The 57671-nt window shown below is 44.3% G+C and carries 55 protein-coding genes and 1 pseudogene (1 of these 56 only partly in view); 32 read left to right on the forward strand and 24 right to left on the reverse strand.

Features of this window, described 5'->3' with window-relative positions; all coding sequences use genetic code 11:
• From HC660_RS05150 to HC660_RS05210, 13 genes are all read left to right on the forward strand, one after another.
• On the forward strand, window positions 1-154 hold the 3' portion of the coding sequence (locus HC660_RS05150; protein WP_010333523.1) for a CBS domain-containing protein. It extends 269 nt beyond the left edge of the window; only the last 154 of its 423 coding nucleotides appear in the window; its start codon lies beyond the left edge, outside the window; it ends in the stop codon at window positions 152-154.
• 122 nt (window positions 155-276) lie between these two features.
• Window positions 277-939, forward strand: coding sequence for an HAD family hydrolase (locus HC660_RS05155; RefSeq protein ID WP_168747285.1), 663 nt, complete (start codon window positions 277-279; stop codon window positions 937-939).
• Window positions 940-954: 15 nt separating this feature from the next.
• The gene (locus HC660_RS05160; RefSeq protein ID WP_024120710.1) at window positions 955-2496 is read left to right on the forward strand and encodes a bifunctional GNAT family N-acetyltransferase/carbon-nitrogen hydrolase family protein; all 1542 of its coding nucleotides are present in this window, start codon (window positions 955-957) and stop codon (window positions 2494-2496) included.
• Between the two features lie 111 nt (window positions 2497-2607).
• Entirely contained in the window at window positions 2608-3522 is a 915-nt protein-coding gene (locus HC660_RS05165; protein WP_168747286.1) for an AEC family transporter, read from the forward strand.
• Window positions 3523-3655: 133 nt separating this feature from the next.
• Window positions 3656-5008: an aspartate aminotransferase family protein gene (locus tag HC660_RS05170; RefSeq protein WP_168749410.1), complete on the forward strand. Its 1353-nt coding sequence runs from the start codon at window positions 3656-3658 to the stop codon at window positions 5006-5008.
• Window positions 5009-5038: 30 nt separating this feature from the next.
• Complete coding sequence (gene glpP / locus HC660_RS05175) at window positions 5039-5614, forward strand: glycerol uptake operon antiterminator GlpP (protein ID WP_029441192.1); 576 nt, start codon at window positions 5039-5041, stop codon at window positions 5612-5614.
• Between the two features lie 169 nt (window positions 5615-5783).
• Window positions 5784-6608, forward strand: a complete 825-nt coding sequence (locus HC660_RS05180) for an MIP/aquaporin family protein (protein ID WP_168747287.1) — start codon at window positions 5784-5786, stop codon at window positions 6606-6608.
• 18 nt (window positions 6609-6626) lie between these two features.
• On the forward strand, window positions 6627-8117 hold the full coding sequence (gene glpK / locus HC660_RS05185; protein ID WP_010333529.1) for a glycerol kinase GlpK: 1491 nt from the start codon (window positions 6627-6629) through the stop codon (window positions 8115-8117).
• A 140-nt stretch (window positions 8118-8257) separates the two neighbouring features.
• Window positions 8258-9925, forward strand: coding sequence for a glycerol-3-phosphate dehydrogenase (glpD, locus tag HC660_RS05190; RefSeq protein ID WP_029441193.1), 1668 nt, complete (start codon window positions 8258-8260; stop codon window positions 9923-9925).
• Between the two features lie 123 nt (window positions 9926-10048).
• Window positions 10049-11794, forward strand: a complete 1746-nt coding sequence (locus HC660_RS05195) for a phospho-sugar mutase (protein ID WP_168747288.1) — start codon at window positions 10049-10051, stop codon at window positions 11792-11794.
• 144 nt (window positions 11795-11938) lie between these two features.
• Window positions 11939-13081 carry a GAF domain-containing sensor histidine kinase gene (locus tag HC660_RS05200; protein ID WP_168747289.1) on the forward strand — a complete coding sequence of 381 codons (1143 nt, stop codon included), beginning with the start codon at window positions 11939-11941 and terminating at the stop codon, window positions 13079-13081.
• Window positions 13078-13725: a response regulator gene (locus tag HC660_RS05205; protein WP_168747290.1), complete on the forward strand. Its 648-nt coding sequence runs from the start codon at window positions 13078-13080 to the stop codon at window positions 13723-13725. Before HC660_RS05200 ends, HC660_RS05205 begins: the two co-directional genes overlap by 4 nt.
• Window positions 13722-14246: an NADPH-dependent FMN reductase gene (locus HC660_RS05210; RefSeq protein ID WP_168747291.1), complete on the forward strand. Its 525-nt coding sequence runs from the start codon at window positions 13722-13724 to the stop codon at window positions 14244-14246. The genes HC660_RS05205 and HC660_RS05210 overlap by 4 nt, the downstream gene beginning before the upstream one ends.
• Before the next feature lie 14 nt (window positions 14247-14260).
• Here HC660_RS05210 and HC660_RS05215 read toward each other — a convergent pair whose 3' ends face one another.
• Complete coding sequence (locus HC660_RS05215; protein WP_010333534.1) at window positions 14261-14503, reverse strand: YhdB family protein; 243 nt, start codon at window positions 14501-14503, stop codon at window positions 14261-14263.
• Window positions 14504-14704: 201 nt separating this feature from the next.
• Between HC660_RS05215 and HC660_RS05220 the strand changes: the two genes are divergently transcribed.
• The gene (locus HC660_RS05220) at window positions 14705-15028 is read left to right on the forward strand and encodes a YqzG/YhdC family protein (RefSeq protein WP_168747292.1); all 324 of its coding nucleotides are present in this window, start codon (window positions 14705-14707) and stop codon (window positions 15026-15028) included.
• 42 nt (window positions 15029-15070) lie between these two features.
• On the opposite strand, the gene lytF is transcribed toward HC660_RS05220, so the two are convergent.
• Both lytF and nsrR read right to left on the reverse strand, forming a co-directional pair.
• A complete protein-coding gene (lytF, locus tag HC660_RS05225) occupies window positions 15071-16504 on the reverse strand; it encodes a peptidoglycan endopeptidase LytF (protein WP_168747293.1) in 1434 nt (477 codons plus the stop codon).
• A gap of 152 nt (window positions 16505-16656) precedes the next feature.
• Complete coding sequence (gene nsrR / locus HC660_RS05230) at window positions 16657-17097, reverse strand: nitric oxide-sensing transcriptional repressor NsrR (protein WP_010333538.1); 441 nt, start codon at window positions 17095-17097, stop codon at window positions 16657-16659.
• Between the two features lie 305 nt (window positions 17098-17402).
• Here nsrR and spoVR point away from each other — a divergent pair, with 305 nt between their 5' ends.
• The gene (spoVR, locus tag HC660_RS05235; RefSeq protein ID WP_029441196.1) at window positions 17403-18809 is read left to right on the forward strand and encodes a stage V sporulation protein SpoVR; all 1407 of its coding nucleotides are present in this window, start codon (window positions 17403-17405) and stop codon (window positions 18807-18809) included.
• 30 nt (window positions 18810-18839) lie between these two features.
• Here the strand turns inward: spoVR and HC660_RS05240 are convergent, their stop codons facing one another.
• The gene (locus tag HC660_RS05240; RefSeq protein WP_168747294.1) at window positions 18840-20216 is read right to left on the reverse strand and encodes an alkaline phosphatase PhoA; all 1377 of its coding nucleotides are present in this window, start codon (window positions 20214-20216) and stop codon (window positions 18840-18842) included.
• Window positions 20217-20753: 537 nt separating this feature from the next.
• On the opposite strand from HC660_RS05240, the gene lytE reads away from it, so the two are divergent.
• Window positions 20754-21755 (forward strand): peptidoglycan endopeptidase LytE, encoded by a 1002-nt coding sequence (lytE, locus tag HC660_RS05245; protein WP_168747295.1) that lies wholly within the window; start codon window positions 20754-20756, stop codon window positions 21753-21755.
• 69 nt (window positions 21756-21824) lie between these two features.
• Here the strand turns inward: lytE and citR are convergent, their stop codons facing one another.
• Window positions 21825-22700 (reverse strand): transcriptional regulator CitR, encoded by an 876-nt coding sequence (gene citR / locus HC660_RS05250; protein ID WP_168747296.1) that lies wholly within the window; start codon window positions 22698-22700, stop codon window positions 21825-21827.
• A 108-nt stretch (window positions 22701-22808) separates the two neighbouring features.
• Here citR and citA point away from each other — a divergent pair, with 108 nt between their 5' ends.
• The 4 genes from citA (at window position 22809) to HC660_RS05270 (ending at window position 27970) form a co-directional block, all read left to right on the forward strand.
• Window positions 22809-23909: a citrate synthase CitA gene (citA, locus tag HC660_RS05255; protein ID WP_168747297.1), complete on the forward strand. Its 1101-nt coding sequence runs from the start codon at window positions 22809-22811 to the stop codon at window positions 23907-23909.
• Between the two features lie 71 nt (window positions 23910-23980).
• Window positions 23981-24850, forward strand: a complete 870-nt coding sequence (locus HC660_RS05260; protein ID WP_168747298.1) for an SDR family oxidoreductase — start codon at window positions 23981-23983, stop codon at window positions 24848-24850.
• A 249-nt stretch (window positions 24851-25099) separates the two neighbouring features.
• Window positions 25100-26497: a branched-chain amino acid transporter BcaP gene (gene bcaP / locus HC660_RS05265; protein WP_168747299.1), complete on the forward strand. Its 1398-nt coding sequence runs from the start codon at window positions 25100-25102 to the stop codon at window positions 26495-26497.
• 117 nt (window positions 26498-26614) lie between these two features.
• Window positions 26615-27970 carry a sodium-dependent transporter gene (locus tag HC660_RS05270; protein ID WP_010333544.1) on the forward strand — a complete coding sequence of 452 codons (1356 nt, stop codon included), beginning with the start codon at window positions 26615-26617 and terminating at the stop codon, window positions 27968-27970.
• A 36-nt stretch (window positions 27971-28006) separates the two neighbouring features.
• Here HC660_RS05270 and pdxR read toward each other — a convergent pair whose 3' ends face one another.
• A complete protein-coding gene (gene pdxR / locus HC660_RS05275) occupies window positions 28007-29413 on the reverse strand; it encodes a MocR-like pyridoxine biosynthesis transcription factor PdxR (RefSeq protein ID WP_168747300.1) in 1407 nt (468 codons plus the stop codon).
• A 108-nt stretch (window positions 29414-29521) separates the two neighbouring features.
• Here pdxR and HC660_RS05280 point away from each other — a divergent pair, with 108 nt between their 5' ends.
• Window positions 29522-29953, forward strand: coding sequence for a GNAT family N-acetyltransferase (locus HC660_RS05280; protein ID WP_168747301.1), 432 nt, complete (start codon window positions 29522-29524; stop codon window positions 29951-29953).
• 29 nt (window positions 29954-29982) lie between these two features.
• Here HC660_RS05280 and HC660_RS05285 read toward each other — a convergent pair whose 3' ends face one another.
• From HC660_RS05285 to sigM, 3 genes are read right to left on the reverse strand one after another with little or no spacing between them, the layout of a single operon-like run.
• A complete protein-coding gene (locus HC660_RS05285; protein ID WP_010333547.1) occupies window positions 29983-30273 on the reverse strand; it encodes a hypothetical protein in 291 nt (96 codons plus the stop codon).
• Window positions 30261-31337 (reverse strand): anti-sigma factor, encoded by a 1077-nt coding sequence (locus HC660_RS05290; protein WP_168747302.1) that lies wholly within the window; start codon window positions 31335-31337, stop codon window positions 30261-30263. The genes HC660_RS05285 and HC660_RS05290 overlap by 13 nt, the downstream gene beginning before the upstream one ends.
• On the reverse strand, window positions 31327-31818 hold the full coding sequence (gene sigM / locus HC660_RS05295; RefSeq protein WP_024120735.1) for an RNA polymerase sigma factor SigM: 492 nt from the start codon (window positions 31816-31818) through the stop codon (window positions 31327-31329). The genes HC660_RS05290 and sigM overlap by 11 nt, the downstream gene beginning before the upstream one ends.
• A gap of 196 nt (window positions 31819-32014) precedes the next feature.
• Between sigM and HC660_RS05300 the strand changes: the two genes are divergently transcribed.
• From HC660_RS05300 to HC660_RS05310, 3 genes and pseudogenes are all read left to right on the forward strand, one after another.
• Complete coding sequence (locus tag HC660_RS05300) at window positions 32015-33022, forward strand: aldo/keto reductase (protein ID WP_168747303.1); 1008 nt, start codon at window positions 32015-32017, stop codon at window positions 33020-33022.
• Window positions 33023-33146: 124 nt separating this feature from the next.
• Window positions 33147-33746 carry a 1-acylglycerol-3-phosphate O-acyltransferase gene (locus tag HC660_RS05305; RefSeq protein ID WP_010333551.1) on the forward strand — a complete coding sequence of 200 codons (600 nt, stop codon included), beginning with the start codon at window positions 33147-33149 and terminating at the stop codon, window positions 33744-33746.
• A gap of 93 nt (window positions 33747-33839) precedes the next feature.
• Window positions 33840-34968: pseudogene (locus HC660_RS05310) on the forward strand (NAD(P)/FAD-dependent oxidoreductase).
• A gap of 26 nt (window positions 34969-34994) precedes the next feature.
• On the opposite strand, the gene HC660_RS05315 reads toward HC660_RS05310, so the two are convergent.
• The 3 genes from HC660_RS05315 to HC660_RS05325 all read right to left on the reverse strand — a co-directional run bounded on the left by HC660_RS05315 (window position 34995) and on the right by HC660_RS05325 (window position 37895).
• Window positions 34995-35894, reverse strand: coding sequence for an NAD-dependent epimerase/dehydratase family protein (locus HC660_RS05315; protein ID WP_010333553.1), 900 nt, complete (start codon window positions 35892-35894; stop codon window positions 34995-34997).
• 176 nt (window positions 35895-36070) lie between these two features.
• Entirely contained in the window at window positions 36071-37405 is a 1335-nt protein-coding gene (locus HC660_RS05320) for a hemolysin family protein (RefSeq protein ID WP_010333554.1), read from the reverse strand.
• A 58-nt stretch (window positions 37406-37463) separates the two neighbouring features.
• The gene (locus HC660_RS05325) at window positions 37464-37895 is read right to left on the reverse strand and encodes a Cu(I)-responsive transcriptional regulator (RefSeq protein ID WP_010333555.1); all 432 of its coding nucleotides are present in this window, start codon (window positions 37893-37895) and stop codon (window positions 37464-37466) included.
• 157 nt (window positions 37896-38052) lie between these two features.
• Here HC660_RS05325 and HC660_RS05330 point away from each other — a divergent pair, with 157 nt between their 5' ends.
• The gene (locus tag HC660_RS05330; protein WP_168747304.1) at window positions 38053-39234 is read left to right on the forward strand and encodes a pyridoxal phosphate-dependent aminotransferase; all 1182 of its coding nucleotides are present in this window, start codon (window positions 38053-38055) and stop codon (window positions 39232-39234) included.
• A gap of 673 nt (window positions 39235-39907) precedes the next feature.
• A complete protein-coding gene (locus tag HC660_RS05335) occupies window positions 39908-41293 on the forward strand; it encodes a hemolysin family protein (RefSeq protein WP_168747305.1) in 1386 nt (461 codons plus the stop codon).
• Between the two features lie 13 nt (window positions 41294-41306).
• On the opposite strand, the gene crcB is transcribed toward HC660_RS05335, so the two are convergent.
• Genes crcB through HC660_RS05350 form a run of 3 tightly spaced genes read right to left on the reverse strand, consistent with a single transcriptional unit; the run spans window position 41307 to window position 42773 of the window.
• A complete protein-coding gene (gene crcB / locus HC660_RS05340) occupies window positions 41307-41663 on the reverse strand; it encodes a fluoride efflux transporter CrcB (protein ID WP_103672399.1) in 357 nt (118 codons plus the stop codon).
• Window positions 41663-42055 carry a fluoride efflux transporter FluC gene (locus HC660_RS05345; RefSeq protein ID WP_168747306.1) on the reverse strand — a complete coding sequence of 131 codons (393 nt, stop codon included), beginning with the start codon at window positions 42053-42055 and terminating at the stop codon, window positions 41663-41665. The genes crcB and HC660_RS05345 overlap by 1 nt, the downstream gene beginning before the upstream one ends.
• A complete protein-coding gene (locus HC660_RS05350) occupies window positions 42048-42773 on the reverse strand; it encodes a glycerophosphodiester phosphodiesterase (protein WP_010333560.1) in 726 nt (241 codons plus the stop codon). Before HC660_RS05350 ends, HC660_RS05345 begins: the two co-directional genes overlap by 8 nt.
• A gap of 234 nt (window positions 42774-43007) precedes the next feature.
• Here HC660_RS05350 and HC660_RS05355 point away from each other — a divergent pair, with 234 nt between their 5' ends.
• The 3 genes from HC660_RS05355 to HC660_RS05365 all read left to right on the forward strand — a co-directional run bounded on the left by HC660_RS05355 (window position 43008) and on the right by HC660_RS05365 (window position 45211).
• Window positions 43008-43112, forward strand: coding sequence for a YhdX family protein (locus tag HC660_RS05355; RefSeq protein ID WP_168747307.1), 105 nt, complete (start codon window positions 43008-43010; stop codon window positions 43110-43112).
• A 157-nt stretch (window positions 43113-43269) separates the two neighbouring features.
• Entirely contained in the window at window positions 43270-44385 is a 1116-nt protein-coding gene (mscY, locus tag HC660_RS05360) for a small-conductance mechanosensitive channel protein MscY (RefSeq protein ID WP_010333561.1), read from the forward strand.
• Window positions 44386-44467: 82 nt separating this feature from the next.
• Entirely contained in the window at window positions 44468-45211 is a 744-nt protein-coding gene (locus tag HC660_RS05365; RefSeq protein ID WP_010333562.1) for an NAD-dependent protein deacylase, read from the forward strand.
• 25 nt (window positions 45212-45236) lie between these two features.
• On the opposite strand, the gene HC660_RS05370 is transcribed toward HC660_RS05365, so the two are convergent.
• Window positions 45237-46085, reverse strand: a complete 849-nt coding sequence (locus tag HC660_RS05370) for a polysaccharide deacetylase family protein (RefSeq protein WP_168747308.1) — start codon at window positions 46083-46085, stop codon at window positions 45237-45239.
• A gap of 282 nt (window positions 46086-46367) precedes the next feature.
• Here HC660_RS05370 and dat point away from each other — a divergent pair, with 282 nt between their 5' ends.
• The gene (gene dat / locus HC660_RS05375) at window positions 46368-47219 is read left to right on the forward strand and encodes a D-amino-acid transaminase (protein WP_168747309.1); all 852 of its coding nucleotides are present in this window, start codon (window positions 46368-46370) and stop codon (window positions 47217-47219) included.
• A gap of 37 nt (window positions 47220-47256) precedes the next feature.
• On the opposite strand, the gene nhaC is transcribed toward dat, so the two are convergent.
• Both nhaC and HC660_RS05385 read right to left on the reverse strand, forming a co-directional pair.
• A complete protein-coding gene (nhaC, locus tag HC660_RS05380; RefSeq protein ID WP_168747310.1) occupies window positions 47257-48618 on the reverse strand; it encodes a Na+/H+ antiporter NhaC in 1362 nt (453 codons plus the stop codon).
• 125 nt (window positions 48619-48743) lie between these two features.
• A complete protein-coding gene (locus tag HC660_RS05385) occupies window positions 48744-49244 on the reverse strand; it encodes a universal stress protein (protein WP_010333566.1) in 501 nt (166 codons plus the stop codon).
• A gap of 446 nt (window positions 49245-49690) precedes the next feature.
• On the opposite strand from HC660_RS05385, the gene bmrC reads away from it, so the two are divergent.
• Together bmrC and bmrD are read left to right on the forward strand one after the other, a co-directional pair.
• On the forward strand, window positions 49691-51448 hold the full coding sequence (gene bmrC, locus HC660_RS05390; protein WP_168747311.1) for a multidrug ABC transporter ATP-binding protein BmrC: 1758 nt from the start codon (window positions 49691-49693) through the stop codon (window positions 51446-51448).
• Window positions 51445-53466 (forward strand): multidrug resistance ABC transporter ATP-binding protein/permease BmrD, encoded by a 2022-nt coding sequence (bmrD, locus tag HC660_RS05395; RefSeq protein WP_168747312.1) that lies wholly within the window; start codon window positions 51445-51447, stop codon window positions 53464-53466. Before bmrC ends, bmrD begins: the two co-directional genes overlap by 4 nt.
• Window positions 53467-53511: 45 nt before the next feature.
• On the opposite strand, the gene HC660_RS05400 is transcribed toward bmrD, so the two are convergent.
• The 6 genes from HC660_RS05400 to HC660_RS05425 all read right to left on the reverse strand — a co-directional run bounded on the left by HC660_RS05400 (window position 53512) and on the right by HC660_RS05425 (window position 57629).
• A complete protein-coding gene (locus HC660_RS05400; RefSeq protein WP_168747313.1) occupies window positions 53512-54132 on the reverse strand; it encodes an NAD(P)-dependent oxidoreductase in 621 nt (206 codons plus the stop codon).
• Window positions 54133-54169: 37 nt separating this feature from the next.
• Window positions 54170-54295 (reverse strand): hypothetical protein, encoded by a 126-nt coding sequence (locus tag HC660_RS05405; RefSeq protein WP_081720765.1) that lies wholly within the window; start codon window positions 54293-54295, stop codon window positions 54170-54172.
• A gap of 106 nt (window positions 54296-54401) precedes the next feature.
• Window positions 54402-54605: a beta type acid-soluble spore protein SspB gene (gene sspB / locus HC660_RS05410; RefSeq protein WP_010333571.1), complete on the reverse strand. Its 204-nt coding sequence runs from the start codon at window positions 54603-54605 to the stop codon at window positions 54402-54404.
• Window positions 54606-54816: 211 nt separating this feature from the next.
• Window positions 54817-55026: a YheE family protein gene (locus HC660_RS05415; protein ID WP_010333572.1), complete on the reverse strand. Its 210-nt coding sequence runs from the start codon at window positions 55024-55026 to the stop codon at window positions 54817-54819.
• Between the two features lie 160 nt (window positions 55027-55186).
• Window positions 55187-56548, reverse strand: a complete 1362-nt coding sequence (locus HC660_RS05420) for a YheC/YheD family endospore coat-associated protein (protein WP_168747314.1) — start codon at window positions 56546-56548, stop codon at window positions 55187-55189.
• Complete coding sequence (locus HC660_RS05425; RefSeq protein WP_168747315.1) at window positions 56538-57629, reverse strand: YheC/YheD family endospore coat-associated protein; 1092 nt, start codon at window positions 57627-57629, stop codon at window positions 56538-56540. The genes HC660_RS05420 and HC660_RS05425 overlap by 11 nt, the downstream gene beginning before the upstream one ends.
• Window positions 57630-57671 lie beyond the last annotated feature (42 nt).

The following is a 57671-nucleotide window of genomic DNA, read 5'->3' on the forward strand; positions in this document are numbered from 1 at the left end:
GCTGATGGCCCAGCACCAAATCCGCCGCCTTCCTATTGTAGATCAAAACAATCTAGTCGGGATCGTTGCGCTTGGAGACCTGGCTGTCAATCAGATGTCGAACGAGTCTGCTGGAGAAGCGCTGACAAACATTTCTCATCAAAACTTGCATTAATTAGAAAGAGCTTGCAGTGTGCAGGCTCTTTCTTCACATAGACCCTTACTTTTTGAAAGCAGAGACGTTTCGGGGTATAGTGTATACATATGTCTCAATTCGGGCCAAAGGAGTTGTACGCAGTGATAAAAGCGTTAATTTTTGATTTTGACGGGCTTATTCTTGATACAGAAACGCATGAATATGAAGTCCTTCAGGAAATTTTTGAGGAACATGGCTCAGTACTGCCACTATCCGTATGGGGAAAGGTTATCGGAACAGCGGCGGGATTTCGGCCATTTGAATACTTAGAAGAGCAGATAGGCAAAAAGCTGAACCATGAAGAGCTGACAAAACTGAGAAGAGACCGGTTTGCAAAACGCATGGAAACAGAAAAAGCGAGACCAGGTGTTGAAGCGTATCTGAATGCGGCAAAGGATTTAGGCTTAAAAGTAGGTCTGGCTTCCAGCTCAGATTATAAATGGGTATCCGGCCATTTGAAGCAACTGGGCCTGTTTGACGAATTCGAAGTGATTCAGACAGCTGATGATGTAGAAGAGGTCAAGCCCAATCCCGAGCTGTATTTGTTAGCGGCAAAGAATCTTGGAGTATCGCCGGCGGAATGTCTCGCATTCGAGGATTCCGTCAATGGTTCGATTGCTGCCAAGCGAGCGGGCATGAAGTGTGTCATCGTTCCGAATCAAGTAACAGGCACCCTGATGTTTGAAGAATATGATCACAGGCTCGAATCAATGGCGGAGATGGAACTCACCCTATTGCTTGATCATCTAAACGCACAAAAATAGAAAGGAGCGAGTAGATTGTCTGAGAAATTAGATTTGACCCGTTTTGAAAAGAAAATGGTCATCCGTAATATCGAAGAGAAAGATATCGACAACATTATCGACCTTCAAAAGGACTGCTTTCCAGGCATGGAGCCGTGGAAGCGCGAGCATTTAATTAGCCATCTGGAGCATTTTCCCGAAGGGCAGTTTTGTGCAGAATTCGAAGGTGAAATCATCGGTTCGTGCTCAAGCCTCTTAATTAACTTTGATGAATATGATGACCGCCATACGTGGCAGGACATTACAGATGACGGATACATCACCAATCACAATCCGGATGGCTTAAACATGTACGGGATCGAGGTCATGGTGCATCCTGATTACAGACGGATGAAAATCGGCCATCGTTTGTATGAGGCAAGAAAGGATTTGGCAAGACGCTTAAATCTGAAAAGCATCATCATAGGCGGACGAATACCGAACTATCATAAATATGCTGATGAAATGACGGCGAGAGAGTATGTTGAACAGGTAACACGCCATCAAATTTACGATCCGGTCCTTTCGTTTCAGCTGATGAACGGTTTTACCCTGATGCGGATTAACCCGGATTATCTCCCGGATGATACAGCTTCAATCAAATATGCGACGCTGATGGAATGGAATAATGTCGATTATCTGCCGCAGCAGACAAAGCGTTATTATAAATCGGCCTTCCCTGTAAGAATTTGTGTCATCCAATACGAAATGAAAAAAATCTATTCCTTCGAGGAATTTGCGAATCAAGTAGAGTACTATGTCGATGTTGCGTCTGACGCGAGATCCGATTTTGCAGTGTTCCCGGAAATTTTCACAACCCAGCTGATGTCCTTCCTTGAGGAACGTTCACCAAGCTTGGCGGTACAGAGAATTACTGAGTATACTGAGGATTACATCAGTCTGTTTACAGACTTGGCAGTTAAATATAATGTCAACATCATCGGCGGATCTCATTTCGTAGAAGAGGAAGGGAAAATTTATAATATCGCCTACCTGTTCAGACGCGATGGAACAATTGAGAAGCAATATAAACTTCATATTACGCCGAATGAACGGAAATGGTGGGGAATCAGTGCGGGCGACCAGGTGCGTGTGTTTGATACGGACTGCGGAAAAATTGCGATCCAAATTTGCTATGACATTGAATTTCCTGAGCTTGCCCGCATTGCGGCCGATAAAGGCGCCAAAATTATTTTTACGCCATTTTGTACGGAAGACCGTCAAGGCTACTTGCGTGTCAGATACTGTTCACAGGCAAGAGCGGTCGAAAATCAAATTTATACCGTCATTTCCGGAACGGTTGGAAACCTGCCGCAAACGGAAAATATGGATATCCAATATGCTCAGTCAGGCATCTTTGCTCCTTCTGATTTTGAATTTGCAAGAGACGGCATCGTTGGGGAAACCAACCCGAATATTGAAATGGTCGTCATTGGCGATGTTGACTTAGAAATTCTCAGAAGACAGCGCCAAAACGGAACGGTGCGCCAGCTCAAAGACAGACGCCGTGATATATACCACATACACTATAAGAAATAATGCGAAGGCCCGCCTGTATTGGCGGGCTTTTTTAAAAAGCGGAATTGAAACGCTGCTGCGCTTTCTCTACAATAGAAATAAATATGTGTACATCGGAAAAGAAGGTGCCTTATGGAGTTTCTGCTTGTTTTAGTTCCTGTTTTCGGAATCTTCGCAATTGGTTATATCGGACAGAAAACACTCGGTTTTGATATACAGACACTGTCCAAAATGTCCTTATATTTAATGTCTCCTTTTTTGGCTTTTGATACGTTTTATTCAAACGAGCTGACGATGGACTATGTGTATCTGTCTATTTTTGTGCTGGGTCTATGCTTGGTTCTAGTGCTGTTGGTCTCCTTTTTATCCTTTTTTCATAAGTATTCGAATCAAGATCGCTGTGCCATGATTCTCTCATCTGCCTTTATGAATAATGGCAATTACGGCACGCCTGTCGTACTGCTTGTGTTTGGGACGGCGGGGCTGGATACGGCTGTTGTGTTAATGGTCTTGCAGCAGTTAATTATGAGCACCATCGGCATGTATTACGCTGCAAAGGGCGGTTCGGAGGAAGGCGGATGTAAAACGGTGATGACTCGGGTTATCCGTATGCCTGTGGTGTACGGAGCACTTTTAGGGACGATACTTCAGCTTATGCATATTTCAATTCCCAAAGAGTTAATGACAGGCATTGAACTGGTCGGAAATGCCACGGTACCGACGATCATGATTATTCTTGGCATGCAGCTTGCGCTGATATCTTTCAAGAATATTGAATACAGAAAAATTTCTTATTCTCTGCTGCTGAAGCTGATGGTATCTCCGTTCATTGCGCTGGGTTTTACATCGATTTTGCCTGTGGATGACATGACGAAGCAAATTATGATTCTCGTAGCAGCCATGCCGACCGCTGCCAATACGACCTTAATGGCCGTTCAGTTTAATACAAGGCCTGAGGTCGTTTCCAGTGCCACTTTTATCAGCACAATGCTGAGCATAGTCACTTTGCCGGTCCTGCTTTGGATGCTGCATCCTCTTTCTTCTTGATGAAAGAGGATGTTTTAATTACCCGGCGGTTTATTGACTCCTTTGTCGTCTGGCTTTATATTGAAGTCAGGGAAATCATCACCTAGACATCACATAAGAGAAGGTCTGTTTCAATTTATTGAACGCTAATGAAATGGAGATGATGGGGATGGAAAACATTCAGCAAAATCAGGGATTAAAGCAAAAGGATGAGCAATTCGTGTGGCATGCTATGAAGGGAGCGCATCAAGCGGACAGTCTGATTGCCCAAAAAGCGGAAGGAGCATGGGTGACTGATATAGACGGACGCCGCTATCTTGATGCGATGTCCGGTTTATGGTGCGTTAATATTGGTTACGGCAGAAAAGAGCTTGCGGAGGCTGCCTATGAACAATTAAAGGAATTGCCGTATTACCCGTTAACGCAAAGTCACGCACCTGCGATTCAATTGGCGGAAAAACTGAATGAGTGGCTTGGCGGCGATTATGTGATTTTCTTTTCCAACAGCGGATCGGAAGCGAATGAAACCGCTTTTAAGATCGCTCGCCAGTACCATCTGGAAAACGGCGACCACAGCCGTTATAAATTCATCTCTAGATATAGAGCCTATCATGGCAATACGTTGGGAGCGCTCTCTGCCACCGGTCAGGCACAGCGGAAATATAAATATGAACCGTTAAGCCAAGGATTCCTGCACGCCGCCCCGCCCGATGTCTACCGAAATCCTGAAGACGCCGATACGCTAGAGAGCGCAAATGAAATTGACCGTATCATGACATGGGAATTAAGCGAAACGATTGCCGGTGTCATTATGGAGCCCATTATTACAGGCGGAGGCATTTTAATGCCGCCGGACGGATATATGAAGAAAGTGGAGGAAATCTGCCGCCGTCACGGCGCCCTGCTGATTTGTGACGAAGTCATCTGCGGATTTGGGCGGACTGGCAAGCCGTTCGGATTTATGCACTACGGCGTGAAGCCCGATATCGTTACAATGGCGAAAGGAATTACAAGCGCGTATCTGCCATTGTCAGCGACCGCGGTTAAGCGGGAAATTTTTGAAGCCTACCAAGGAGAAGCTCCCTATGACCGTTTCCGCCACGTCAACACATTCGGCGGCAGCCCGGCAGCCTGCGCATTGGCTTTGAAAAACCTGCAAATTATGGAGGACGAACAGCTGATTCAGCGATCCCGCGATCTCGGAGCAGAGCTTTTAGGTGAGCTTCAGTCATTGAGAGAACACCCTGCAGTAGGGGATGTAAGGGGAAAAGGGCTGTTGGTCGGAATCGAGCTTGTCAAAAATAAACTGACTAAAGAGCCGGCTGGCGCTGACCAAGTGAACCAAGTGGTAGCGGCATGCAAAGAGAAAGGGCTGATCATCGGCAAAAACGGCGATACAGTCGCCGGATTCAACAATGTCATTCAGCTCGCCCCGCCATTTTGTCTGACAGAAGAGGACCTTGCATTTATCGTAAAAACAGTGAAGGAAAGCATACTTACGATTTGATACAAAAGTGATTTGTTAAAGGAGCACACTATGAGTTTTCACAACCAGCCTATTTTACCGGCTATTCGTAATATGAAGCAATTTGATGAGTTTTTAAACAGTTCGTTTTCATACGGCGTGATACTTGATATTCATCTCGGACAATTAAAGGGTGTGATCAGAGAGGCGCAAAAGCACGGGAAGAAGATGATGGTCCATGTTGATTTAATTCAAGGGATCAAACATGATGAATACGGAGCGGAATTTATCTGCCAGGATATAAAGCCGGCGGGGATCATCTCAACTAGATCAAACGTGATTGCAAAAGCGAAGCAGAAAAAAATTTACGCAATCCAGCGTCTGTTTCTGCTTGATACAAGCGCAATGGAAAAAAGCATGGAGTTTGTCGGCAAGCATAAGCCTGACTTCATTGAAGTACTGCCGGGCATCGTGCCGTCACTTATTCAGGAAATTAAAGAGAAAACAGGTATCCCTATCTTTGCGGGAGGTTTCATCCGCACAGAACAAGATGTAGAACAGGCACTGAAAGCTGGTGCCGTTGCTGTCACTACATCTAACACCAAATTATGGAAAAAATATGAAAACTTTTTGACAGAAAGTGATTGACACCGCTTTCATCCACTGATACAATTGCACTAGGTTAATACAATGTGATGGAGAATCCGGAGACCACAGCAGCTCTTTACGGTAAAGGTTATACACCCGTAAAGCGGTTTGTTGTGGTTTTTTTATTCCCTATCATACTTCTTAATCGCAACCTTAGGAGGAATTATCTATGACAGCATTTTGGGGAGAACTAATCGGTACGATGCTGCTTGTTATTTTTGGCGCAGGTGTTTGTGCAGGAGTTAATTTAAAGAAATCGCTTTCATATCAATCTGGCTGGATTGTTATTGTATTTGGATGGGGATTGGGTGTGGCAATGGCCGCTTATGCGGTCGGCGGCATCAGCGGCGCCCATCTCAATCCCGCGTTAACAATAGCATTTGCTTTTATTGGTGATTTTCCGTGGAAAGAGGTTCCGGTATACATTGCGGCGCAGATGATCGGAGCAATGATCGGTGCGGTGGTTGTTTACCTTCATTACCTGCCGCATTGGAAGTCTACCGATGATCCCGCTGCCAAGCTGGGTGTTTTCTCAACCGGACCCAGCATTCCGCATACGTTTGCAAACGTTTTAAGTGAGGTTATTGGGACATTTGTCCTTGTGCTTGGAATTTTGGCGATTGGGGCAAATGAGTTTACAGAGGGACTTAACCCTTTAATCGTCGGTTTTCTCATTGTTGCTATCGGTATTTCTCTTGGAGGAACCACGGGATATGCAATTAATCCCGCCCGCGACTTAGGCCCGCGGATTGCCCACGCAATTCTGCCGATTCCGGGGAAAGGATCATCAAACTGGAAGTACGCATGGGTTCCTGTTGCCGGCCCGATTTTGGGCGGATCATTCGGCGGTGTATTTTACAACGCCGCGTTTCGGGGGCAGATCACGAGCAGTTTCTGGATTGTAAGCGTTGTATTAGTTGTGGTATTGTTAGGACTCTATGGCTATACGAAAAAACATGCAGCTAAAACACTATCAAATTCAAAATATATTTAGGCAAAGGGGAGACATCTTATGGAAACTTACATTTTATCCTTAGATCAAGGGACAACAAGTTCAAGAGCGATTCTGTTTGATAAAGAAGGCAAGATCGTTCACTCTGCTCAAAAGGAATTTACACAATACTTCCCGCATCCAGGATGGGTTGAGCATAATGCAAATGAAATTTGGGGCTCTGTCCTTGCTGTTATCGCATCAGTCATTTCAGAATCGGGAATCAGCGCCTCTCAAATTGCCGGAATCGGCATTACCAACCAAAGGGAAACAGCGGTTGTTTGGGATAAGGATACAGGAAAGCCTGTGTATAATGCGATCGTTTGGCAGTCACGACAAACGGCTGGAATCTGCGAGGAGCTTCGTGAAAAAGGATATAATGATACCTTCAGAGATAAAACAGGTCTTTTGATAGATCCATATTTTTCTGGCACGAAGGTCAAATGGATTTTAGACAATGTGGAAGGCGCCAGAGAAAAAGCGGAAAAAGGCGAGCTCTTGTTTGGAACGATTGATACATGGCTCATTTGGAAAATGTCAGGCGGAAAAGCGCACGTGACGGATTATTCCAATGCCTCAAGAACGCTGATGTTTAATATTTACGATTTGAAATGGGACGATGAGCTGCTTGAGATTTTAGGCGTGCCGAAATCAATGCTTCCTGAAGTCAAACCGTCCTCTCATGTGTATGCGGAGACAGTTGACTATCACTTCTTCGGAAAAAATATTCCGATTGCGGGAGCGGCAGGCGATCAGCAGTCCGCGCTGTTCGGCCAGGCGTGCTTTGAAGCAGGCATGGGGAAAAACACATACGGCACAGGATGTTTTATGCTGATGAATACAGGGGAAAAAGCAATTAAGTCGGAACACGGGCTGCTGACAACGATCGCCTGGGGCATTGACGGTAAAGTTGAATATGCTTTAGAAGGAAGTATTTTTGTCGCAGGCTCAGCCATCCAATGGCTTAGAGACGGAATGAGAATGTTCCAAGACTCTTCGCTTAGCGAATCATACGCGGAAAAGGTTGATTCAACTGACGGCGTATATGTCGTTCCGGCCTTTGTCGGCTTGGGAACGCCTTACTGGGACAGCGATGTGCGCGGGTCTGTTTTCGGCCTGACAAGAGGCACAACAAAAGAACATTTTATCCGTGCCACGCTGGAGTCATTGGCTTATCAGACGAAAGATGTGCTTGATGCAATGGAAGCGGATTCTAAGATTTCATTGAAAACGCTTCGTGTGGATGGCGGCGTTGTTAAAAATAACTTTTTGATGCAGTTTCAAGGGGATATTTTGGATGTGCCTGTGGAACGACCGGAAATCAATGAAACAACTGCGCTTGGCGCGGCATATTTGGCAGGTATCGCTGTGGGATTCTGGAAGGATCGTTCTGAAATTATCAACCAGTGGAAACTGGATAAGCGTTATGAACCTAAATTGGAAGAAGAAAAACGAAATGAGCTGTATACAGGCTGGCAAAAAGCCGTTAAAGCAGCTATGGCTTTTAAATAAGATAAGAGTATGTTATAATGGTGACAAGTTAATAAGAACGGTCCTGAGATGAGGAGAGACCACAGCACCAAAGTGTGAACATGCACTTTGGCTGTTGTGGTCTCTTTTTCTATTTACCGTGACAACAAGGAGGAAACGTAATAATGAAAAATCAATTTTCAAGTCTTGAGCGGGATCGCATGCTGACAGACATGACGAAAAAAACATATGATCTATTTATTATCGGAGGAGGAATTACAGGAGCAGGTACAGCTCTTGACGCGGCATCAAGGGGAATGAAGGTCGCACTCAGCGAAATGCAGGATTTCGCGGCTGGAACATCAAGCAGATCAACAAAATTGGTTCATGGCGGCTTGCGCTATTTAAAACAATTTGAAGTGAAAATGGTCGCTGAGGTAGGGAAAGAGCGGGCGATTGTCTATGAAAACGGCCCGCACGTCACCACACCGGAATGGATGCTGCTTCCGTTTCATAAAGGCGGCACATTCGGTTCTTTCACAACCTCTATCGGTTTAAGGGTTTATGACTTCTTAGCCGGCGTAAAAAAATCAGAACGCAGAAGTATGCTTTCAGCAAAAGAAACGCTGCAAAAAGAGCCTTTGGTGAAAAAAGATGGCTTAAAAGGCGGCGGCTACTATGTTGAATACCGCACTGACGATGCGAGACTGACAATCGAAGTCATGAAGGAAGCGGTCAAATTCGGGGCAGAGCCTGTGAATTATTCCAAAGTGAAAGAACTCCTTTATGAAAAAGGCAAAGCAGTCGGTGTATTAATTGAAGACGTTTTGACCAAAAAAGAATATAAAGTATATGCGAAAAAAATCGTCAATGCGACAGGCCCTTGGGTAGACCAGCTTAGAGAAAAAGACCATTCTAAAAATGGAAAGCACCTTCAGCATACAAAAGGTATTCACCTTGTATTTGACCAATCTGTCTTCCCACTGAAACAGGCGGTATATTTCGATACACCGGACGGCCGCATGGTGTTTGCTATTCCTCGTGAAGGCAAAACATACGTCGGCACAACCGATACCGTTTACAAAGAGGCGCTGGAGCATCCGCGCATGACAACTGAGGATCGTGATTACGTCATCAATTCAATTAATTACATGTTCCCGGAACTGAATATTAAAGCGGATGATATCGAATCAAGCTGGGCTGGCCTGCGTCCGCTCATTCATGAAGAAGGAAAGGATCCTTCCGAGATTTCACGCAAAGATGAAATTTGGACGTCAGATTCAGGCTTGATCACTATTGCCGGCGGTAAGCTGACCGGGTACAGAAAAATGGCGGAGCACATTGTCGATCTTGTTCGTGATCGGTTAAAAGAGGAAGGCGAAAAGGACTTCGGCCCATGCAAAACAAAAAACATGCCGATTTCAGGCGGGCATGTCGGAGGATCTAAAAACCTTGCATCCTTTGTGACAGCGAAAACGAAAGAAGGCATTGCGGCCGGCTTATCAGAAAAAGATGCGAAACAGCTGGCTATCAGATACGGCTCCAACGTAGAGCGTGTCTTTAATCGAGTCGAGGCGCTGAAAGACGAGGCGGTGAAGCGAAATATCCCGGTTCATATCCTTGCCGAGGCGGAATACAGCATTGAAGAAGAATTGACTGCAACGCCTGCTGACTTCTTTGTCCGCAGAACAGGACGTTTATTTTTTGATATTAATTGGGTAAAAACATATAAAGACGCCGTTATTGATTTTATGAGCGAGCGATTCCAGTGGGATGAGCAGACGCAAAATAAACATACAGAAAACCTCAACAAGCTATTACACGATGCGGTTGTGCCGATCGAGCAATAAAAAAACGGGCTGTCTGCAGCCCGTTTTTTCTTTTAAAGCGCCAGATCTCAAGATATCAAGTGACAGAGGCGCTCTCTTCATATTAAAATAATGGCATATGGCTGATACATAGGAGGACGAATTATGACTTGGAGAAAGAGCTATGAACGTTGGAAACAGACAGAAAATTTAGATCCTGAATTAAAAAAGCTCCTCACTGAATTAGAGGGAAATGATCAGGCTCTTGAGGACTGCTTCTATAAAAACCTTGAATTCGGAACTGGGGGGATGCGTGGAGAAATTGGCGCCGGTACGAATCGGATGAATATTTACACGGTGCGCAAGGCATCAGCGGGATTCGCGGCATACATCTTGCAGCAGGGTGAGGAAGCGAAAAAGCGGGGCGTTGTCATTGCGTATGATTCCCGCCATAAATCACCGGAGTTTGCGATGGAAGCGGCAAAAACACTTGCTACACAAGGCATCCAAACGTACGTGTTTGATGAGCTTCGCCCAACGCCAGAGTTGTCATTCGCTGTCAGACAATTGAACGCTTATGGCGGAATTGTTGTGACGGCGAGCCATAACCCGCCTGAATACAATGGGTACAAAGTGTACGGTGATGACGGCGGCCAGCTTCCTCCGCGGGAAGCAGACATCGTCATTGAGCAGGTAAACGCCATCGAAAATGAGCTGACAATTACAGTTGACGATGAAGAAGCGCTAAAAGAAAAAGGCTTAATCAAGATCATCGGTGAAGAAATTGATAAGGTCTATACTGAAAAACTGACGTCTATTTCGGTTCATCCTGAGTTATCCGGAGAAGTGGATGTGAAAGTGGTTTTCACTCCGCTACATGGAACCGCAAACAAACCGGTCAGACGCGGACTCGAAGCTCTTGGTTATCAAAATGTCACGGTTGTGAAGGAACAGGAACGGCCAGATCCGGACTTTTCAACTGTAACATCTCCGAACCCGGAAGAGCATGCTGCATTTGAATACGCTATTAAGCTTGGCGAAGAACAAAATGCAGATATTCTTATCGCAACAGATCCAGATGCGGACCGCCTTGGCATTGCGGTAAAAAATGATGAAGGCGAATATACAGTGCTGACAGGAAACCAAACCGGCGCGCTGCTGCTTCATTATTTGCTTTCTGAAAAGAAAAAACAAGGAATCCTGCCTGAGAATGGCGTCGTTCTCAAAACAATCGTAACAAGTGAAATCGGACGCGATGTCGCATCTTCATTCGGACTCGATACGATTGATACACTGACAGGCTTTAAGTTTATCGGTGAAAAGATTAAAGAATACGAAGCCTCAGGCCAGTACACCTTCCAATTCGGGTATGAAGAAAGCTATGGTTATTTAATCGGTGATTTCGCCCGCGACAAGGATGCCATTCAGGCCGCGCTTTTGGCAGTTGAGGTTTGCGCGTTCTATAAGAAACAAGGAACGTCATTATATGTAGCGTTAATGAATATCTTCAAAGAATATGGATTTTATCGTGAAGGACTGAAATCACTGACACTGAAAGGAAAACAGGGAGCGGAGCAGATTGAAGCGATTCTTGCTTCCTTCAGACAAAATCCGCCGAAAACAATGGCCGGTAAACAGGTTGTAACAGCTGAGGATTACGCTGTAAGCAAACGGATGGTTCTGACGGAAAATAAAGAAGAAGCCATCGACCTGCCAAAATCAAATGTGCTGAAATACTTCCTGGAAGACGGATCTTGGTTCTGCCTCCGTCCTTCTGGTACTGAGCCGAAGGTCAAATTTTATTTCGCTGTAAAAGGAACATCTCTACAAGACAGCGAACAGCGCCTTGCCGCTCTTTCTGACGATGTCATGAAGACAGTTGACGAAATTGTCGAAGCAACAGCAAAATAATTCAAAAAAAGCTGGATCACGCAGTGATCCAGCTTTTTTCTATTCTCATCCAAAAGTCTGAAAGAAAATCATCCGTCATGCGAAGTAACAATATTCAAAAAACTGGTATAATCTTAGATAATAACCATAGCCGGAGTGAGAGACGTGACCAAACCGAGGATGGAAAAATTAAGAACGCTGAAAACCATTGCGGAGACTTTAAATCAAGGACACGATGTCAAAGCAACGCTGAATGAAGTTTTAAAAGAATTGCTGAGCTTAACGAATCTTCAGTCTGGATGGATCTTTCTCATTGAAGAGGACGGTTCCTATACCTTAGCCGCAGACGCATACCTGCCGCCTGCTTTAAGTCGCAGGGAAAAAGTGCTGATGTGTGAAGGGGAGTGCTATTGCCTGACGAAATTCAATAACGGCGGACTTAGAAAAGCAGCCAATATTATGAACTGTAAACGCATAGAATCAGCTGAAGAGCTGTATTGTTTTGACACAGAAGGGATTACCCATCATGCGACCGTTCCCTTAGAAGATGGAGACAGACGGTTTGGTTTATTAAATGTGGCGGCGGCCGGAAAAACACTTTTTGATGAGGAGGAGCTTCATTTGCTGGAGGCCGTTGCTTTTCAGATCGGAACGGCAATACAGCGGATGAGGCTTGCTGAATACAAACAAAAAAACGCTCTTTTAATGGAGCGGAACCGTCTCGCTCAGGAGCTGCATGATTCAGTCAACCAGATGCTGTTTTCCGTCAGTTTAACTGCCAAAGCGGCAAAGACATTAACAAAGGACGAGACCCTGCAGCAAATGATTGATTTTATTCAAACTTTATCGCAGGATGCTCTGGCTGAAATGAAGTCCTTAATCTGGCAGCTTCGCCCCGGAGGATTAGAAAAAGGGCTGGCTGAAGCCATTAAAAGCTACGGCACACTGATCGGATTGAATGTCGTCTTTACACAAAACGGATGTCCGGTCCTTCGTGATGAAGAGGAGCATATGCTGTGGCGTGTCGCGCAGGAAGCCCTCAATAATTGCAAAAAGCATGCCGGGACTGATACGGCATATGTCAGAATGGCTTCTTCTTCGTCCTATGCAGAACTGGATATTATCGATCATGGGATAGGGTTTTGTTATGAAGCGCACGCCGGACTGCCTTCACTTGGCATCAAAGGAATGAAAGAACGGGCAGAAAAAGCCGGCGCGGAATTTTCCATTGAATCAGAACTTGGAGCGGGCACGAAGCTGTCCGTCAGGCTTCCGCTTACCAATCAGAAAGGAAGGACAGTGCGATGAGAATTGTCATTGCGGATGATCACCATGTTGTCCGGAAGGGGCTTCGTTTTTTCTTTGCCACCAAGGACGACATTGACGTTGTCGGAGAAGCGGCAACCGGAATTGAGGCCCTCCGTGTCATTGAAGAAACAAAGCCGGATCTTGTGCTGATGGATCTGTCCATGCCGGAAATGGATGGAATAGTGGCAACAAAAAAAGCAGTACAGCAATTTCCCGGCGTGCATATCATCATACTGACGAGCTACTCTGACCAGGAGCATGTCATCCCTGCGCTTCAGGCAGGAGCGAAGGCGTATCAGTTGAAGGATACAGAGCCGGAGGAATTGGTGAAAACATTGAGACAGGTCTATTCAGGTGAATACATGCTGTCTTCAGCTATTATGCCCCATGTGCTGACACATATGAAAAAACAGAATGAACCGGAAAAAGAAAAATATTATCAATTAACCCGGCGGGAAAGAGATGTGCTAAATGAAATTGCTTGCGGAAAAAGCAATAAAGAAATCGCGGCGTCGTTGTTTATTTCAGAAAAAACAGTAAAAACTCATGTGTCTAATCTTTTAGCAAAGCTTGAGCTGGCGGACCGCACACAAGCAGCGCTATTTGCAGTGAAATACAACCTGAATGGAGAGATCACCAAATGAACATATTAGTCATGAGCGGCTCGCCGAGAAAACATGGCAGGACAAGAGTTGCGGCAGCCTTTATATCATCTCTGTATCACACGGATTTGATTGATTTAAGCGAATTTATATTGCCGTTATTTAACGGTGAAGCCGACCAGGCTGAACTTATGCGGGTACAGGAGCTAAAGCAGCGTGTCAGCGAAGCGGATGCGATTGTATTACTATCTCCTGAATATCACAGCGGCATGAGCGGCACCTTAAAAAATGCACTGGATTTTTTAAGCAACGAACAATTCAAATATAAGCCAGTAGCACTTTTGGCAGCAGCAGGCGGCGGAAAAGGCGGAATCAATGCGCTGAACAATATGAGAACCGTGATGCGGGGCTTATATGCCAATGTCATTCCGAGGCAGCTTGTGCTTGATCCGGTAACAATTGATGTGGAAAATGCAACAGTAACAGAACACATGGCGGTCAGCATAAAAGAGCTGATGGAAGAATTGCACATGTTCGCAAATACAGGAAACCCCGGCGTCTAACCCCGGGGTTTGTTTTATGTGAGAAGCGTTAATTGATCCTCATATGTCAGCTCAGTGGCATGGTCAATATAGCGGAGAAGAGAATACAGCACCTTTTCTAATACAGCATAATCCTGTTCAAAATGGTATGCATGCAAAAAGTGCTCAATTCGTTTTGATAACAAATCATCCTCTGTCCGCACCATTAAAATTAATAAGTTATCCCATTGGGATCGATGGGTGTAATACAGTGCTTTGTCATAATCAGCATAATCCATGTCAACCGCTTCTCCTTTCCTGTGTGAGAAGTTCAGGATTAGTTTATGCCGTATCAGCTGTTATTGACGGGGCAAAACTTGGCGTCTGCGTCAGAACTGGGGTAGCAATATGAGGGAGACATAAAATGAAAATGTCTGAATGAAGAAAGCGGTTTTGGAAAACCTAAGAGGAAAATAATCTGGGTACAGGAGACTGAACACATGAAATCTCTGCCGTATACGATTGCGCTTCTTTTTTGCGGACTAATCCTCGTATCAATGGCTGCAAAAGGGCATTCAGAAAACATGAACGAGTCTGTTCAAAAGTGGGAACAGCTCGCTTGGAGTAAAATTCAAGATGAATATAAAGGGGCTTCTTTTTCCGATTACGCCTATATGGGGCGGACCGAGGTGAATGACCAGCAAACAAAGGATGTTTTTCGGGTGACCGTCAGACAGAATGACGAAACATTTTCCGTGCGAGCTGAAGTATATTTTCACCCTGTGACAAAACATATGATCAGCATCAATGTGTTTCGTCTTTAATAAAAAAACTGTACAGCCGACAAAGGCCATACAGTTTCATTTTTAGAAATAACGCTTTGCACCGAGGTAGCGCTGTTTCCAGTATGAGTTGTTCATATTTGAAATGACAACCCCGGAGTCGTTGGCATTAATGAATTCCCCGTTTCCGAGATAAATCCCGACATGAGAAGGACCGGCTTTGTATGTCGAAAAGAAGACAAAGTCTCCGACTGCAGGCTGGCTGACAGGTTTCATGGTATTCCAGTAGCCGGCCGCCGTTAATCTGGACACAGATGTGACTTTGTTTAGCGCATAGTAAATGAATCCGCTGCAGTCAAATCCGGCCGGTGTCGTTCCTCCCCAGCGATATGGAACGCCAAGCTGCTCCTTAGCGGCCGCGATCATTTTGTTAATCTTCGCGCTGGTTGAGATGGTGCTGCCTGAAGATCCGGAACTTGAAGAAGAGGATGAAGCTTTGCCTGTAATCGTGAGCTTCTGGCCGATTTGTAAGACATCGGTTTTCAAGTTGTTTTTCTCCCGAATCTGCTGGGCTGTCACATTGAACTTTTGAGCGATCACCCATAAGGAATCACCGCTCTTCACCGTATATGTAGTCGTCGTGGTGCCGGAGCTGGAATTTGACGAAGACGGTGATGTTGATGTGCCGGAAGATGATTTGCCGGTCAGCTTTAGCACTTGTCCAACGTACAGAACGTCTGATTTCAGATTGTTGCTGTTTCGGATTTGCTGTACAGTCAGGTTATATTTGTTTGCGATTTTCCAAAGTGAGTCGCCGCTTTTTACGGTGTACTTCGTTGTTGCTGACGCTGATTGATTCGATTTGGATGAATTGTCTTTTGATGACGAATGAGAACCCGCTGATTTTGTTTTTAACACTTGATTCACATAAATGGTATCTGATTTCAAATTGTTCAGTACCTTCAATTCAGCGATGGACATATTGACTTTGTTTGCGATTTTCCAAAGCGAATCACCAAGCTGCACTTTGTAAGTGCCAGTCTTAGCTGAAGAGCTTGAGCTCGATTTGGAGCTGCTTGAAGTGCCAGAACTTGAATGTGAAGAAACTTTTCCGGATACTTTTAATTTCTGGCCTGCACGAATCATGTCGCTGCTCAATCCGTTTAACTTTTTCAGTTCTTGTACCGACATCTTATACTCATTGGCAATCAGCCATAGTGAATCGCCGCTTTTCACTGTGTAAACAGCATTTCCGCTCTTCTTTTTTGACCCTGAAGAAGATGATGAAGTGTCGGATTTGCTGCCTGGAATGGTAAGCGTCTGCCCAATTGACAGGACGGTCGTCGAAAGATGGTTGGCGGATGAAATGGCTGCTACACTTGTGTTATAGGTTTGCGCCAGCTTCCATAAGGAATCTCCGCTTTTGACTTTAATCGTTGCTGCTTCAGCGGGTGTAATCGCTAATGTTGAGCTGACAATCGCGGTTGCTGTCAGCCCTGCTGCTAATTTCTTTTTCATCTGAGCTCTCCTTTTTCCCCCAATGATTTTGAATATGCTGTTTCTTTTTTATATCGGCAGATTCATCTCATCGTTTTGCTTTTTTAAAAAATCAGTCACATTTTCTTAACAGAACGCATGTAAAAAGGCATAAAAAAAGAAGGAATCATCAATTATTCCTTCATTTTCAAAAGCTGCATAATCTCCTCTTTGTTTTTGACAAGGTCTCGCAGTGTGTATTTGTTTAGAACGGCAAGATAGGCCATAAGCGCTTCATTAAGCACGTGTTTTAAGCCGCACACCGGAGAAATAATACAGAGATTTCTATTCGCATCAAAACATTCAACAATATTAAAATCGTCTTCTGTTTTTCTGACGACCTCCCCGATATTAATGTCTTCAGGATCCATGCCTAAACGTATGCCGCCGCCTCGTCCGCGTATCGTTTCCACGTATCCGAGCTGACCGAGCCTATATATGACTTTCATGAGATGATTTTTTGAAATAGAATACGTTTCGGCGATCTGTTTTATATTTGAAAGTTCTCCGGGACGTTCTGCAGCCAGAAAAATCAAAACTCGTAATGAATAATCTGTATAATTTGTTAACTTCATATTAAGACCTCGGAATAAGACATTTTCTATATCTTATCACAATCTATTATAAAATGAAAAAAAAGGAATTTTCCTTTTAGTAGAAGCTGAGCACACGCTTTTTTTAGTGCATGTCATTCGGAGGATTTTGTTTTGAACGGTTTTTCGTAATCAACTTCATCTTTTGAATGAATGTTGGGTTCAATGACACATTCGGCAAACAGGTTAGTGTGCCTGGCACGTTTTTGTCAGGCAGAAATGTGACTTATCATCTTTTGTCAGGCGGGCTCATACATTATAGATAAGTCCAAGTAGGGGGGATTCGGTTGAACGCGGAGGAGAAAAAGGGATTACAGCGGGCGATTGAGGAAATTACTGAAGTAGCAAAAGGATTCGGCCTTGATTTCTATCCGATGAGGTATGAAATCTGCCCGGCTGAAATTATTTATACATTCGGCGCGTACGGGATGCCGACGAGATTCAGTCACTGGAGCTTCGGGAAACAGTTTCACAAAATGAAACTGCATTATGACCTTGGATTAAGCAAAATTTATGAGCTTGTCATTAACTCAGACCCATGCTACGCCTTTTTGCTGGACAGCAATTCACTGATTCAAAATAAATTGATTGTCGCCCACGTTCTCGCCCACTGTGACTTTTTCAAAAACAACTGCCGCTTCCAAAACACGAAGCGTGACATGGTGGAAAGCATGGCAGCCACGGCGGAGCGGATTAAGCATTATGAACGCATTCATGGAATACAGGAAGTAGAGGCCTTTTTAGACGCAATTCTTTCAATCCAGGAGCATATCGATCCGTCTTTGGTGCGTCCGAAGCTCCAGTGGAGTGTGGATGATGAGGAAGAAGAGTGTGAGGAAATGGCTACGCCGTACGATGATCTATGGAATTTAGATGAGAAGAAACCGAGAAAACAATTGAAAAAATCAAAAAAACCTTTCCCGCCTCGCCCCGAAAAAGATATTCTGCTTTTTATTGAGGAGCATTCAAGGGAACTTGAGCCGTGGCAGCGTGATATTTTGACGATGATGAGAGAAGAAATGCTTTATTTCTGGCCTCAGCTGGAAACGAAGATAATGAATGAAGGATGGGCTTCATACTGGCATCAAAGAATTATCCGGGAGCTTGATTTAACCTCTGATGAAGCGATAGAGTTCGCCAAGCTGAATGCCGGGGTTGTCCAGCCGTCAAAAACGGGAATCAACCCTTATTATTTGGGACTGAAGATTTTTGAAGATATTGAGGAACGGTATAACAATCCGACTGAGGAAATGAAGAAAATGGGCGTCAAGCCGAACGCGGGCCGGGAAAAAATGTTTGAAGTCAGAGAGATTGAATCAGATATCTCATTCATCCGCAATTATTTAACAAAAGATTTAGTGATGCGCGAGGACCTTTACTTGTTTCAAAAGCAGGGCAGAGACTACAAAATCGTCGATAAAGAGTGGGAGGCTGTGCGCGACCAGCTTGTGAGCATGCGGGTAAACGGTGGCTTTCCATATTTGACTGTAGACGATGGGGATTATTTGAAAAATAACGAGCTCTTAATTAAGCATTGGTATGAGGGCATAGAACTGGATTTGAAATACTTGGAGAAAGTGCTTCCTTATTTATACCAGCTGTGGGGAAGAAGCGTGCATATCGAATCCGTGCTGGAGGATAAGCAAGTGATGTTTTCGTATGACGGAAAAGGGGTTCACCGCAGGTATTTATAAGAAAAAAGGATGCAGCGATCTGCATCCTTTTTATTTTCCTGTTTTCAAAATCCTAAATATGATTTTTGCCTGGTCGGTATTGTTGATCAGTCCGCTGAATTTCTCTTTTCCGGGGCCGTACGCGTATACCGGCACTTCTTCACCGGTATGATCGGTACTGGTCCAGCCGCTGTTAGAGCGGGTGTTGAAAATCTTGATGATGGCTTTGTATGCGCCTTTGCTTTTGTCAGCTTGTGAAGCGGCTTCAACGCTTTTGATTTCTTCATGTGTAAAATCCAGATCTGTATAGCGGGCCAGCACATCTTTGACAGGTTTGCCTTCGCTGATTTTTTTGGCCATAAATTCAGGTGTTTTTTTCGCGGCCAAAATAGGCGCCGCATGCCAATTTTTTTCACCGTTTGCCCCAATGGTAAATCCGCCTGTCGTATGATCAGCAGCTGCTATCACCAGCGTATGTTTATCTTTTTTCGCGAATTCAATGGCAGCTTTATACGCCTGTTCAAAATCTCTTACCTCGCTCATGGCTCCGACAGGATCATTGTCATGAGCGGCCCAGTCAATTTGGCTGCCTTCGACCATCAAGAAAAATCCTTTTTTATTTTGATTCAGCCGGTCAATTGCTGAAACAGTCATATCTTTCAGGGATGGTGTTTTGCTGTCGCGGTCGAGCGCTTTATCAAGCCCTCCGTCTGCAAAAAGCCCGAGCACCTGCTGATCTTTATTTTTCTTCAGCGCTTGTTTTGTTGTCACATAGCTGTAGCCCGCTTGCTTAAATTCTTTCGTTAAATTTCTGTCCTTGCGGGTAAAGTAGGACTTTCCGCCGCCAAGCAAAACGTCAATTTTTTGTTTGCCTTTTATTTTATCATCGATATAGCTGTTGGCGATTTGGTTCATGTTTTTCCGGGATTCATTGTGGGCGCCGTATGCTGCGGGTGTGGCGTGGTTAATTTCAGAAGTTGCGACAAGCCCTGTTGACTTGCCTTGCTGTTTGGCTTCTTCAAGTATTGATTTTACTTTTTTTCCGTTTTTATCGACGCCAATTGCATTGTTATATGTCTTAACGCCTGTCGCTAATGCTGTTCCGGCAGCTGCTGAATCTGTAATATTATAGTCAGGGTCATCCGGATGCGTCATCATCATACCTGTCAGGTTCCGGTCAAATTCAGTTAACGTCGGGTTGTTCGGTGTTTCACCGTTATTTTTCAAGGAACGGTAGGCGTTTATGTATGATGCTCCCATGCCGTCACCAATCATCACAATGACATTTCTGATCTCATCTTTGTTTTGTTTTTTGGCGCTTGCTTTTTCGGTCTGCTGCAGCTCTGCACCGGCGAATATACCGGCTGTAAGCACGGAAACAGCTGCGACTGGCAGCAATTTTGATTTCATTTTTTGAAACAGGCTCATTTTCTTGCAGGCCTCCTTTAATTTGTTCTGCTTATTACGATAGGGAATGTTTGTAAAGTGCGGCAGTTGATCCTGTAAATATTCAGTAAAGGATTGTGATGAATATAAAATGGCTGTTCCGTTATCTTGCCTTTCTTTTATCAAAGCATTCATTATTTCCAGAAAAATCTTTACCACATGTTTGATGCGTGATATGGTTGTTTAAATAAAAAAACTGCGAATAAACGCAGTTTTTATCGAATGCTATCAGTCTCTCATTCTTCCGCTATGTTCTAAATACCTAAATCCCCTTCAATTATTTCCTAATTGTTGATAAAGCGCCCAAATAACATGACAAAAGCACTCGTTTTTTGTCACCTTTGAAACGAAAATGAAATATTTAATACCCTTAAAAACTTTTTTTGAAAACGAATAATTAAGAAATTTGTCACGTGAAGTCAAGACTATTTCTATTGGGAATACAACCTTATAATAGAAAACAAGATGATTAATTAAAAAAAGAGATAAACATAGATATACATATTTAGGGAGGAAAACATGAAAAAGCAAATCATTACAGCTACAACAGCGGTTGTTTTAGGATCGACTTTATTTGCAGGAGCGGCATCTGCACAAAGCGTCAAGGTAAAAAAAGGCGACACGTTATGGGATCTTTCAAGAAAATACGGCACGACAATAAGTAAAATTAAATCAGAAAACAAGCTTCATTCCGATATCATTTACGCAGGACAGACTTTATCCATTAACGGTAAATCGACAGCATCAAGTTCAAAAAGCAGTTCATCTTCTTCTACATACAAAGTAGTGAGCGGCGACAGCCTTTGGAAAATTTCTAAAAAATACGGCATGACAATCAATGAACTGAAAAAACTGAATGGCTTAAAATCAGATCTTCTCCGTATCGGACAAGTTCTGAAGGTGAAGGGCTCAAGCAGTTCAAGCAGTTCAAGCTCATCAAACGTGTCTACGTCTGCAACTTCTACATACAAAGTAGTGCGCGGCGACAGTCTATCTAAAATCGCGAAAAAATACGGTACAACGGTTAGCAAATTAAAGAGTCTCAATGGCTTAAAATCAGATTTAATCTATGTCGGACAAGTATTGAAGGTGAAAGGAACAGGTTCAAAAACTGTAACTTCATCTAAGCCTTCATCTAGCTCAAGCAGCAAAGTATCATCTACATCACTTAACGTAAGCAAACTGGTCTCTGATGCAAAAGCGCTAACTGGAACGCCGTACAAATGGGGCGGAACAACAACTTCCGGTTTTGACTGCAGCGGATTCATTTGGTACGTATTAAACAAACAAACAAGTGTGGCAAGAACGAGCACTGCCGGATATTGGAGCTCCATGAAGAGCATTGCCAGCCCGTCTGTCGGTGATTTCGTATTCTTTACAACATATAAATCCGGCCCTTCTCACATGGGGATTTACGTTGGAAACAACAGTTTCGTTCATGCAGGATCTGACGGCGTACAAATCAGCAGCCTGAACAACAGCTACTGGAAGCCTCGCTACCTCGGTGCGAAAAGATTCTAATTTTACAAAGTAACCCGTTCATAGAACGGGTTTTTTTCATTAGACGGAGCATCTTTGTTTTGGTTACATCTAAAAATGAAAATGTGATAAAAAGTCCAAAAACTTTTTTTCCTTCTTATTTTCATAAAGGGCGATTGCATAAGCACCGGCATAGGGCAGCTGCACAGAATGGTAAGGGATTCTGATCATCTGTTTCTCCTCTAATTCGCGCTTTACTGTAGATAAGGGGAGGAATGAAACGCCAAGTCCTTCTTTTATAAACCGTTTCGTTATATGGGTTTGTGTGACTTTCATTGTCCTCACAAATGGAAGGGTCACTCTGACTTGACGGAGTAAGTCGTCCCAGTAGTCAGGATGATTGTGGGTCAAAAGCAGGTACTGCTCAAGCACCTCTTTGGCATCAATTTCTTCGTCTGCTGTGAAGCGCCGATCAGGAGGCGCAACGAGGACGACTGGGTCCTTATATAAACAGTGGCATGTTAAAGAAGAAGACTGGACTTTTAAACAGCTCAGTCCGATATCCGCCTCGCCAGATTTAATCAGAGACGAGATTTCTGCCGATTCAAAAATCTTCACTGCAATTTCTGTTTCAGTATTCATTGATGTGTATCGTTTCATAACAGATGGAAGCACAGTATCGGCAATAAGCGGCGAAACCGCGAGCTGTAAGGTTTGAGAGTAGCCTTGTCTTACTCTGTGGAGCTCTGCCATGCTGTTTTCATAGTCATCAAGCAGCCTCAGAGCAAACGGCAAATAAGCCCTGCCTTCATCGGTTAACTGAATCTGTCTGCCTTTTCGCTCGAACAGCTTGCAGCTGATTTCTTTTTCTAATTGCTTGATATGTACAGTTACAGTGGGCTGAGATAAAAAAAGCGTTTCCGCTGTTTTTCTAAAGTTTTCATATTTCGCAGCGGTCACAAAGGTGTGAAGCCATTTGAAATCCATTTCCATTCTCCCTCTGATTAATATTTTTAATTAATTCCCTTTAAAATATTCAATATTTTTTAAATATTATATTTACTATAATAACAGAAAAGGATAGGGGGAATACAAATGGTACATTACGGATTAAAGGGAATTACATGTGTGGACACATCAATCAGCCATATTGACGGCGAAAAAGGGCGTCTTATCTACAGAGGGCATCATGCAAAAGACATCGCGCTGCAACACAGCTTTGAAGAAGCCGCTTACTTGATTTTATTTGGAAAACTGCCGGCATCAGATGAATTACGGATATTTGAAGAAAAGCTGATCGCGGAGCGAAACCTGCCTGACCGCATCGAAAATTTGATTCAGTCGCTGCCTAATAACATGGACGACATGTCGGTGCTGAGAACGGTTGTTTCAGCATTAGGGGAAAATACGTACACGTTTTATCCAAAAATAGAAGAAGCGATTCGGCTGATTGCCATCACGCCGTCTATTATCGCTTACAGAAAACGCTGGGTGCGCGGCGAGCAAGCTATTGAGCCATCTTCCCAGTACGGACATGTTGAAAACTATTATTATATGCTCACAGGTGAACAGCCTTCAGAAGCAAAAAAGAAAGCGCTTGAAACATATATGATTCTGGCCATGGAGCATGGCATGAACGCATCAACTTTTTCGGCACGGGTTACTTTGTCTACAGAGAGTGATTTGGTATCGGCCATTACCGCGGCGCTTGGCACGATGAAAGGCCCGCTTCATGGAGGGGCTCCTTCTGCTGTAACAAAAATGCTTGAAGACATTGGAGAAAAAGCGAATGCTGCAGCGTATTTGACAGCAAAGCTTGAAAAAGGAGAACGCCTGATGGGATTTGGGCACCGCGTGTATAAGACGAAAGATCCGCGGGCAGAAGCTTTGAGACAGAAAGCTGAAGAGGTTGCAGGCGATGACCGTGATTTGGATCTGGCGCTGCATGTGGAGGCAGAAGCGATCCGTTTGCTGGACATCTACAAACCGGGCCGCAAGCTGTACACAAACGTTGAATTTTATGCAGCTGCTGTCATGAAGGCGATTGATTTTGATGATGACTTGTTTACACCGACGTTTTCAGCAAGCCGAATGGTAGGCTGGTGCGCACATGTGCTGGAGCAAGCAGAAAACAACGTGATTTTCCGTCCGTCAGCTAAATATACAGGGGCTATTCCTGAAGAAGTACTTTCATAACATATTTTGCAGTTTATTCGCTTCTGTGATGTGGTAAACATTCAATATCATCATGTCTAGGAGTGATCAATATGAACCCAATGGACAGACAAACAGAAGGACAAGATCCGCAGCGGCAGGACCGACAGCCGGGGATTGAGTCTGAAATGAATCCTTTTCCTTTAACAGAAGACCGTGATTATAAAGGAAGCGGAAAACTGAAAGGAAAAGTCGCGATCATTACAGGAGGCGACAGCGGAATCGGGAGAGCGGCAGCAATTGCGTATGCAAAAGAAGGGGCAGACGTCTCCATTCTTTATCTGGACGAACATTCTGACGCGGAGGAAACGCGAAAACAAGTTGAACAGGAAAACGTCCGCTGCCTGCTGATTCCTGGGGATATCGGAGATGAGAAGCATTGTGAACAGGCTGTACAGCAAACCGTAGACCATTTTGGAAAGCTGGATATTTTGGTTAACAACGCTGCTGAACAGCACCCGCAGGACAGTATTCTTGATATTTCAACAGAACAGCTTGAAAAAACCTTCCGCACGAACATTTTTGCCATGTTTCATATGACAAAGAAAGCGTTGCCTCACTTGAAAGAAGGGAGCGCAATCATTAATACGACATCGATTACCGCTTATGAAGGAGATACCGCATTAATTGATTATTCCAGTACAAAGGGTGCAATTGTCTCCTTTACACGATCAATGAGCAAATCTCTTGTGGATAAAGGCATCAGAGTAAATGCGGTGGCGCCCGGTCCGATTTGGACACCGCTGATCCCGGCGACATTCCCGGAAGAAAAAGTGAAACAGCATGGACTTGACACGCCGATGGGCAGACCGGGACAGCCGATAGAGCATGCAGGTGTATACGTTTTGCTTGCATCTGATGAATCTTCCTATATGACGGGACAGACGATTCACGTGAATGGCGGCCGTTTTATTTCAACATAATGTACAAAAAACCAGCAGAAATGCTGGTTTTTTTTGCGCATGAAAATAGGGCAGTGCAGAAATTTGTCGAATTTTTTAAAAATTTAGTTTTCATTTTGGGATTTTTATATATAATATTGAGTAGGAGAAAGGAATGATTCATCACCAGTACAAATATAGTAGAAAAAAAGAAAAACGGTTATTGCTGCTCATGAATTCAGAAAATTCAAATAAAATATAAAGAAATCATCAGCTAGGAGTTGAAGGGGAATGAAAGGAAGCGTATTTAGGAAGAAAAGTATTCAGGATTTAATCGCTGCAACGAAAGGTGAAAAATCTTTAAAAAGAGAATTAGGGGCATTTGACTTAACACTGCTTGGGATTGGGGCCATTATAGGTACCGGGATATTTGTACTGACGGGGACAGGGGCAGTTACTGCCGGACCCGGACTGACCGTTTCATTTGTTGTCGCAGCGCTGGCTTGTTTATTCGCTGCATTGTCTTACGCTGAATTTGCTTCAAGTGTGCCTGTCTCAGGTTCGGTGTATACATTTACTTATGCTACAATGGGAGAACTTTTGGCCTTCATTATCGGGTGGGATTTAATTTTAGAGTATATGCTGGCGGTAAGTGCCGTTTCAGTCGGGTGGTCTGGGTATTTTCAATCATTTTTGTCCGGGCTTGGCATTCATCTTCCGGTGGCCTTAACGGCTGCTCCGGGGGCTGTAAAAGGAACCTTTACCATTTTTAATCTGCCTGCATTTGTCATTGTTCTTGCCATTACGTATTTGCTTTATTTAGGCATCAGAGAATCTAAAAGAGTCAACAACATTATGGTGATTTTAAAAGTACTGGTCGTTCTCTTATTTATTGCGGTGGCAGCTGTTTACGTGAAGCCGGATAACTGGCAGCCGTTTATGCCAATGGGTTTTGGCGGCGTATTCAGTGCAGCGGCACTCGTGTTCTTTGCTTTTATCGGATTTGACGCTGTATCCTCTGCCGCGGAAGAGACGAAAAACCCTGGGAAGGATCTGCCGAAAGGAATTATTTTCTCATTATTGGTTTGTACCATTTTATATGTTACTGTATCAGCCATCATGACAGGCGTTGTTCCATTTGCCCAGTTTGAAGGCATCGATCATCCGGTTTCTCTCGTTCTTCAAAGCGCGGGGCAAAACTGGGTGGCAGGCATTATCGATATCGGTGCGGTTTTGGGAATGACAACGGTTATGCTTGTGATGCTTTATGGACAGACACGTGTCATGTTTGCTATGTCTCGTGACGGCCTGGTTCCGGGATCGCTTTCTAAGGTTCATCCGAAGCATAAAACTCCTTATGTTGCGACTTGGTTTTTCGGCATAATGTCGGCGCTCCTCGGTTCACTTGTTCCGCTTGATGAGCTTGCCAAGCTGGTAAACATCGGAACGCTTTCAGCGTTTGTGCTGATTTCTGTCGCGGTTATTGTATTGAGAAAGAAACAGCCTGATCTTCCGAGAGCCTTTAAATGTCCGGGGGTTCCGGTTATCCCGGGCTTAGCAATTCTATTCTGCCTGTTCTTAATTTTAAATCTCGGCTGGGTGACGATTGTCCGCTTCCTTGTATGGCTGTTAATTGGCATGGCGATCTATTTCTTATATTCAAGAAAGCATTCAAAATTAAATCAATAACTCTCAAAGAAGAGAGCGGCTTACACTGGCCGCTCTCTTTTCTATTCTCATCAAATGAATTTATAGAAATCAGCATGAAAATAAGAGATAATATAGGCTGGAAAGGAAGTGACATCATTGTCTGAGCAAAAACCAGTCCAATGGGCTTCAAAAATCGGTTTCGTCATGGCTGCCGCTGGATCAGCAATCGGCTTAGGCGCGATTTGGAAGTTCCCTTATGTAGCGGGGACGAATGGAGGAGGCGCCTTTTTCCTTATTTTTGTGCTATTTACCATTCTCTTGGGCTATCCGCTTTTAGTGGGAGAATTTATCTTTGGAAGACGGAACCAAACGAATGCCATTGATGCATATAAAAAAGAAGCGCCGCGAACAGCTTGGTTTCTCACAGGATGGGTCGGTGTAGCGGCTTGTTTCTTAGTTTTATCGTTTTACAGTGTTATCGGAGGATGGATTTTACTATATATAGTGAAAACAGCATCGGGTTCACTGTCCGGTCTCACTCAGGAGCAGTACGGTGCACTTTTTGGCTCTGTTATTCAAAACCCTGTGCAGACGCTCGCGGCTCAGCTTATCTTTATGGTACTGACTGTGCTGGTTGTCGCCAGAGGGGTTCAAAAAGGGATTGAACGCGTAAGCGCGGTGATGATGCCGATTTTGTTTATATTGTTTGTCCTGCTTGTTCTTCGGTCGCTCACGCTGGATCATGCGATGGAAGGCGTGAAATTTTTGCTTGTGCCCCATTTCGGCGATTTGACCCCGGAGTCTGTTTTGTTTGCGCTGGGACAGGCTTTCTTTACGTTAACACTGGGGGTTTCGGTCATGGTGACCTACAGCTCCTATCTGCCGAAAACGCAAAATATCCCGCGTTCTGCAGCGTCCATTGTCGTTATGAATATCATTGTGACACTTTTGGCAGGTTTGGCTATTTTTCCTGCCGTTTTCTCCTTCGGATTGGAGCCGAATGAAGGTCCGACTTTGCTGTTTACAGTGCTTCCGGCCGTTTTTGAACAGCTTCCGTTCGGTATCCTGTTTTTCATCGGCTTTCTAGTCGCATTTTTATTTGCCGCACTGACCTCTGCCTTTTCGATGGTGGAAATGATTGTAGCTATTATCGGCAAAGGGGACGAAACGAAGAGGAAAAAGCTGTCATGGACAAGCGGGTTTTTGATCTTCTTAGTCGGTATCCCATCTTGCTTATCCTATGGCGTGCTGAGCGATGTGCGCATATTTGATAAGACGTTTTTTGACGTTGTCGATTTTACCGTCAGCAATGTTCTGCTGCCGTTAGGCGCCCTGTTAATTTCTATTTTCATTCCGCTGAAAATATCGAAACAGGACCTATGGGCAGAGATGAGACAAGGATCACATCCCGGGAAAGCATTCTTTTATATATGGTTTTATTTGCTCCGTTTCGTTGTGCCGCTGGCTATTATTATCGTGTTCTTAAATTTAATCGGGATTATATCCTTTTAGAAAAACAGGCTCCGCTGGGGCCTGTTTTTTTGTATATTATGATTTCATCAGCGGTTCCCAAGCGGTTTTCAGCTTTTTGATACCGAGCCGGATGTCCTCTTCAGAAAGCCCTCCATAACCGATTAAGACAGAAACAAACGGCGGCTGGCTCTTGTACGATGGAGATACCGGATAGACATTCACTCTGTTTTTGGCAGCGGCTTTTATCGCTTCATCCTCACTGGCTGAAAACATAAGCCGAAGGAGGATATGGAGCCCCGAGTTTTTTCCGAGAACCTCCACGCTGTCTCCCAGCTCAGTTCGTATCGCTTCGAGCAGAACAGCGTGTTTTTTTCGATATAAGGATCTCATCCTGTTCAAATGCTTTTGCCATTCTCCGTTTTCAATGAAATCTGCCAGTGCCAATTGATTATGGGAAGAGACTGTCTGTTTCATCAAAAGCGCATTTTTTCTTACGGGTTCAATAAGTGGAGCAGGAAGAATCATAAAGCTGATCCGCAAGGAAGGGAGCAATGATTTTGAAAAAGTGCCGAGATAAATGACCCTGCCATTCGGGTCAAGGCCTTGCAGCGATGGAATGGGCTGCCCGCTGAAGCGAAATTCTCCATCATAATCATCCTCAATAATAAATGAATTTGCCTCTTTTGCCCAAGACAACAGCTCCTGTCTTCGGGCGATCGTCATTATGGTCCCGAGCGGGAATTGATGCGAGGGAGTCGTATAGACGAGATGCGGGCTCTCGTGTGTAAGGCTAGCCGGCAGGACTCCTTCTTCATCTGTGCAAATGGGAATCACGTTCATGTGATTGGCCTCAAACATTCGTCTTGAACGGTGAAATCCCGGTTCTTCAAAACCGATTTTTGTTCCCGGCTGAAGCGTAAGGCAAAGAATTTGCAGAAGGACGGTAGTGCCTGCTCCAATGATAATTTGGCTGGGATCACAATTGACACCGCGTGACAGTCTGACAAATCGGGCTATCATTTCTCTGAGTGCAGGTTCTCCTTGAGGATCGCCTGAGGTGTGAAGTTGTTCAGAATACCGATCCAGACTTTTCACCATGCTTTTTCGCCACGCGTTAAAGGGAAAGTGGAGCAGATCGACATTTCCTTGATGAAAGTTAATAACAGATTCTACTTCTTTATGAGTGACCGGCTGCGGAGGCGGTTGATATGGTATTGGAGCATCCGGAAACTCAGGTTCAATGTCTGCTGCAAACCAGCCGATTTTAGGCTTGCTTTTGACATATCCTTCAGCAGTTAATTGCTCGTAGGCGCGTTCTACCGTTGCCGTGCTGACACCGAGCAAGCCGGAGAGCCTGCGTTTTGACGGAAGCCTCATTCCTTTGGTGATTCTGGCATGTGACATTTCTTGTTTGAAATAGGTGTAAAGCTGTTCATACAGAGGTGTTTTGCTTGTTTTGTCCAGAAACGGCGTGATATCCATTTTATCTCTCCTTGCATCTGGCGTGGTCATTTTTTCTAGTTTTGGCTATTTGGCGAATGCCATAAATCGGATATCATCATTGTAACGAATGGAGAGGGGATTGATAAGATGCTTCATATCAAACAATTAACGACTAGAGAAGAGTGGATGGATGCATATCCGGTGATGCACGAATTAAGAACAGAGCTGGATGAAGAGACGTATTTACATAGGCTGGAGCGCTGTGTCCAAAAAGAGTCGTATATGCTGTTTGCCTTATATGAGGATAAAGCGATCAGGGCACTGTGCGGCGCGCTGCCAAGGGTTTCGCTTCATCAAGGAGAGTACGTATGGATAGCGGATCTTGTCACAAGCGGGCCTTACAGGTCTAAGGGGTACGGCAAACTTCTTTTGGATTATGCGGCAAACTGGGCAAGAGATGCAGGCTACAGTTCTGTCAGTCTTTCATCAGGTCTTCAGCGCAAAGACGCCCACAGATTTTATACGGATAAAATGGGATTTACGATTGAAAGCTATTTATTCAGAAAACAGCTGTCATAAAAAAAGACGCCGTTTCAGGCGTCTTTTTTCTAAAAGCCAAACTGTAAGTTGGTATCCACAGACACAATAGTATACACACAGATAATCACAAAGAGATTAAGGACAACGCCGAGCAGGCCGGGACCCGTGCGTCCTCTTTTGATGAATAGCTCAATAATGCCAAACGGAACGGCGGCCATGGCAAACGGCAGCATTTGATAAGAATAAGAGGTCACATTGCTGATAATCGCTAAATTAAGCAAGAGCAAAGACAGAATCGCTGTCCCGACAGATATCCAGCCAAATACATTATGTTCTTTAAAAATTCTTACCAATTCCATAATTCCACCTCGCCGACATTTGCTGATTTTACTGATTTGTTTTTCAGCATGCGCTGGATTTCCTTGGTCGGTCCTGTAACGACAGAGCCGTATACATTAACACCATTTTTCTCTACATAATCCAAGCGGGAATCTACTTTTAAGTCTTTTCGTTTTGAAATGACCTGCGCCCATTTTTCGTGCTTCGATATGTAAGTTAAAGCATCGATAAATTGGTCGCCGTTTGACTTCCCTTTTGTATTAAGCGCAGCCAGGAACTTTGAGTCTTTCCCTGGGTAGCCAAGCGGCTCTGCGTAAGCGGTATCCTTTGTATTGTTCTCTGTTTCAATCGCGTTCCACAAAAAGCTTACATCATAACCTCTGAATTTTTGATACACTTCTTTTGTCGGATATGCCCGGTCATAAGAAAGGTAGACCTCGGAAACAGTCCCTTCAGGCAAAGCTTTTAATGTTTTTTCCGCTTTTGCGGTTGTTTGTTCAGATCCGCTTGATGGGTGTGTAAAGTAATGGCCGCCTTTATGGATTTCTAAGTCATAGTAGTTGACGACCGGCGCTTTCACTCTGTCATAAAACATTTCCACCCGTTCATTCCCCACGGCAGCTGTTTTCGTGCCAATCTGTTTTTGCAGCGGGAATTCTGTATTCATGCCAAACAGCTTCACCTGGCTCTTCAGTCCAGAAGTATCGACAAGAACATTTGGCATAGTCAGGGCTACAGTGACTGCGGCAGTTTCCATAAATTCATTGCCGGTGCTGTGTTTTCCTCCCATTCCGTAGTAGAGGTAGCTTCCCAGCGTACATAGCGGCAAAATCATTAATGTCGATATGACGGCAAGAGCGGAAATACGCAAATAAGACTTCCGTTTGCCGTAGGCCAGAATGGCTTTTTGTTTTTCAGGACTGATGTCGACATCCCAATCATGATCGTCTGGCAGCTCACTATCAATCAGTTCCTGATACACTTCGAGCTTCTCAAGTTCCTCTTCAAACGCGGTCATTTCCTGATCGCTCATTTCACCGTTTTTATATTGATCAAAACGCTTTTTAAATTCTTCATTCATCATTAACACCTCTATTATAAAGTGCTTTCAGCCGCTGTCTGGCACGAAACAAAACACTTTTAAAATTCGCCTCTGAAATATTCATAATATGGGATGCTTCTTTGTAATTTAATTCTTTTAAATAATATAGTGTTAACGCCTCCCGATAGTTATCGGGGAGCTCGGACATATAACCAGTCAGCACTTCCTTTATCTCTACCTGGTGGGCAGGGCTCTGAACAGCAGTTTGAAAGAGGCTTCCAATCAAATCATCTGAAATGGTGACTTCTTTCTTATGCTTTCTGACGTAATCAATGAAGGCGTTCCGCGCCACTTGAAAAAGCCAGGGCTTTACTTTGCTGTGATCATAGGAGTGAATGTGTATGTATGCCCGCATAAAGGTTTCCTGCAGCAAGTCTTCGGCAAGATGCTTGTCTTTTGTCATGGAGAGCAGGAACCTATAAACATCATTCATGTACATTTGGTAAATTTCATCGATCGTCACTGCCTTTTCTCCCCTCTATGTTATACACGCATAAGAAAGGTTTAAAGTTGCACATTACATGCAAACGGCTTTTTAATACGTAATCAAACACCATTACTCTATAGTACAAAAAATCTGCCCTGAAAGATAGTGGTGAGAAATGTTTAACATTTTTTCCATCAGGGAAAACATAGTGAAAAAATGAAGGAGTGGCACAATGGAATATACCAGTATCTCAGACACAGGAATAAAAGCCTCCCGAATTGGACTCGGCACATGGGCGATCGGCGGAACCATGTGGGGAGGCACTGATGAAAAAACATCGATCGAAACCATCCGCGCCGCTCTTGATAAGGGGATCACACTGATTGACACCGCGCCGGCATATGGCTTCGGGCAGTCCGAAGAAATTGTCGGGAAGGCGATCAAGCAGCATGGGGCAAGAGATCAGGTTGTTCTTGCCACTAAAACGGCGCTGGATTGGAAAAACAATCAGCTGTTCCGCCATGCTAACAGAGCGAGAATTATACAGGAAGTCGAGGATTCCCTGCAACGGCTGCAGACAGATTATATCGATCTATATCAGGTGCATTGGCCAGATCCGCTTGTGCCGATAGAGGAAACGGCAGAAGTGATGAAGGAATTATATGATGCCGGGAAAATACGCGCGATCGGCGTCAGTAATTTCTCGGTTGAACAAATGGATACATTTCGGGCTGTTGCTCCGCTTCATACAATCCAGCCTCCTTACAATCTGTTTGAAAGGGACATTGAAGAGAATGTGCTCCCGTATGCGAAAGACAAACAGTTGACAACACTATTATACGGCAGTTTATGCAGAGGGCTGTTAACGGGAAAAATGACAGAAGATCATTCGTTTGAGGGAGACGATCTTCGAAATCACGATCCGAAATTTCAGAAGCCGAGATTTAAAGAATATCTTTCTGCAGTCAATCAATTAGAAGACTTGGCGAAGACACGTTATGGAAAATCTGTGATGCATCTGGCCGTGAGATGGATTTTAGACCAGCCGGGAGCGGGAATTGCCCTTTGGGGGGCAAGAAAACCTCAACAAATAGAGGCGGTATCAGAAATTACCGGCTGGACGCTGAGCAATGAAGATAAAAAAGACATTAATACCATTTTGAAAAATACGATATCAAACCCGGTTGGACCGGAATTTATGGCGCCTCCGACAAGAGGGGGGTATATAACAAAAAGCTGAGGATGATTCCTCAGCTTTTTGACGTTAAGAAAAGAGAAATCTTAAAAATTAGTACCAGGTAATAAAAAATGTTGTTATAATAAGTAACAGAAAGAATCATTGATTACGACAAAGGAAGTGCGATATGTATAAGTTTTGTGCAAATGCTTTAAAAGTTATTCTTTCTCTTCGCGGAGGAGTGAAGGTGTATAACAAAGAAAACCTTCCGGCCGATTCAGGTTTTGTCATCGCGTGTACACACTCTGGCTGGGTTGATGTAATCACACTCGGAGTCGGGATTCTTCCTTATCAAATACACTACATGGCGAAAAAAGAGCTTTTTCAAAATAAATGGATCGGTTCGTTTTTGAAGAAAATTCATGCCTTTCCGGTAGACCGGGAAAATCCTGGTCCAAGCAGCATTAAAACGCCGATTAAGCTGCTGAAAGAAGGAGAGATTGTCGGAATCTTCCCAAGCGGAACAAGAACTTCTGAGGATGTGCCTTTGAAGAGAGGCGCAGTGACAATTGCACAAATGGGGAAAGCACCCCTTGTTCCGGCTGCTTATAAAGGACCTTCAAGCGGAAAGGCGTTGTTCAAAAAAGGAAAAATGAAGCTGATTATCGGTAAACCTTTGCAGCAGGCTGATTTTGCCCATCTTCCGTCTAAGGAAAGGCTGGCGGCTATGACAGAGGCTTTGAATCACAGCATTAAAGAGCTTGAAAAGAAGCTGGAACAACTGTAATTCATGCACTCGCCAATATCCCGATTGTTTATAATTTCCTGGGCCATTAGCTATACTAAATGAGGAATTGATCATTGGGAAAGGTTATGGTTCATGAAAAAAATGATAATAGTTCGGGGCTGGAATTTTGGGAGCATCAACAGCATATCAGCTAGCCAAAATGGGTGCAGAGGTTCTGGTTATAGATCGGAAAGATAAGGGCCAGGCCACCCATGCAGCGAAAGGCATTATCTGTCCATGGCTGTCTCCTCGTCGTGATCAGGCTTGGTACCGGCTGGCAAAGGACGGAGCGCGCTTTTATCCTCGGTTCATAGAAGAACTTAGAAAAGAAGGCGAGACGGACATTGGTTATGCTCAAGTCGGTGCTCTTAGTATTCATCACGAGAAAGAAAAGATCGAAACGATCGAAAAACGTGTGCGGGAGCGTAAACAAGCTGCCTTGGAAATCGGTGAGATATCCTTTCTTCATGAAAAACAAACCGCAGATTTGTTTCCTCTGCTTGCTGAACGGTACCATTCTGTTCATATAAGCGGAGCCGCCCGTGTGGATGGAGAAGTGCTGCGAGATACATTATTGAGATCTGCTCAAAGAAACGGCGCAGTCATTTTAAAAGGTGATGCTGCGCTTCGACATCATTCGAATCGTGTCACAGGCGTAACTGTCGGTAATGAAATCTATTCTTCTGATGAGGTTATTGTTTGTGCCGGTGTTTGGGCAGACCAATTGTTAGCGCCTTTAGGCATTCATTTCAAAGTAAGTGCGCAAAAAGCGCAAATTGTGTATGTGCAGGTGCCGAATGTAAATCATATGGACAGCTGGCCTGCTGTGATGCCGCCCTCTAAAGAGTATCTTTTAGCTTATCATGACAATAGAATAGCTATCGGCGCGACACGTGAAGATGAGATAGGCGGACGTGATGTAAGGATAACGGCTGGCGGGCTGCAGGAACTTCTAAACAAGGGATTAGAAATGGCTCCCGGCTTAGCAAACAGCACCTTTCAAGAGGCAAGAGTCGGTTTACGCCCCTTTACACCAGGTGATGTGCCGGTGATCGGATCTCTTCCCGGCTGGGATGGGGTGATAGTCGCAAACGGTCTTGGATCGTCTGGTTTAACAATGGGCCCCTATATGGGGGAGCAGTTGGCGAAGCTGGCCCTTAGAATGGATTTGGATATCAATTTAGATGATTATGATATAAAAAAAGCAGCAGGAGTCCGATGATCACCTGCTGCTTTTTTTTGTGGTGTTTATATTTTTGATAATGAGAGCTGATCCTCTGGCAGTGCTTTAAGAGAGCCGTCATTATTTAATACAGAGCGCCATGTATAACGCGGTTCATAGCCAAGAACCTTTTTGGCTTTATCGATTGCCATCAGCGTTTCATATCCTTTTATATCTCTCTTTAAAGATACATCGGGGAAAAATCGTTTTACTAAGTCTTCACTAGGCTCTTTCATGATGGTATCGGGTGCAGTAATATGGAAGACGTCATTTCCGAGATTGTTTTTTTCGAGTGCTAGAAGGCAAGCATGTGCAGCATCCCTGACATCACAATACGCCCATGCATTTTTCTTTTGAATATCCTTTTGCTGCTCGTTCCAGTGCATGCCTGGGATTTTTTCGTACTCATCAGGCTCATATATATTCGCAAAGCGGAGAGTGACAATTTGTGTATTGATCAGCTTTGAATACATATCTGAGAGGATTTCGGTCAGCCGTTTTGCCATCGCATAAGATGACTTTACGATCGTTGGATGCTCCTCGTCTACGGGAAGGTAACTGAGCTCGTCCGGCACAAATGGATATCCCAGCACCGTTTCACTTGAAGCCCACACAAGCTTACGGATTTTAAAATCTTTACAGGCTTCCAGGATATTAAAATTAACAAGCATATTATTTTCAAATATCGCCTGGGAGGTATTCCTGACATCTGTAGGAATATTCCCAAGGTGAACTACAGCGTCGCAGCCCATGATTAGCTGACATACCTGGCCGTAATCCCGTAAATCTGCTTGAATAAATGTTTTCGATGCGGACTCTTCTTTTAATACTCTGTCTGATGCTGTCACATCATGGCCGGCCTCTAATAACGTTCTTACAGCCCAGCGTCCGATTTTACCTGCTGCTCCAGTTACGACAACTTTCATGTTTTCGCTCCTTTCTATAATGATGCGGAAATATTCGTTTTTCTCGCAGTTGCACCTTTTTAGAGTTCCCGCGGATGACCGATTTATTAGCAGCAGTTTTCAGAAGAGGGGTATGACAATGTCAAAAACGAACCAGAATAAAAAAGACACCTCAATAAAAGGTGTCTTTTTCAAAATTATGCTTCTTGCGACTCTCCAACTTCTATCAGCTCTTCTGCTGCGAGCTTTTTCACTTCAATATAAGCGACGTGGTGGCCGTCAATTTCATTAATAATAAATTCACAGCCTTCTTCGATAATAGAATCGTTCTTTTCCACATCGTATTTCTGAGTAAGGAACCAGCCGCCGATCGTATCGACTTCTTCATTCTCTAAATGAATGCCGAGCAGGTCGTTCACTTGGTCGATCAAGACTTTACCGTCCAGCATGTAATGGCCTTCGCCGATCTTGCGGATTTCGCTGATCTCATCAATATCAAACTCATCGCGGATTTCGCCAACGATCTCTTCAATAATGTCCTCTACCGTCACCAGTCCGGCAGTTCCGCCGTATTCATCTGACAGGATTGCCATGTGGACTCTTTCTTTTTGCATTTTGACAAGCAAATCATGGATTGGCGCAGATTCAATCACATGAATGATCGGATTCACGAATTGTGAGATGGTGGAATCAACAGAAACCTCGCCGCTGATGCAGGCCGTCAGCACTTCTTTAATATTAATAACCCCGATAATATTATCTTTATCGCCCTCTTCTACTGGGTAGCGGGTATATTTTTCAATTTGAATGATTTCCATCATTTCAGAAATCTTAATATCGTGCGGAAGGCTGACAATCTCGGTCCGCGGGATCATAATTTCTTTCGCGAGCCTGTCGTCAAATTCAAAGATTTTATTCACATATTTAAACTCTGACTGGTTAATTTCACCGCTTTTATAGCTTTCCGACAGAATGATTCTTAGCTCTTCTTCAGAGTGAGCCAATTCGTTTTCTGATACGGTCTCCAGGCCAAAAGCTTTTGTCAATAACCGTGCGGAATTGTTCAAAAGCCAGATGAACGGGAACATGATGCGGTAAAACCAAATCAGCGGTTTCGCAAACAGCATAGACACTGCTTCCGCCTTTTGGATGGCAACTGTCTTAGGTGCAAGTTCTCCGACAACAACGTGCAGGAACGTGATAATGGCATACGCCAAAATAAACGATATGATATGTGAAAGGGAACTTGGTACGTCCAATTGTACGAAAAGCGGATGAACAAGCCTTTCAATCGTTGATTCCCCTAAAACCCCTAATCCAATGGAAGTCAATGTAATTCCAAGCTGACACGCAGATAGATACTCATCAAGATGCGTGGTCACTCTTTTTGCGGCAATTGCTGCTTTATTTCCTTCCGCGATCAGCTGATCAATCCGTGAGCCTCTGATTCTGATAATGGCAAACTCAGATGCTACGAAAAATGCCGTCAGGGCAATTAAAACAGCGACTAAAATCAAATTCACTATGTCCAATTAGAACCTTCACTCTACAATGAGAATGAAGGTAACACCTCCTGTTAGTAAAATGGTTTTAACTTAACAGCAGCATAAATGATTGGAACACGGCGAGCTTTTCGGGCGTAAGTTTGCTTTTCAGCTCGTCACGATCCTCAGGCTTCAGCCGTTCAAACCGATGCAAGATCCCGGAGATGTTTTGATTCATATAATCAATTTCAGATGCCAGATTTCCAATTTCATCATGATCTATGGCTGAAGAGGGAAACTGGTTCTCCAGTCGATCTTTAATATCGGACAGGGCCAATCGCTGCTGCTTGCAATCTACAATAAATATGAGTCGTTTAAGTGCGTTTTCATCGTAGTAACGATAATTTGAACAGGATCTGGCCGGCGTCAGCAGACCAAGATTCGTATAATAATCAACTGTTCGTTTCGTTACTCCGGCAAGTGCCGCTAGTTCACTGATACGATAAGTCTCAGCCCCATCTAAATCCCTCCCAACCATCACGTTATAGTTATGAGAATAGTTTAATATATGAAGGGTGCCTTACACAAGTTTATTGTTTTTTCGGGAAGCCGGATATGGAAAAAGTGGCATCCGAATTCTGGTTGAAGTAACATAGATAGATAGAAAGTTCAATTTATATGTGCAGAAGGGACAGATGAGATTGGCTGGTTTATCGCGGGAAATTGAAGAGAACCTAAATAAAGGATCGTGGATTCGAAAGCTGTTCGATGAAGGAGCGAGACTGAAGAAAGAGTTCGGAAATGACCAGGTGTTTGATTTTTCAATCGGCAACCCGGTCGTTGAACCGCCTGAAGCCTTTACGAGAGCATTAATAGAAGAAGCTGAAAAAGGAAATCACGGATACATACAAAATCAGGGCCTTCCTGAAGCTAGAGAAAAAGTCGCGCAATTTCTGGCCGGCCGCTTTGCTGCCGAGTTTTCAGCTGAGCGTGTTGTCATGACAGTAGGTGCGGGCGGCGCATTGAATGTGGCGCTAAAAAGCATATTAAATCCGGGAGAAGAGGTCATCATTCTCGCTCCTTATTTTGCAGAATATAAATTGTATATTGAGAACTTTGGGGGGAAGGCTGTCAGCTGCCCGCTGACAGCCCGGTTCGAGATTGACATTGAAGCGGTAAGGCAGGCGATTACCCCGCAGACGAAAGGACTCATTCTGAATACACCTCATAACCCGACGGGAACCGTACTCAGCCAGAAAAATATAGATGATCTAGGCGCTCTGTTAAAAGAGATTGAAGAGACAAACGGCCAAACCATCTATGTACTGTTTGATGAACCGTACAGTCAGCTGATTTATGATGAAGAACTGGCAAATCCGTTTCAATCGTATCATCGTGTCATTTTGGCGAGTTCATTCAGTAAGGACCTCGGCATAGCAGGGGAGCGGCTCGGTTATATCGGCTTAGACAGCAGCATGCCGGATGCCGACCTTTTGATAAATGCTTTTGTGTACTGCAATCGAACGCTTGGGTTTGTAAATGCACCTGTCATGATGCAGCGGGCTGTGGCGAGAATGGATGATTTAAGAATAGACGCAAGCGCTTATAAAGAACGCAGAGATGTCATGGTTGACATTTTAAAGGAAGCCGGTTTTGAATTTGAAATGCCAAAAGGCGGTTTCTTCGTTTTTCCGAAGTCGCCAATTGAAGATGAAGTTGCATTTTGTGTGCATGCAGCGCAAAAGTATAAATTGTTAATTGTGCCGAGCAGCGGTTTTGGGATGAAAGGGCACTTCCGTTTATCCTTCAGTGTGCCGCTGGAGCAAATCAAACAATCACGCGACATCTTTATCGCTTTATATAAAGATTTTTTATAAGCCATCTCGCACAAAAAGATAACAGCGATCCCGAGGCTGTTATCTTTTTTATTTGACGTATGCCCCAGGCTTTGGCCCGTTTTTCAATTCCTGATTTTATCTCTCCCTCGAAAAAATAGCCAAATTCAACCATAACAGCAGAGCCGGCCTGAAGGTAGAAACCGTTTATAACGCAAACTGGTCGAGCCCATTCCTGGCCCTTGCCTGTGCTGTGTGACCAGACACATCTAGTAAGCATTTAAAAGCACACGTCATGGTCTAACAGTCAAACTGGCCTCAAACGAACTTTATCCTATGCACGCCGCCGAAGCAGATACGAGCGAATGAGCCGTACGAGCTTCAGCTTGAAAAACAGATATATGTCCGATATTTCAGTGAACAGCACCTTGCCCAATAATCTTGGCATCGTCTTGAAAGGCTATGCACGGATATCAAGAACCTGCTGGCCGGATGAATCAACAGGCTGTCCTATGATAGAAGTCTAAAAATTTAAAATCATTTTTGTAATGAGTTGTGTTACAATAAAATATACAATTTATAATCAAACTTTGACTTGGAGGTGGTATGATGGGGCCCTCTGCTTAGGCAACAATACACCGCGTACCTCAATGTTAAGGAAAAATGATTATATCAGGAGGTGACTCCTTATCCTTTAATGAGGGGATAAGGTTAAATGGACGATATTGACAGTCTGATTTTAATTGGTGTGCTCATTGCTTTCACTGCATTTTTCGTCGCAAGTGAGTTTGCGATTGTTAGAGTAAGGAGATCCAAAATTGATCAGCTTATAACAGAAGGAAACAAACGGGCGATACTCGCAAAGCGTGTCATTACAGATTTGGATGAATATTTATCTGCATCCCAGCTGGGCATTACAGTGACATCAATTGGACTCGGCGTGCTGGGGGAGCCGGCATTTGAACGGCTGCTGCATCCATTGTTTGAACCGCTCGGCCTGCCGGAATCGGTTTCTCATGCAGTCTCTTTTGCGGTCGCGTACGGCTTGATTACATTTCTGCATGTTGTTGTAGGTGAACTGGCCCCGAAAACGGTCGCGATTCAAAAGGCTGAACAGCTAACCTTGCTGATAGCGGGTCCGTTGCGACTATTCTATTTGCTTCTGTTTCCGTTTATTTGGATCCTGAATGGATCGGCGCGACTTTTATGCGGCATGTTTGGTTTGAAGCCGGCGTCAGAACATGAGGGTTCTCATTCTGAAGAAGAACTCAGAATGCTGTTGTCTGAGAGTTTAAAAAACGGAGAGATTAATCCGTCTGAATATAAATATGTAAATAAGATTTTTGAATTTGATAACCGCATTGCCAAAGAAATTATGATACCGCGGAAGGAAATGGCCGCTGTATCAACGGATATGACGATGGCAGAGATGCTGGAGGTTATGCTGAAAGAAAAATACACCCGCTGGCCTGTCACAGATGGGGACAAAGACAGTGTCATCGGCTTGGTCAATACGAAGCATTTGTTTTCTGACTTGCTGTTTATGACAGAAGAGGAAAGAATGAAAATGACGATCCATCCGTATGTGCGGCCAGTGATCGAAGTCATTGAAACAATTCCGGTTCATGATCTGCTGATTAAAATGCAGCGTGAACGCATTCATATGGCGATTTTGTCGGATGAATATGGCGGAACCTCGGGACTTGTCACGACAGAGGACATTCTTGAAGAAATTGTCGGCGAGATCAGAGATGAATTTGATGAAGACGAACAGCCATTGATTCAAAAGCTTGGCGATCGCCATTATGTTATGGATGGAAAGGTTCGCATGGATCAGGTGAACAGCCTTCTCGGCGCGTCGATTCAAGAAGACGTGGACACTATCGGCGGGCTGATATTGAAAGAAAACATTGATATTGAGACTGGCGAATCCATTCGCATCGGATCATATACAATAAAGGTGCTGAAGATGGATGGCCGTTTGATTAAGCAAATAGATATAAAAGAAGAAATCAGCCAGACATCCGGGATTACGGCCCACCATACGCTGCCGATGCCCGAGCCAGTCATGCTGAACAGTGCAACCTTGAGCGAGAAATAAGCTCAAGGTTTTTTTATGTCAGCAGCGTCCAGCCGCACCAAAACGCCAAAAGGGACCCGCAAAGCGTTAAACCGATGTATAGGATACTTTCCTTTACACGCTTGGCCAGCAAAAGCTGAACACTTTCAACGCTGAAAGTGGAAAACGTGGTAAAGGCGCCAAAAAAGCCGGTGCCGATGATGAGTGCTGCAGATGAATTTGTCACATGAAGCCCTGTAAAAAGCCCAAGACCGAGGGCACCCAGTATATTAACGGTTAATATGCCGACTGGAAAACGAAGGCTTTGCGTTTTAGATGTTATGATGTTGCCAAGCCAAAAACGCAGCACAGCACCGAGTCCTCCCGCTGCGAAAATACCAGCCAGTGTCATCATTGCTTCCGCTCCTTTCCGATTTGAAATTGGGCTATTCGCCGTCCTGCCAAAACGCCGAAGAGCGCAAGCCCGATTCCTGATATGAATGAGACCGCCATATACAAAACAGCTAATGACGAATGCGATTGCAACAGCATGACCGTTTCTTTAGAAAACGTTGACATGGTTGTAAAGCCTCCGCAAAAACCGGTGCCTAAAAAAGCCGATAGCAAAGGCCGTTTCGCCCTAATCATAAAAAAACCGGTCAGAATGCCTAAAAGAAGGCTGCCTGCCGCGTTCTCCAGCCAAGTTGCAGCCGGAAATATATTATTGTTTATGCCGATGTTACATCCGTATCGGAGACAAGCGCCAAGGCCGCCTCCAATAAAAACTGCACTATATCTATTCATGTTTTCCATCCTTTAATACGTAGTCCGGGTAGTCTGTGACAATCCCGTCGACGCCCATGGCCTGCAGTTTGGCTGCTGTTTTCTGATGCTTTACTGTCCATGCAAACACTTTTAATCCATTTTTATGGGCGGAAGCGATCATGAGACGATTGAGACGTGTGTATTTGATATTGATATAATTTGCGAAAGCTTTGCAGGCTTTCAACTGATTTCTGGACAGCATGCCAAAATTCGGTCTTGTAATAACGGCTGTCGGAATCGATGGATAAAGCTCGCGGAACCTTTGGATGGAACGGAAACCAAAGGATTGAACAATATTGTTAATAGAAAAAGAAAATTGTCCTAACAGCTGTCCCACTTCTTCTTCAATCCCGATTTGCGAAGGGTGGCCCTTTAGTTCAATTAAAAGGCCGATTTTTTTGTGGTAGCGCTTGAGCACCGCCTCCAGAGTTGGGATTTTTTCTCCTTGAAAAGCGGGGCCGTACCAGCTTCCTGCATCAAGTGCCTGCAGCTCCTTCAGTGTAAAATCCTTAACAAAGCCTGAGCCGTTTGTTGTCCGGTCCACTCTGTCATCGTGTATAACGACAATCTGCCTGTCTTTTGTAAGCTGGACATCCAGCTCAATCATATCTGCATTCATTTCTGCCGCGAGATCAAATGCAGCAATTGTATTTTCGGGAGCGTAGCCGGATGCTCCGCGGTGGGCAATGGTGTACAAGCTTGTCAGCTCCTCATATGGGCATTTCTGTTATTGTATCAAATCCATATATGCGCCGCGATACCAACTTGTGAATTTTTTTCTGTCATAGTTGAATAGTCCAGGCTGACCGCAACGTATAACTGAAATAGGAACACCCATCGTATCCAAGCATACTTCTACAGAAAAATAGTGCTTTCGACATATTCACAAAATATTCTGTTACTTTATAATAGCAAAAAAGGAGGCGAGATCATGGGAAAAGGGAGAATCAGAGTGGAGGAAAGAATTAAGGCCGAAACAGATGCTGAAATGCAAAAAGCAACTCTCCTTGATCAGACACAAACGAAAAAAAAGTAAGTGACTGTCCCTATTGAATCTGGCTGAATGGTTAAAATGAGAAATTGCCCCGGCGCTCCGCCGGGGTTTTGTATGTTATAAAGAAGACATTTAGAGGAGCATTTTGCCGAATGTTTTAGTATAATAAACATTCGATTGGGATAGAGGGGAGACTGCCATGCTAGATTATCTGCAGCAATATTTCACGCTTGATAAAATCATTCAAACCGGCATCAGTTTGGCAATTTTGCTGTTGTTTCTTATACTAAGAAAATTGTTTACAAGATATCTCTTTAATTTGCTTTTTAATATGACAAACAAACCGAAAACTGAAATTTTTAAACAGGTGGTTGTGGCATTCGATAAGCCTGCCAGATGGTTTTTTGTTGCCTTAGGGCTGTTTTTGGCGATCCGTTATTCACCGTTTTTAGATGAGCAGATGCCGCTGATCAGCAAAATATATCGCTCGCTGATTGTAGCGCTGTTGTGCTGGGGGCTTTGTAATTTGACTGCTACATCATCTTTTATTTTTCATAAAGTGAATCAGCGCTTCGAACTGGATATGGATGACATTCTGGCGCCGTTTTTGTCTAAACTGCTCCGTTTTGTCATTATAGCGCTCAGTGTGAGCGTGATCGCCCAGGAATTTAATTATGACGTCAATGGGTTTGTGGCTGGTCTTGGGCTTGGCGGATTGGCTTTTGCGCTAGCTGCAAAAGACACGATCAGCAACTTCTTTGGCGGGATCATCATTATCACTGAAAAACCGTTTACAATCGGTGATTGGGTGGAAACGGCAACAGTGACGGGATCTGTAGAGGATATTACCTTCAGAAGCACAAGATTCAGAACAGCGCAGGGTGCGCTAGTAACGGTGCCAAATTCCACGCTGTCGATGGAAGCCATCACGAACTGGACGAGAATGACCAAGCGCCAGATTACGTTTTCCATTCATGTATCCTACGCTACGCCGATTGAGAACCTTGAACGCTCTATTCGTTCTCTCAGAACAATGCTCTTGGAGCATGAGGGCGTTCATAATGAAACGATCATGGTCAATTTTGATACGTTTGCCGACAGCTATTACAATTTATTTTTCAACTTCTATACAAAAACAACGGTTTGGGCTGAAAACCTCGATATTAGAGAGGACATCAACTATAAAATCATCGAAATCCTTGGCGCAGAGGGTGTCGAGTTTGCATATCCCGGCCAAATGGTTGTTGTAAAGCAAAAGCACCAAAACGATCCGTTTCAAGTGAATCTAAATAAAGAGGAAAAGGAACGGGCATAAAAAAGAAAGACTTCGTCTGCAAAGAGGCGAAGTCTTTTTCATGGTAAAATAAGAGAAAACATGACTGTAAGGCGGTGTTGAATTGGAAGCATTCAGAAACATGCTGAATGAAGCACAGCGAATTGTCGTGCTGACCGGAGCGGGAATGAGCACAGAATCAGGCATACCCGATTTTCGCTCAGCCGGCGGCATCTGGACTGAGGATGCCTCAAGGATGGAGGCGATGAGCCTCGATTATTTTTTAAGCCAACCGCGTCTGTTTTGGCCAAAGTTCAAAGAATTGTTTCAAATGAAGTTGAGCGGGAGCTTTGAACCGAATGAAGGGCATTTGCTTTTGGCTGAACTGGAGAAACAAGGGAAGCAGGTGGATATATTCACACAAAACATTGACGGCCTTCATAGAAAAGCCGGCAGCAGACATGTATACGAATTGCATGGCTCTATCCAAACAGCGAGCTGTCTCTCATGCGGCGCCCGATATGATCTCCCTCATTTGCTGAAGCATGATGTGCCGGAGTGTACTGCGGTCGGACATGACGGTGAGGTGTGCGGAACGGTATTAAAAACCGATGTCGTTCTGTTTGGCGATGCCGTTTTGCATTTTGACACGCTTTATGAAAAGCTGGATAAAGCCGACCTATTATTGGTAATCGGCACGTCTCTTGAAGTTGCTCCCGCCAGATTTGTGCCTGAGGATGCAAGCCGGATTCCAGGCATTAATAAAGCTATTATTAACCTGGAGCCGACGTACTGCGACAGTTTGTTTGATTTCGTCATCCATCAAAAAATCGGAGAGTTTGCCCGGAGCTTGGGCATAAAAAAGTGAGGCCGCAGATAAGCGCCTCACTTTTTTATTCGTGAACAGGAACCATTGTGTTTTTTAACACACCGAAGGAATAGCCCTTTTCTTTCAGTTTATGGATGAGCACCGGCAGTGCGTTTACTGTAGCAGGAAGATCGTGCATGAGAATCACATACGGCCGATTTGAATGGCTGTGTTCCATATTGTCAAGCTGCTGCAGTACTTCTGCTACGTATGTTGAGTTGCGGTATTTCCAGTCCATGCTGTCAATCGTCCAATCCCAGTATACAAAACCGTCTTTTTCTAGATTGCGAATTTGTGAATCTGTAAGAGACGGCTTGCTCCCGTAGGGCGTTCTGACGAGATCGGTGCGATAGCCTGTAATGCTTTCCAGTGTGCCACGTGCCTGCTGCATTTCTTTTAGCGGCGATGTCGGCGTTTGATAAAACAATTTGTTATTATGCGTGACTCCGTGTAAGCCGAGTGCATGCCCTTCATTTTCGGCCCTTTTAACCGCGTGTTTGAATTCGTTCATTCGCGGTGACAGCATAAAAAATGTCGCCTTTACATCGGCGCTTTTCAATACGTCCAGCAAGCGGTTTGTATAGGCTGATGGGCCATCATCGAATGTTAAGTAAACCGTTTTGTCTCCCATATTCTGTTCGGTCTGCAAATGTTTTATCAGCAGGCCTGGGGAGTCGTCTTTCAGCTTCAGGCTTTCCTTCTCATCACGAAGCTGACTGTTTGTTGTGACAGTGATTTCTTTTGCTTTCGAGGAGCTGTTGGAATAACCTAAAATCACCATAAGCAAAAGCAGCACACATAAAACTGCTAAACTTGCAAATTTAAAAGCAAGCGAAACTGCAGAAGGAGAAGCGTCTCCTCTCGTTTGTCGCATATCAATCTCTCCAGTGGCATAAAATCTCTACATACCGCTGTATTGGCAGCCCAGAAGGTGCCATTGTTTACAACCTATGTATTACGAGTCAAGTATACAGGAATAAAACTGGAAAGAACATAGAAAAAATGTCGAAATGTCGGATTTTAAGGAAAAAATAATCTCCTTCCCAGCTATCGAGCTCTTGATCTTTCTGTTTTTCAGCTGGTTTGATATGGTAGAATGAGTGACAATGACAGCTTGATTAGACATCATGATAAATACGAAAAAGGGAGGGCTTATATGAAGATTTTAGTTAATGGCCAGCTGGTGGAGCGGAACGAGGCATCCATTGATGTGGAAGATCGCGGTTATCAGTTTGGAGACGGAATCTACGAGGTTATCAGGGTGTATAAAGGAATATTATTCGGCTTACGCGAGCATGCGGAGCGTTTATTCAGAAGCGCGGCTGAGATCGGAATTTCACTGCCGTTCAGTTTAGAAGATTTAGAGTGGGACCTGCAAAAGCTTGTGCAGGAAAATGCGGTCAGCGACGGAGCGGTTTACATTCAAACCACCAGAGGGGTTGCTCCGCGAAAACACCAATATGAAGCTGGGCTTGAGCCGCAGACGACTGCCTATACATTTTCTGTTAAAAAGCCGGAACAGGAGCAGGCATATGGCGTTTCTGCCATCACGGATGAGGATCTTCGCTGGCTGAGATGCGATATCAAAAGTCTGAATTTACTGTATAATGTGATGGCAAAACAGAAAGCCTATGAAGCGGGAGCATTTGAAGGCATTTTAATAAGAGACGGAATTGTTACAGAAGGTACATCTTCTAATGTTTATGCCGTTTTAAACGGTACGGTGCGGACGCATCCGGCTAACCGAATGATTCTCAATGGGATTACACGAAAGAATATTTTGGATCTCATCGTAAAGAACGGCATAGAGCTTGATGAAAAGCCCGTTACTGAGGAAGAGCTGAGACAGGCGGACGAAATCTTTATTTCTTCAACGACGGCAGAAATTATTTCGGTTGTGACGCTTGATGGGAAATCAGTCGGAAGCGGAGTGCCCGGACCGGTGACAAAACAGCTGCAGGCGGCTTTTCAAGAATGCATTCAGCAGGCAGCCCGCGTATCATTTTAATGATAAAAAAGAGCCCGCTTTGCAAGCGGCGCTCTTTTTATTTTTTTACATATCCAACTAGAATCGAGATCATCGGGGATATATAGAGGAAGAATGCAAATGGGATATAATCAATGACGGGAACACCAAGCGCGGTTGCCATAAAAGCCCCGCTGACGCCCCAAGGGATCAATGGATTAATCAAGGTTCCGCCGTCCTCTAATGATCTTGATAAAAACTTCCGCTGAATGTTTTGTTTGTCATATAAAGACTTAAAAGATTGTCCTGGAATTAATATAGATAAGTACTGTTCGCCTGTTGCAAGATTGACACCGATACTTGAGCAGACAGTTGCTGCAATGAGACTGCCCTTTGAACGGATTCCTTTCATCACACCCTCCAATAGTGCGGAGATCAGGCCGATTTTCTCCATTAAACCGCCGAGTGCAAAAGCGATCATAATAAGAGAAACTGAGCCCATCATGGATTGCAGTCCGCCTCTGTTGATGATTTTAGCGGCTGCCTCATTGTCAGTTTCGAACATGGTGCCATTTTGCAGGGCTGACATAAAAGCCTGAATGCTGCTGTCGGGAACGAAAATGGCTGTCAAAATTCCCGAGGAAATAATACCGGCAGTCAGAACGGGAATAACGGACACGCGCTTAATCGCCAGCAAAACAACTAAGAGCGGAGAAAGAAGCGCCCACGGTGTGACATTTGCCGCATCTTTTATTCCGGCAATAACGTGTGCAATATCATCTGTTGAAGCAGCGTCCGCTGAGACTGATAAACTAAGAAAGTAAAAAAGGACAACAGTGATCAGCAAGGCGGGAATGGTTGTGCCCATCATGTGGCGAATGTGTTCAAAGATCGATATTTCGCCTATACCCGCAGCAAAATTTGTTGTATCAGACATCGGTGACATTTTATCACCAAAGCAGGCTCCGCAAATGACTGCCCCTGCCGTCCATTCGAGCGGAACGCCTGCCGCGCTTGCCACGCCGATCAGTGCCACGCCAATTGTACTTACTGTTGTCAGGCTTGAGCCGACAAGTGTGCTGATGATCATGCAGGAAAACAAAGCAGTCAAAAGAAGGTGGCTCGGTTCAATAAAGGACAATGCATAAACAGTAACGGACGGTATGGCGCCGCTGTACATCCAAGCGCCGATTAAGATACCGATCAGCGCCAGAACGATAATCGGCTGTACACCGTTTTTAATCCCGCTAACAATTCCTTTTTCAAGGCTGTTCCAGGAAAAACCGTACCATAAACCGGCTGCTGAAAGCAGGACAACGCATAGGAACAGCGGGATATGCGGTTCTGTATGAAGAAAAAATAAGCAGGAGATAATGACTCCTAACATGAATATAAATAAACCGACGGCTAACGGAAACGTCAGCTTTTTTTGAGAATCCAAAACAACACCCCATCATTTTCTTTAATGCTTTTGTGCTTTTGGGCACGAAAGCATTATATCAGAAAAAAACGAAAATCCGTGTTTTTTCACAATTATGAATTTAAAAAAGCGAGCACGTGGCGTGCTCACTTTACGATCAGAACCGGTATGTCTGATTTCGCCGAAAGCTTTTCACTTACACTTCCAAACAAAAGCTTCTTCAGTCTGTTTTGGTCTCTGCTTCCGGTTACAATCAGATCGGCTGAAACCCGGTTGGCATGCTCGATAATTGATTCAGCCGGGTCACCTTCTAATATATCGATATCTCCCTCTGTCAGCTGATCATTCAGCATCATTCTGGCTTCGGCGATGACTTCTTCCGTACGGTCTTCATAAATCATTGGCTCCGGTGGCGCAACATCTGATATCAGCGGATCAGGAACACTTGTCATGCCTCCGCCAATATAGCTTGCCCCTGCTGCGGGCCTCGGCGGGTCGATGATGGTCTGGTTGTCTTTCATATCATGTGAATGGGCGACTGTAATGGCTGCATTTACCGTTTTCGCAAGATCAATGGCTGTCTGAAGCGCTTTCTTACTGTTTTCACTTCCGTCAAACGCAACAATAATACGGTCAGCATGAAACATCATTCTCACCCTTTCAAAAACGTCGTACAATACAATACCCGAAATAAAATCTATTTAATCTTTTTCTCGGTAGTAATGATTGACAAAAAAAGGTTTTGTTTATATTATGGAAAAAAGAGTGAAAAATCAGAATGAATGGAGGGTTTGCTATGCCAAGGAATGATATGTCTTACAGAACAGTTTCATATTGGCGCGGCAAACCCTTATTCTGTTTTTTTTGATTTGGGTTAATCCGCGCGCCGAAAAGCGCTCTGTACAGCATAATCGATAACAAAAGGCATGGAGCTGACGCTTCATGCCTTTTTTATATACAAAATCTTAAGAAAGACAGGTGTATCGGATGTGAAGACAAATACAGAGGCGAGGATTGGTTATGACAAACTGAACGAAAAGAGCTGCAAGGAAAAAATAGAAGGCGGCTGACGAGATAAAGGAGATGGGGATGGATGTTTTCAGTATTGAAAAAGCTGGGCTGGTTTTTTAAAGCCTACTGGCTGCGCTATACGATTGCGATTGTGCTTTTATTATGTGTAAATGTACTTGAGATGTTTCCGCCTAAACTGTTGGGGAACGCCATCGACGATATGAAATCGGGGGAGTTTACCTCAGGCGGGCTGCTGTTTTATGTCAGCGTATTTTTAGGTTTGACGGCGGTGGTGTATATCATGTCTTATTTTTGGATGCACCAGCTGTTCGGCGGAGCGAATGTGATGGAGAAAATTCTCCGCTCTAAGCTGATGGGTCATTTGCTGAAAATGGCACCGCCGTTTTATGAAAAATACAGAACAGGAGATTTAATGGCGCGGGGGACAAATGATCTCCAGGCTGTCAGTTTAACGACGGGGTTTGGCATTTTGACATTAGTCGACTCCACGATGTTTATGATGACGATCTTTTTGACGATGGGATTTTTGATCAGCTGGAAGCTGACGCTTGCAGCCATTATACCGCTACCCATTATGGCTGTTGCGATCAGCATATACGGTAGTAAAATTCATGAAAGGTTTACAGAGGCACAACATTCATTCGGAGCGCTGAATGACAGGGTGCTCGAATCGGTCTCGGGAGTGAGAGTGATTCGAGCTTATGTGCAGGAAACGAATGATGAACGCCGTTTTAATGAAATGACGGCCGACGTGTACCGGAAGAATATGAAGGTAGCCTTTATCGATTCTCTGTTTGAGCCGACTGTTAAGCTGCTTGTCGGCGCCAGCTATCTGATTGGGCTGGGGTATGGAGCGTTTCTTGTTTTCCGCAATGAGCTGACGCTGGGCGAGCTTGTTTCCTTTAATGTCTATTTGGGCATGATGATTTGGCCGATGTTTGCGATCGGTGAATTAATTAATGTGATGCAGCGCGGCAACGCGTCCTTAGATCGGGTAAATGAAACCCTTTCTTATGAACCGGACGTGACAGATCCGAAGCGGCCGTCTGATCTAAAAGAGCCTGGAGACATCGTATTCAGCCATGTCAGCTTTACATATCCAAGCTCAACAAATGTAAATATTCAGGATATTTCTTTTACCGTGCGAAAAGGGCAGACTGTCGGGATTGCCGGTAAAACTGGGAGCGGGAAAACGACGATCATTAAGCAGCTTTTGCGCCAGTATCCAGCCGGTGAAGGGAGCATCACATGTTCAGGTGTGCCGATTGAGCAGATTCCTCTTGATCGGCTCCGCGGGTGGATTGGATATGTGCCACAGGATCATTTACTGTTTTCCCGGTCTGTAAAAGAAAACATCTTGTACGGAAAGCTTGACGCAAGTGATGCTGAGGTAAAGAAGGCTGTTTCAGAAGCTCATTTTGAAAAAGACTTGCAAATGCTTCCGGCCGGTCTGGAGACAATGGTGGGTGAAAAAGGCGTCGCACTCTCTGGAGGGCAAAAACAAAGAATTTCAATCGCGAGGGCGCTGATGGCGAATCCGGAGATTTTAATCCTGGATGATTCTCTTTCCGCTGTAGATGCGAAAACAGAGGCGGCCATTATCAGCAATATCAGGAAAAACCGCAAAGAGAAAACGACATTTATTCTGACGCACCGTTTATCCGCTGTGGAGCATGCCGATCTCATCCTTGTGATGGACGGCGGCGTGATTTCTGAGAGAGGCACACATCAAGAGCTGATGGCCAATAACGGATGGTATCGGGAACAATACGAAAGGCAGCAGCTGTTCACTGCGGAAGAAGGGGGAGCAGGGGCATGAAGACAGGAAAAACCTTATGGAGATACGCACTCCTATATAAAAAATTGCTCATCACTGCCGTCCTGTTGCTTGCGATTGCAGTCGGGGCAGAGCTGACCGGACCGTTTATCGGCAAAAAAATGATTGACGACCACATTCTCGGCATTGAAAAAACATGGTATGAGGTCTCAGAAAAAGATAAAAATGCAGTTGAATTTAACGGCACTTCCTACGTCAGGGAGGACCGGATGCAGGGATCGGCTGCTAAAGAGAAAGAAGTGCATATTTATCAAGTGGGAATGGCGTTTTATTTCGTTGATCAGGCTGTCAGCTTTGACGGGAACAGAACGGTTTCTGACGGAAAGCTGACGATCACTAATGGGAACGAAACCCGGACGTATCCTGCTGAACAGCTGACAAAGCAGGAGATTTTTCAGTTCTATAAGCCGGAAATGAAGGGGATGACGTTTCTCATTTTTCTGTATGCAGGTTTGCTTGTCTTCTCGGTATTTTTCCAATATGGGCAGCATTATTTATTGCAGATGAGTGCCAACCGCATTATTCAAAAGATGAGACAGGATGTGTTTTCCCGCATTCAGAAACTGCCGATCCGTTATTTTGATAATCTTCCCGCGGGCAAAGTAGTCGCTAGAATTACAAATGATACCGAGGCAATCAGAGATTTATATGTGACAGTGCTATCGACGTTTGTGACAAGCGGCATATATATGATCGGGATATTTACGGCGTTGTTCCTGCTGGATGTAAAGCTCGCGTTTTTATGCTTGGCGATTGTGCCGATCATCTGGCTGTGGTCGATTATCTACCGGAAATACGCTTCCTATTATAATCATCAAATCCGTTCGATCAATAGTGACATTAATGCAAAAATGAATGAGTCCATTCAAGGGATGCCGATCATTCAAGCTTTTCGCCATCAAAAAGAAACAATGAGAGAGTTTGAGGAATTAAATGAATCCCATTATTACTATCAGAACAGGATGCTGAATTTAAACTCCTTAATGTCACACAACCTTGTGAATGTGATCCGCAATCTTGCGTTTGTTTGTCTGATCTGGCATTTTGGCGGCGCAAGCCTAAACCCGGCAGGAATTGTTTCCATCGGTGTGCTGTACGCGTTTGTGGATTACTTAAACCGCTTATTCCAGCCGATTACAGGTATTGTCAATCAGTTTTCTAAACTGGAACTGGCGCGGGTGTCCGCCGGGCGTGTTTTTGAACTGCTTGAAGAAAAGGAAACGGAAGAAGCGGGTGAACCGGCGAAGGAGCGCGCGCTGGGGCGGGTTGAATTTCGAGACGTATCATTTGCTTACCAAGAAGGAGAAAATGTTTTGAAACACATCTCCTTTACAGCACAACAAGGCGAAACTGTAGCGCTTGTCGGCCATACCGGATCAGGCAAGAGCTCGATTTTGAATATCCTCTTCCGCTTTTATGATGCGCAAAAAGGGGATGTGCTCATCGATGGGAGAAGCATTTACAGCATGTCAAGGCAGGAACTTAGATCCCATATGGGAATTGTGCTTCAGGACCCTTATTTATTTTCAGGAACAATTGGTTCTAACGTTAGTCTGGAGGATGAAAGAATTTCAGAAGAAGACATCATAGAAGCACTGCGGCAAGTCGGGGCTGAGTCGCTTCTTGAAAAGCTTCCGAAAGGCATCAGCGAACCTGTCATTGAAAAAGGCAGCACGCTATCATCGGGAGAGCGGCAGCTTATTTCCTTTGCAAGAGCTCTGGCGTACGATCCCGCCATTTTGATTTTGGATGAAGCAACAGCGCATATTGATACTGAGACAGAGGCTCTGATCCAGAAGGCGCTGGATGTAGTGAAACAAGGGCGCACGACATTTGTCATTGCCCATCGGCTTTCAACCATCAGAAACGCGGATCAAATTTTAGTGCTTGAAAAAGGCGAAATTGTTGAGAAAGGGAATCATGAGGAACTAATGGCATTAAAAGGGCAATATTATCAAATGTATAAGCTGCAAAAAGGGCAGAAGCATTCCATTGCATAGCTTTCAAAAACCCAAGACATCCAATGTTTTGGGTTTTTGTACGCATTAATAAGCCAGTCCTGCCCGGCAGCCGATATAGTTTCCTGTAAGAAGCTCGTGATACAGAAAAGCAGCAGTGTCACCGACAGTGATCATTTTGCCTTCTACCGGCAAGACGTTGCGTTCTGCACGGTATTCACCCGTTTCTTCTCCGTCGGGAAGATATGTGGGGCAAATAATGGTCCAGTCTAAGGACGAAGCTCTGAGCATTTCATATACCTTTGCATGCTCCTTGGCAGCACGGGTCAGTTTTCGTTTTGATTCATTTGTTTCAAATCGATATTTTCCTGGTTCAATCCGTGAATTAAGAATGCCCGCGGTGCCAATCGTTATGACCCGTTGGATATGCTGTTCCTGCATAATGGCAAGAATATGTGTCATGGCAGCTGACAGCGTATCATCGCCATCTGTACCAAGACAGCTGATGACGATCTGAGCATCTTTCATGATTTCTTTCACATGTTCCCGGCAGCGAGCATTCCCGATAACGATCCGTTCTTTCGGCAGGCCAATTTTATTATTTGGTGACCTGAGCAAGGCGTAAATATCAAGTTGTTCATCGTTGCCTGCCAATTTTAAAAAGGCTTGTCCTACCCGGCCGCTTGCCCCAAATAAAGCAATTTTCATGAAAAAACCTCCTCGCCCCCATTATAAAAGGATGTACTCAGTTTGAACAGCGTGGGAAAGAATACCTGTACAAGAATGCAGAACGATGGGAAACATATTCGTTAATCATGGATATACTTACGAACTGCACCAGCTCCCAATTCACAATCGCGATGAATGGCACCCTGATTCCCTCCCTTTTTTTCTAGGATATGTGGAGCAGGAAAAAAGGGTGACAAATATAAAGAAGGCGCGGAAACCGCGCCTTCTGTCAGCCATTTATTGAATTGTTATTGTACGCGGCCGCCCATGTTCTGCTGAGCGAAAGATACTAAACGTTTTGTGATTTCTCCTCCGACAGAACCGTTAGCGCGGGAAGTCGTATCCGCTCCAAGGTTAACGCCGAATTCAGAAGCGATCTCAAGTTTCATTTGGTCGATAGCCTGAGCTGCGCCAGGTACTAGCAATTGATTTGAAGAGTTTTGGTTAGCCATGTGTAAAATCTCCTTTTTTATTTGATATGGTTGGGTTAACTGGAGTTGCACCAGTCTGTGGACCCGACTCGGGTGTCACTGCCGTCTCGGCGTAACCCAATGCTTTGCCGGCTTGTTACTACGTATTATGTTAGATTTGACTGAAACTCATGCGGGCATTTTAGTGGTAAATCTTGAGAAACATAAAAAAAGCTTAGCCGTTCAGGCTAAGCTAATCGTAAATATGAAAAAGCATCAATTCATGTACCTCGTTTTTGAGTGCAGGCTCATCAGCACGGGCGGGATACAAACCTCCCCATTCAATCTCGCCGTTTTTATGATAGATGCCTTCATAATGCGTGCCTTTATAGTAAAACGAAATGGTCCATCCGGGCAGTTTTTCTTTTTGAAATAAAGGTTTCCAGCTGAAATGAGAAATCATCAGGGGACCACGCTCCTTGAAGTTGATATCAATTGACATGGATACGGACGAATTATATTCATTGTATCATTGTTGCAAAACATCATTGAAGGGACTTTATGATGTGACTTGTCCCAGCGATGAATAAACTTCAAGCCCGCTTTTACATAAAGCGGGCAAATTAGGATGGCCACAGCGATTCATGGGAGGTAATCGCCATCTTCGAAAGATATGACGCATATTCAAAGCTTCTTCGTTTTGTCAAAGAATCGACAGACTGCAGATTCGGATGAGAAAAAATACTGCGGCCCGGACGTGAATTCGCTTCAAACATCCATACCTTACCGTTTTGATCAATGCCAAAATCAAAACCGATCTCGCCAACGAACCCATCGATATGGTCATGAAGCACTTGGCTGGCGGTCAGCGCCGCCGCAGAAAGCTTTTTAATGACATGTATTCGTTCCGTCGGATCATCATATACTTCGGCCAGTGTTTTCACTACCCCGCCATTGGATAGGTGTGTTGTAATGCTGTTTTCTCCTGAAATTTTTACTGCGATGGCAGTCACAGTCCATTTCCCTTTCCCGTTTTTATTTGTATGAACGCGGAAATCGGCTGGTTTTCCCTCAAATTCAATTAAATGTACCCCTTGCTGAACGAGAAAGACAGCGGGATCATGCTGTTTTTGAAATTCATCCAAAAATGCGGAAGCATCGGGATAGTCGATTGAAGAAAAAGATTTAGCATCATTTGTATGTTTCACAGTCAAACCGGATTCCGTTTTGGCGAGCTGATAAATCCCGGTGCCGAGTGCTCCGTCCGCCGGTTTTATATAAACCTTGCCGAATGAATCACTCAGCTCTTCAATCTGCTCAACAGTGGGATGAAGGATTGATTTTGGTAAAAAAGGAGCCGTTCTTGGGTCTTTTTCCAGCAATTGATGAACATCCCATTTGTTGAAAAATGTTTTGTTGAACCATGGAATTTGATATTCATTGATCAGCCGGTTTTTTGTATTCTGCAAGACAATTGAATTCTCGATTTTTCTGTTTGGCAAACGGTCATACACGACGTTCGGCAGCGGGACAATGTGTTTCTCCCAGCCGTTTTCCCTGTATAGAAGCGCTTCAATCGTTCCTTCCTGCCAATTGATTTGGTGCGCGCCAAACACGAAGCAATAGCTTCCTGTTTGTTCATGCAAAGTGAGCAGTTTAGAAAAAAAGAGAGATCGATCCTTAAAAGGGCGCTCAAGTGAGGCGGTAAACCCCGCGGTGAAGATGCCGATTAACGGACCAATGTGCACCGAATGATCATGAATGAGAATATCAGCCCGGCTGCGGTGCGGTATCAACAGTTCGTGAAACAGATTTTCAGAGAGGAGCACTGTCTGTTCGAGATTTCGTCTGAAAGTAACATGGCATCTGACAACCTTCGTTCCAAATGAGGCAGACAAAAGGCCGTCTTGCTTCATTGCGGAGGGCAGAAACAGAGTATTTTCACTGTTTTTGTCTATGCCGATCAAAAACCGTTTACGATTCACGCGGAAGGACTCCTTTCTGGTTTTGCAGCGAAAATAGATATTTGCACCGCTTAAGAGGACAAGTAAATAGATGTTCTTTTTTCTCAGGGGAAACATGAAGTATTGATTTTCTGCCTGGTTTAGAATTGATATCCAGGATCCAGATTCTCCCGTCCTTCGCAAGGCATATATCCAGACCAAGTTCAAATAACGGCCCGTATCGCTCATCCAGATAATAAGGAACCGATTGGGTAATCGAGAATACGTCATCCAATAGAACTACCTGCTGTTTTTTCGGAATATTTTCAAACCATGTATCAAATGTAAGCGTATCCGATCCGCCTGATAAATTGGCCAGCAGCCCATTTTTGTATCCGCGTCTCACTGCCTTTCCAACGGTATGCCATTCACCGTCCTCATTTTTTTGCATAAACAGCCGGATATCACACGGATATTGCTCCTTATCTTGGATATTTAAATAAGGCTGTATCAAATATTGGTGCTGCAGAACTTTTTTGCACCAGGTTTTAAAAGAAGCTTGGTTAGAAAAGGATTTTGTCTGTTTATCCTTTCCGATATGGTAGGTGGCGGTTATGTTTTTTTTGCCGAGCTCCAGAAGTATAACGCCTCTGCCGCCAGCACCGAACGCCGGCTTTAAAATACAGGCTTTTTCTTTCAATAAATACGAATGGATTTGTTCAAATCGGCTCACCTTCATGGTTTCTGGAATGTAAGGATTGATCACAGAATGCTCCTGCAAATCTTGAAGCACCGTCCATTTATCAGGAAGACCCCGCCCGATAAATTCGGTTTTCGGATATTTTTTGAGCCATTCAACGATCGGCTTTGCTTTTTGGGATTGTGAATCCTTCCCATAAAAACAGCGGTCATAAATATAATCGGGAATCGCAAGTTCTGTTTCGTTCCAATTGTTGCTCGCTGGGTGATAAACGAGCGCTTTGACACGCAGGGTGTCGGGCAAAATGTCAAACGGTGTAAAGCGGATCAAACGTATGCCGAATTCGGGCGCTCTTACGGCCAATTCTGCGGAAAAATCCTGCTCATGCTGGCGGGTTAAGGACATAAAACCGAGTGTTATCATGGTGAGACTCCCCCTTTTATTAAAAAGCTGCCGGCGGGTGTC

The sequence above is a fragment of the Bacillus mojavensis genome, from assembly GCF_012648005.1.
Lineage (GTDB): Bacteria > Bacillota > Bacilli > Bacillales > Bacillaceae > Bacillus > Bacillus mojavensis.

Coding starts and splice junctions, on each gene's coding strand:
- HC660_RS05165 (WP_168747286.1), top strand. CDS start 2,608: ATGGAGTTTCTGCTTGTTTTAGTTCCTGTTTTCGGAATCTTCGCAATT.
- HC660_RS05170 (WP_168749410.1), top strand. CDS start 3,656: ATGGAGATGATGGGGATGGAAAACATTCAGCAAAATCAGGGATTAAAG.
- glpP (WP_029441192.1), top strand. CDS start 5,039: ATGAGTTTTCACAACCAGCCTATTTTACCGGCTATTCGTAATATGAAG.
- HC660_RS05180 (WP_168747287.1), top strand. CDS start 5,784: ATGACAGCATTTTGGGGAGAACTAATCGGTACGATGCTGCTTGTTATT.
- glpK (WP_010333529.1), top strand. CDS start 6,627: ATGGAAACTTACATTTTATCCTTAGATCAAGGGACAACAAGTTCAAGA.
- HC660_RS05195 (WP_168747288.1), top strand. CDS start 10,049: ATGACTTGGAGAAAGAGCTATGAACGTTGGAAACAGACAGAAAATTTA.
- HC660_RS05205 (WP_168747290.1), top strand. CDS start 13,078: ATGAGAATTGTCATTGCGGATGATCACCATGTTGTCCGGAAGGGGCTT.
- HC660_RS05210 (WP_168747291.1), top strand. CDS start 13,722: ATGAACATATTAGTCATGAGCGGCTCGCCGAGAAAACATGGCAGGACA.
- HC660_RS05215 (WP_010333534.1), bottom strand. CDS start 14,503: ATGGATTATGCTGATTATGACAAAGCACTGTATTACACCCATCGATCC.
- HC660_RS05220 (WP_168747292.1), top strand. CDS start 14,705: ATGAAATCTCTGCCGTATACGATTGCGCTTCTTTTTTGCGGACTAATC.
- lytF (WP_168747293.1), bottom strand. CDS start 16,504: ATGAAAAAGAAATTAGCAGCAGGGCTGACAGCAACCGCGATTGTCAGC.
- nsrR (WP_010333538.1), bottom strand. CDS start 17,097: ATGAAGTTAACAAATTATACAGATTATTCATTACGAGTTTTGATTTTT.
- HC660_RS05240 (WP_168747294.1), bottom strand. CDS start 20,216: ATGAGCCTGTTTCAAAAAATGAAATCAAAATTGCTGCCAGTCGCAGCT.
- lytE (WP_168747295.1), top strand. CDS start 20,754: ATGAAAAAGCAAATCATTACAGCTACAACAGCGGTTGTTTTAGGATCG.
- citR (WP_168747296.1), bottom strand. CDS start 22,700: ATGGATTTCAAATGGCTTCACACCTTTGTGACCGCTGCGAAATATGAA.
- citA (WP_168747297.1), top strand. CDS start 22,809: ATGGTACATTACGGATTAAAGGGAATTACATGTGTGGACACATCAATC.
- HC660_RS05260 (WP_168747298.1), top strand. CDS start 23,981: ATGAACCCAATGGACAGACAAACAGAAGGACAAGATCCGCAGCGGCAG.
- bcaP (WP_168747299.1), top strand. CDS start 25,100: ATGAAAGGAAGCGTATTTAGGAAGAAAAGTATTCAGGATTTAATCGCT.
- pdxR (WP_168747300.1), bottom strand. CDS start 29,413: ATGGATATCACGCCGTTTCTGGACAAAACAAGCAAAACACCTCTGTAT.
- HC660_RS05280 (WP_168747301.1), top strand. CDS start 29,522: ATGCTTCATATCAAACAATTAACGACTAGAGAAGAGTGGATGGATGCA.
- HC660_RS05285 (WP_010333547.1), bottom strand. CDS start 30,273: ATGGAATTGGTAAGAATTTTTAAAGAACATAATGTATTTGGCTGGATA.
- HC660_RS05290 (WP_168747302.1), bottom strand. CDS start 31,337: ATGATGAATGAAGAATTTAAAAAGCGTTTTGATCAATATAAAAACGGT.
- HC660_RS05300 (WP_168747303.1), top strand. CDS start 32,015: ATGGAATATACCAGTATCTCAGACACAGGAATAAAAGCCTCCCGAATT.
- HC660_RS05305 (WP_010333551.1), top strand. CDS start 33,147: ATGTATAAGTTTTGTGCAAATGCTTTAAAAGTTATTCTTTCTCTTCGC.
- HC660_RS05315 (WP_010333553.1), bottom strand. CDS start 35,894: ATGAAAGTTGTCGTAACTGGAGCAGCAGGTAAAATCGGACGCTGGGCT.
- HC660_RS05325 (WP_010333555.1), bottom strand. CDS start 37,895: ATGGTTGGGAGGGATTTAGATGGGGCTGAGACTTATCGTATCAGTGAA.
- HC660_RS05330 (WP_168747304.1), top strand. CDS start 38,053: ATGAGATTGGCTGGTTTATCGCGGGAAATTGAAGAGAACCTAAATAAA.
- HC660_RS05335 (WP_168747305.1), top strand. CDS start 39,908: ATGGACGATATTGACAGTCTGATTTTAATTGGTGTGCTCATTGCTTTC.
- crcB (WP_103672399.1), bottom strand. CDS start 41,663: ATGACACTGGCTGGTATTTTCGCAGCGGGAGGACTCGGTGCTGTGCTG.
- HC660_RS05345 (WP_168747306.1), bottom strand. CDS start 42,055: ATGAATAGATATAGTGCAGTTTTTATTGGAGGCGGCCTTGGCGCTTGT.
- HC660_RS05355 (WP_168747307.1), top strand. CDS start 43,008: ATGGGAAAAGGGAGAATCAGAGTGGAGGAAAGAATTAAGGCCGAAACA.
- mscY (WP_010333561.1), top strand. CDS start 43,270: ATGCTAGATTATCTGCAGCAATATTTCACGCTTGATAAAATCATTCAA.
- HC660_RS05370 (WP_168747308.1), bottom strand. CDS start 46,085: ATGCGACAAACGAGAGGAGACGCTTCTCCTTCTGCAGTTTCGCTTGCT.
- dat (WP_168747309.1), top strand. CDS start 46,368: ATGAAGATTTTAGTTAATGGCCAGCTGGTGGAGCGGAACGAGGCATCC.
- HC660_RS05385 (WP_010333566.1), bottom strand. CDS start 49,244: ATGTTTCATGCTGACCGTATTATTGTTGCGTTTGACGGAAGTGAAAAC.
- bmrC (WP_168747311.1), top strand. CDS start 49,691: ATGTTTTCAGTATTGAAAAAGCTGGGCTGGTTTTTTAAAGCCTACTGG.
- bmrD (WP_168747312.1), top strand. CDS start 51,445: ATGAAGACAGGAAAAACCTTATGGAGATACGCACTCCTATATAAAAAA.
- HC660_RS05400 (WP_168747313.1), bottom strand. CDS start 54,132: ATGAAAATTGCTTTATTTGGGGCAAGCGGCCGGGTAGGACAAGCCTTT.
- sspB (WP_010333571.1), bottom strand. CDS start 54,605: ATGGCTAACCAAAACTCTTCAAATCAATTGCTAGTACCTGGCGCAGCT.
- HC660_RS05415 (WP_010333572.1), bottom strand. CDS start 55,026: ATGATTTCTCATTTCAGCTGGAAACCTTTATTTCAAAAAGAAAAACTG.
- HC660_RS05425 (WP_168747315.1), bottom strand. CDS start 57,629: ATGATAACACTCGGTTTTATGTCCTTAACCCGCCAGCATGAGCAGGAT.